The following is a 57,530-nucleotide window of genomic DNA, read 5'->3' on the forward strand; positions in this document are numbered from 1 at the left end:
GCCACGCACAGTGGCTAATAGTGATAAAGAGAACAGCCAGCATAGACCGGCCACGTGCGCCGAAAGCACCACCCCAGGGCATCGAACAGATCCACCATGGGCTAAAGGTCTCCGGGTACGCCATACGACGGCGCCTGCTCAGGGTGCTTTGCGCGCGTCGCATAGTCGTTCATCTGCGGTTCGTAGCGCTGCCAAAGCGCACGCAAGTCGGCGATGGGTTCATCGGACCAGTCCACACGCAATTCCGCAAGCGGCCAGACGTCCCGCCCGTACACGCAAAAACCCGCCGAATGCACCGGCCCTGCCTCGCCGCCTGCTGCCGCACCGGCTTCCAGCGCAATGATCAATCGCTCTGGAAGCGAGCTCGCGTGAGACGCTTCAAAGGCTGCGACCATAGCTGCCGGAATGCCGTCGTGCGCAAGCAGATTGCCCGCAGCGATGCAGTCGCGCCCCGCCTTCGTCGCGATAACGCCAAGCCCTTTCGCACCCGTTGCCGCAGCCCGCGAACCGTCTGCATCGAGTACCGCAAGCTGTCGCCACTCGACGTAAGGCCGTGCGTCCTGCAACTGTCGCAACGTGCTCTCAGCGCCGAATCCCTGCGCGAGCAATTGCAGGCCAAGCACGCCGAGCCGTGGATCAGTCACGTTCTGGCTCAGCACCACGCCGTGCGGACTGGCCCACAGGCAACGGCTAGGCACCGCGATACTCGAACTGCATACCAACCCGCCGACCATGCCCGTGCGCTCGCATCGGCCAGCCAGTGAAAATGTCATGAGGAGGCTCCGCTCAACTATTTGGAATCACGGCAATCACATCGATCTCGACCAGCCACTCGGGCCGCGCGAGCGCTGAAATCACAAGTCCAGTGGACACCGGATACACGCCCTTCAGCCACTTTCCCACCACCGTATAAACGGCCTCGCGATAACGGACATCGACAAGATAAATCGTGATCTTGCAGATATCCTCAAGCTTGCTGCCAGCTTCGCCGAGCAGCATCGCGATGTTCGCCATGGCCTTTTCTGTCTGCACGGCGACGTCGCCGATACCGACCGATTCGCGCGTATCCAGATCCTGCCCGATCTGGCCGCGTACGTACACTGTGCCGTTCGCGACCACGGCCTGGCACAGATCGTTATCCAGTTTCTGCTCAGGATACGTGTCGCGGGTATTGAATTTGCGGATGCGGGTATGGCTCATGGACACCTCATACAACGCGCTTGAGCCGCGGCTCTGCGCTGGATTGAACAACACGGTCCGACAGGTTCGCAGCCTTCTTCACATAGCCCAGCGTGCTGTCGAAATCGAAGTTGCGGAATACGGCGCCCAGATGCGCGAACGGCGGCGACTGAGCAAACAACTGGAACGTGAGCCGATGCCCGGCATAGTCGGAATTCAGCAAGTCGTGGGCGAAGGCAAGCAGCTTGCGGCGGTCATCCGAGACCCAGTTTTCATTGACGGTGTAGTACTTGTCAAGCCAGGCGCTGATCTCAGGATTGGCGAACGATGCCGCGTCTGGCGTGACGCAAATCTGGCCGCCGCACAACTCGCGTGCAAGATGCATCATCTCGTGAAGCCGCGAGCAGGCCTGCACGCGACCCGTATAAAGCAGCGACTGGTTGGGCATCATCAGCCCTGCCGGACTACGCTCGCCGCATGCGATCGACGCGGTCAAATGCGCGTTGATGGTCTCGCGATACACAGCGAGCGTGGACAACTTCTCCTGCACGGCCTGCTGCTTTTCAAGGCCGGTCTGACGCGCATTGAACAGCGCCGTGCCGATCATCAAATCCGCCAGACGCAGGTTGCGCTGCACGAACGCGAACGCGCTATAGCGATGCAGCGTGGCGCGAATAAACGTGGCGGCCTTCGTGTGCTGATAGAACAGCACGTCTTCCCACGGGATCAGGACGTTGTCGAAGATCAGCAAGGTATCGATTTCATCGCAGCGGTTGGAGAGCGGATAGTCCTCCGCGTTCGCCCGCCCAGCGAAGCCCGTGCGACAGATGAACTTGAGCCCCGGCGCGGACATGTTGACGATGAAACCCACCGCGTAGTCGGAGAGCTTCGCATCGCCCCAATTGGCGATAGTCGGCTTGACGAACGCCTGGTTCGCATACGCCGCTGCCGTCTCGTACTTCGCGCCACGCACCACAATGCCCGCATCGGTTTCTTTCACCACATGCAGCAGCATGTCGGGGTCCTGCTCCTGAGGCGGTTTCGATCGATCGCCCTTCGGGTCGGTATTGGCCGACACGTGGAACGGATCTTCATGCAACGTCCGATGAATGTGACGCTCGATGTTCTCGGCAAAACGCGGATCGACTTCATTCAGCACGTCCTTGCCGTCATACAGCGACCACATCTCGCCGATGGTTTCATCACCCACCCGCGTCGCAATACCGCCAACGTCATCCAGCACGGTATCGACCGCCAGCCGCTTGTCGTGCCAGTCCTGTTGCGTGTACGGCAGCTTCAGGCCGACGGCGTTGCGCTCGCCGGTTTGCGTATCCACGTAGGTCATCGCGTCCTGCGTCGCTTTCTCGTGCGCCATGTCATAGATGCGCGCACGGATATCGACGATAGGCTTGAACATGGGGTGCGTGGTCACGTCGTTCACGCGTTCGCCGTTGATCCAGACCTGCCGTCCATCGCGAATGGAATCGCGATACTGTTCGCCTGTTCTGATCATTTACTGTGCCTCGGTCCGTTGGGAATATTGTTCATGCCGGCAGCGCCCGCATGTTCTGAGTCGTTTAAAACGCCAGGAACTGGCCGTAGTCGCGTTTGCAATAAAGCAGGGGCATGTGCTGCGCCGGCGCCCGTGTGATAGCCGCCACTTCGCCGAAAAACACCGTGTGCGTGCCGATGATTTGCTGCGCGACCACGCGGCATTCGATCGCGGCAACCGCACCGTCGATGAGCGGCACGCCGAGGGTGCCGGGCGTATTCGTGCAGCAGGAAAAATCGAAGGGCTTGGCCGTGGCCGACCGGCCCGCGAACGTATCGGCAATACCGCGCTGCGCCACGTTCAGCAGGTTCACCGCGAACACGCCGTTCGCCGCGACGGCTGCGTTAGCCGGGCTGCGTGTATTGATGCAGACCAGCAAGGTGGGCGGGTCCGCGCACACCGAACTGCAGGCGCTGACCGTCACGCCGAAACGCTGGTCGCCGCTGCCGGTCGTCACCACATGAACCGAGGTGGAGTTCGATGCCATGGAATCCAGGAACGCGGTGCGCAGGGTTTCCACCGCGCCGTCAAGTTCCACCGTGTTTTCCGTTGAACCGCTGTCTCGTTGCATGTCGTCCCCCTCGCGTGTCCGCTAGCCTTTCGCAAAATCTACGCTCGGGCAACGCATCTGAAAAACATATTTCAAAAATGCAAATCATCGGTTTTGCCTATGCAAGCCGATTTATGTCCACGCACAATGAGACCGATAGAAGACCACGGGGCGGATCATGGAACCTGCGCAATTACGCTATTCGCTACGACAGTTGAGGTATTTCGTCGTCACGGCGGAAGTCTTGTCGTTCACTGCCGCGGCCAAGCTGCTGCATATCTCCCAGCCGTCCATCTCGACGGCGCTCGCGGACCTGGAAGTGTCGTTCGGCATCCAGCTTTTTATCCGCCACCATGCCAGCGGGTTATCCCTTACTCAGGCTGGCCGCGAGATGCTCGGCCGCGCGCGCGACCTGCTGAAGAACGCCGAAGACCTGCAGACGGCGGCCAAGGAAATGGACGGCGGCATGTCCGGCGCCATCACGCTCGGCTGCCTCGTCTCTCTCGCGCCGCCGCTCATGCCCGCCATGATGAGCCGCTTTATCGCGGGTCACGCGGGCATTGCCTTCCGTACGCTCGAAGCGCATCAGGAGGATTTGCTGCGCGGCCTGCACGATGGTTCGCTAGATATAGCGCTGACCTACAACCTCGATCTGACCGATGACATCGCGTTCACGCCGTTGCTCACGCTGCCGCCTTATGTGATCCTTCCGAAAACCCACAGGCTTGCACGCGCGCGCACCGTTGCGCTGGCGGACCTGCGCGACGAGCCCTACGTGATGCTGGACCTGCCGCACAGCCGCGAGTACTTCGCCGGACTCTTCGACGCGGTCGGTGGCCGGCCCATCGCAGCGTTCAAGTCGTCGCAACCCGAAGTCGTGCGCGGCATGGTGGCGAACGGCCTCGGCTACAGCATTCTCAACTTTCCGCTCAAATCAAACCGCACCGTGGACGGCGAGGACTTCGTGATCAAGCAGTTCAGGGACGAAGTGAACGCGACCACGCTTGGCATCGCGCAATCCAGAAGCATGAAACCCCGGCAAGTCGTCCAGCATTTTGCAGCGTTTTGCGAGGCGGAAATCAAGCGCGAACGCGTGGGCTGAAAGCGTGTTTGAAAACATCGCGCTAGATAGGAAAAAGCTTGGTTCTACATGCAAAAACAATATTTTGGCTGGTAATTTGACTTGATAGATTGATGTCCATACCGCGAGCAGCTCGTAGAAAGGGTTGCAGCATTCACTGAACGGGACAGGGAGGCGCGATGGGTTCGTCAACGGCATCCTCTATGGCAGCTACGAACGCGTCCGGCGCTGGAATTGAAATCGTCCGTCAGTTGCAGGCCAACTGCGAACGCCCGTTCAGCGACGCACGCTCGATGCCGCCCGCCGTCTACACCTCGCCCGACTTCCTCGCGCTGGAACAGACACACATCTTTCATCGCGAGTGGCTTTGCGCCGGCCGTGCCAGCGCGCTGGCTGAAGCGGGCGACTACCTCACTGCCGACATCGACGGCCAGCCGATCGTCGTCTTGCGCGACGAGAACCTGGAGTTGAAGGCATTCTCCAACGTGTGTTTGCACCGCATGTCCGTCCTGCTCGAAGGCCGCGGCAACGTCAGGCGAATCGTCTGTCCATATCACGCATGGAACTACACGCTGGACGGCACGCTTCAAGGCGCACCGATGATGGAACGGCAAAGCGGATTTTGTAAGGAAAGCTACCGGTTGCCATCCGTTCGATGCGAAACCTGGCAAGGCTGGATCTACATCACGCTCGATGCCGATGCACCTCCCGTTGCCGAGAAGCTCGCGAGCCTCACGGATCTGATCGCCAGCTACGGCATGACTGATTACAAGGAAACCTTCTACGAAGAGCACGTCTGGGATACGAACTGGAAGATCCTCGCTGAAAACTTCATGGAGAGTTATCACCTGCCCATGCTGCATCGGGCAACCGTGGGACCGCATTCTCGGCTGGACGAGATGGAATGCCCGCCCGGCAGCGACGCGTTCAACTATCACTGGATCACCAAGGAAGCGTCCCTGCCCATTGGCCAGGCGCATCCGGACAACCAGCGCCTGCAAGGCCACTGGCGCAAGACCACCGCCCTGCTCGCGATCTATCCGACCCATCTTGTCACGCTGACGCCGGGTTACTTCTGGTATCTCGTGCTGCAACCGGTGGGCACCGGTCGAGTTCATATCCGCTTCGGCGGTGGACTGGCGCCCGAGTTCATCGCCGATCCGAGGGCTGCTCAATATATGGCGTCGCTTAAAGAATTGCTGGACGCGGTCAACGAGGAAGACCGGCGCGGGGTGCAGGCCGTGTTCCGCGGCGTGCAGGCGCCGCTTGCGAAACCGGGCCATCTCAGTCATCTCGAACGGCCGAACTATGACTTCGCTCGTTACCTCGCGCAGCAGCTTGCCTGACCACCCCATTCACCAGGGCACGACACGATGTCAACCCAGTCCTTCATCTCCTTCGCGGGCGTGAGCAAGACGTATGACGGCGTTCACTACGTCGTGGAAGGGCTCGACCTCGAGGTGGCGAAAGGCGAATTCGTCTCGTTGCTTGGACCGTCCGGCTCGGGGAAAACCACGACGCTGATGATGCTCGCCGGTTTCGAATCCGCGACGCAGGGAGAGATCCGCCTGAACGGAAAACGTCTCGACGATAAACCACCGCATCAACGCGATATCGGCATGGTGTTTCAGAACTACGCGCTGTTTCCGCATCTGACGATCGAGCAGAACGTCGCGTTTCCGTTGTCGGTGCGGGGCATCGGCAAGGCAGAACAAAAGGCGCGCGTGAAGCGCGCGCTCGAGATGGTCGAGTTGCCGCAACTGGCTTCCCGCCGGCCATCGCAGTTGTCAGGCGGTCAGCAGCAGCGCGTCGCCCTCGCCCGCGCACTGGTGTTCGAGCCTAGCGTGGTGCTGATGGATGAACCGCTCGGCGCGCTCGACAAGCGGCTGCGCGAAACGATGCAATACGAAATCATGCGGCTGCATCGCGAGCTGGGGTTGACCGTGGTTTATGTGACGCATGACCAGGCGGAAGCATTGACCATGTCGGATCGCGTGGCTGTTTTCTCCGATGGCCGCATCCAGCAGGCAGCGACACCCACCGAACTCTATGAGAACGCGCACAACGCGTTCGTGGCGAATTTTGTTGGCGAGAACAACGGCTTGACGGGCCGTGTGCTCGAACAGGATACAAGCTGGGCGATGCTGGAACTGCCCGATGGCGCGGTCATTCGCGGACGCTGCGGACGCGGCCTCCGGACCGGCGAGGAAGCGATGCTGGCGCTGCGCCCCGAGCGCGCGCATATAGCGTCCCCTGACGGTGCGCCAAGCGCTGCGGACACCAACGTGGTGGCCGCGCGCGTGGAAGAACTCGTGTATTGCGGCGATCACCACCGCGTTCACCTGAAACTCGGTCATGGCGACAACCTCATTGTCAAAGTGCCGAATACGCAGCACCACGATCTTCCGTCTCTCGGCAGTGCAACCGCCGTGGCATGGCGCCACGACGACTGCAAGATCCTCGCAACGGCCGTGACTTACGGCCCTGCTCCGTCTCTCACCGCAGGAGTCAACTGACATGAAAGCAACTATTATTCGAACCGGTCTGACGGGCATCGCCGGACTCGCCCTTGCCGCGACGAGCCTGTTCTCCGTGACCGCGCACGCAGCCGATACCATCTCCGTCGTTACCTTCGGCGGCGCTTATGAAGCCGCGGCGAAGAAGGCATGGTTTGAGCCGTTCACGGCCGCGACCGGCATCGGCTTCTCGACCGAATCGTACGATGGCGGCCTCGCCAAGCTGTCGGCGATGGAACAAGCGAAGAACCCGACGTGGGACCTGATCGACCTTGAATCCAACGACGCGATTACCGGTTGCGATGAAGGTCTGTTGCGCAAGATCGACAAAAAATCGCTTGGCAACACCAGCGCCTTCATTCCCGGCTCGATCATGGATTGCGCGGTAGCCGCCATGGTGTGGTCGACCGTGTACGCCTACGACACCACCAAGCTCAAGGCTGCTCCGACCACGATCAACGACTTCTTCGACCTGAAGAAATACCCCGGCAAACGCGGCTTGCGCAAGTCGCCGAAGGTGACGCTTGAATGGGCGCTGCTCGCCGACGGCGTAAAACCCGCCGACGTCTACAAGGTGCTCGGCACGCCCGCCGGCGTCGACCGCGCGTTCAAGAAACTCGACACGATCAAGTCGAGCATCGTCTGGTGGGAGGCCGGCGCGCAACCGCCGCAACTGCTCTCCGACGGCGCAGTGGTCATGACGCAGGCCTATAACGGACGTATAGACAACGCTGTGCATGCGGACCACAAGCCGTTCGCGTCGGTGTGGGACGGCCAGGTCTACGACTTCGAATGGTGGGGTATCCCGATGGGCGCGAAGAACGCCGACGCTGCAGCAAAGTTCATTGCCGCGTCCTCCACGGCGAAAAGCTATGCAGAGCTGACCAAGTACATCGCTTACGCGCCGCCGCGCAAGGACTCCATTCCGCTGATCGCGAAGGATCGCCTGAACGACTTGCCGACCGCTCCCGCCAACTTCAAGCGCGCCGTGCAGATCAACGCGAGCTTCTGGGCGGATAACGCCGACCAGATCAACAAGCGCTTCCAGGTCTGGCTGACACAGTAAGGCGACTCGTGACCGTGACAGTGACCAGCAATCTGCGGGAACCGGCTGAACCATCGGCCGGTCTCGACGGCCGCGCGGCGTACGAGAAGACCCGCCGCCGGGCTTCGGCCCAGGCGCTCTTGCTCGCCCTGCCGCTGCTGTTGTTCCTGCTCGCCACCTTCATTGCGCCGATCGCAATCCTGCTTTCACGGAGCGTCAAAAATCACGAGGTGCCGGTGAACCTGCCGGCGTTATCGGCGGCGCTCAATGCGTGGAACGGCGAAGGTTTGCCTGACGAGCACACCTACGCCATCCTCGCGGCCGATATGCGCCGTGCGTCGCTGGAAGGGCAACTCGGGACCGTCGCGCGGCGGCTGAACTTCTATCTGCCGGAGTTTCGCAGCTTGCTGATGCGGACCGCACGGCAGTTGCCGGAGGAGGCGCCGCCCGCGTGGAAGCCTGCGTTGATCGAACTCGATCCGCGCTGGGGCACGCATGACATCTGGCGCATCATGAAGCGCTCCGCCGCAACGCCTACGCCCGACTACCTGCTGGCTGCCGTCGATGCCACCGTTGCGCCTAACGGTTCACTCGCCTTCCTGCCCGCTGACAGTTCGGTGTTCCTGAGCGCGTTCGCCCGCACTGTGTGGATCAGTGCGACGGTCACCCTGCTGTGTCTCTTGCTCGGTTATCCGCTCGCGTATTTGCTCGCCACTCTGCCGCCGGCCAAAAGCAACCGGCTGATGCTGCTGGTGATCGTGCCGTTCTGGACGTCGCTGCTCGTGCGTACGACCGCGTGGTATGTGCTGCTTCAACCAAGCGGCGTCATCAACAGTCTGCTCATGGGGATGGGTCTCGTCAGCCATCCGTTGCCGCTCTTGTTCAACCGTACCGGCGTGTTGATCGGCATGACGCATATTCTCCTGCCCTACATGATCCTCGCGATCTATTCGGTCATGAAGAGCGTGTCGCCGGTCTACATGCGCGCGGCGCAATCGCTTGGTGCGCATCCGGTCACGGCGTTTATTCGCATCTATATGCCGCAGACCATGCCGGGTGTCGGCGCGGGCTGCTTCCTCGTCTTCGTGCTCGCGCTCGGCTACTACATCACGCCTGCCTTGCTGGGCGGCGCCGGCGATGAAATGATCAGCCAGTTGATCGCAGCGCAGACCAACGAACAACTCAACTGGGGGCTGGCCGGCGCGTTGTCGGCGTATCTCGTGATCTTTACGGCCGTGTTCTATTTCGTGTTCAACCGGCTTGTCGGCATCGACCGGTTGCGCTTCGGCTAGAGGGGGAAACACTCATGAAAAGCCAGCGCCATCTCGTGCTCTCCGAACGCATTGCGTCGAAGTGGCTGCGCGTGCATTCCGCGCTCATCCTGTTCTTCCTGATCGCGCCTATTCTTGCGATCGTGCCGCTGTCGTTCAATAGCGGCTCGTACTTCTCATATCCGATGCAAGGCTTCTCGCTGCATTGGTATACGAAGGCCCTGGGCAGCGGCGACTGGCAACGTGCGTTCGTCAACAGCATCGGCATTGGTGCGGCTTCCACGCTGCTTGCCACTTGCCTCGGCACACTCGCGGCACTGGGCTTAAGCCGGTCGAACTTTCCGTTTCGCGCAGTCATCATGCCGCTGCTCATCTCGCCGATGATCATCCCTATCGTCGTCGTTGCGGCTGGCTTTTATCTGGTCTTCGCGCCGCTGGGGCTGGTGAATTCCTATGTCGGCGTGGTGCTCGCGCACGCGGCGCTGGGCACGCCGTTCGTGGTGATCACCGTCACGGCGTCCCTGCTTTCTTTTGACCAGAGCCTCATTCGCGCCGCGTCCGGATTAGGGGCTACGCCGTGGATTGCTTTTCGCCGCGTGACGTTGCCGTTGATCACGCCGGCCGTGGCGACCGGCAGCGTCTTTGCGTTCGCCACCTCGTTCGATGAAGTCATCGTGATTCTTTTTATCGGCGGCCCGGATCAGCGGACCGTGCCACGCCAGATGTGGAGCGGCATTCGCGATTCCATCGATCCATCGATTCTCGCTGTAGCCACCATGCTGATCCTGTTTGCGGTGGCGCTGTTCAGCAGCATTAACTGGCTTCGCGGGCGCAGCGCGGCGGCAGCGCTGCCTGGAAGCTGAATACTTCGAGGGAACCCTGTTCCTTCGCTAGCAGCGACACGCGTTTCGACAAGACCAAACGTGCAGTGTTGCTTGATCAATCGTCAAAGGAGAGCAGCATGCTGGCCACGGAACGGGAAGCGTTTGAGCGTGACGGCGCCGCCGTCTTGCGCGGGGTGTTCAAGGACTGGATCGAACTGTTGCGCGAAGGCGTGGAGTACAACGCCACTCACCCGGGACCGTCGTTCAGGAACTACACGCCCGAGAAAACGACGGGACGCTTCTTCGGCGATTACTGCAACTGGCAGCGTATTGAACCGTTCAGGGATTTCGTCGAACACAGTGCGGCTGCGTCGGTTGCGCAGGCTTTGATGGGCTCGCAGCGTGCGCGTATTTTTCATGAGCATGTGCTGGTCAAGGAGGCTGGCGCGGCGAAGCTTACGCCGTGGCATCACGATGAACCCTATTACTGCGTCAGCGCCGAGCAGGCCGTCAGCCTATGGATTCCGCTTGATCCGGTGCCTCGCGAAACTTGCGTCGAGTTCGTGGCCGGGTCGCATAAGTGGGGGAAGCTGTTCCGTCCGCGCAAGTTCAGCGGCGTGGCGTATGACCATAAATCGGATCGGCTCGAAGAGTTGCCGGATATCGATGCGAACCGGGATGACTATCGGATTCTCGGCTGGGATCTGGAGCCGGGCGATGCCATCGCGTTTAACTTTCATACGGTGCACGGAGCGCCGGGGAATCTCGCCAGCCAGCAATCGCGGCGGGTGGTGTCGTTCCGATGGCTCGGCGATGGTGCGCATTATGTGGACCGTGGCGGGGAGACTTCGCCGCCCTATCCCGAGTTAATGGGCCGGCTCAAGTCTGGCGATCCGCTGCCTGAAGCGGAGTTTCCTTTTATCGTTTAGTGCCTGGTCGCAGCGCAGGGAAACGGAATTAGCTGGATTGGCGCGCGGTTAACCAGACTCGAGAGAGCGGATTTTTCTGGATTGCCAGGAAAGCCCCGAATTCAAACGATCGCCGCGCCGGCTCTCGTGCGCTGGCCGTCAATTGGCCGCAATAAGCCTGACACCAGGCGTAGTGCGCCGCGGCGCAGTTGGCACCCGACATGTGCACGGATGCTCGATCGTTCCGAGAAGGCGACAGACGCTTGACGACCCCTATGCGCAGATCGCAACTATGTGCACGTGCCACGAGATTGACGGTGCCGCCCTCGATTCGGTGGGGATTCGGGCTGAGACCTTCTTCACATAGTTATCGCGTCTGCAGTGCTGCCGGGAGTGTGTCCGGGGACTCGTGCTACGCATGGCGATGTTGGCCTATCAGGCGGTTCTGGTTGTGCAAGTGCTCTCTCTTTCATTGCAAGGTCAGTCTCGACGTAGCGGTAATTGTTCGTCGTGCCATCATGGCAGAGCCCAAGCGACCCCCTCACTTCGCAGCAGAAACTATGTCCAGATCTACGCTGACCGACCTCGCCAGCAGCCGCGCCGGTGCTGAATCCACCACGTACCCTTGCACGATCTGCACATAGTTTCGATCTGCGCATAGGGTCGCTATGTAAAGCTTCGCATAGCGACCCTGAAGGGACGTTCCGATGCCTCCAAAGCGGCTTTTTGACTGTTTCGTTCGACCGCAAAAACGCGAAACTACTTGCACCTCGAATGCGCCAACTGGCGCTCGCACGCAGCACGTGAATAGGGCTGATGCTCGACACCGCTCTTAACGACGTATTTTCCGTAGGCAACGAATTCGTAGTAGAGGGCCATAGTCTCAGCATGGGAGCGCGCCCAGAATGTCCAGATCCATTCGCTACCCGGCTCGTTAAGAGCACGCGCGGCGTCCCCGTCCGGCCCATGTGGGATGCATGCTGGCAGTGAGTTGCCGAGCTCGTCTGGACATAACCAAACGTCATGCAGGTAACCAAGGTTTCCTCTCATCTGAGCGAGTCTCTACAACGTGATTTCGTCTTCAAACATCGTCAAGCAGCTGGCTGCAGTGCGCCAGGTGCCAGACGATTGAGCGTTGCCGCAGCATCGGGATCGAGGTAATAAAGTACCATCGCCTGTCCGTTGTCTTTGGAATAAAATCGGCGCCCGTCAAGCTGTTGAATATCGCGCATGACATGAGAAACGGTCAGCGGATCCGCCCAAGTACCCGTTACCTCCGCCGAAAAATCGCGCTCGACGTCCCCGATCCGATACTTCAACCAAGCTTTGGCGCGTTGTACATCAACAAAATCTCTAACATCGTTCAGGCCGTCAGACATCCCGGTAACCTGGCACAATCGTTTTACGATCCGCGTGTAGTCGCCCGTTGAAGTAATGCACTCCAGGTCGAAGTTCCACACCCGCGAACAAAATGGACGGTTCCACGGCTCACGCTCCACCTCGATCCCGAGCACAAAAAGCACTAAATCGAAGGGTCGCTTCTCGTATTCCTCGCGTGAGAATGAATAGAGCATATCTTCGATCGTAATGCCGCTGTCAAGGTTGATGCCGCAATCCGAAAGCGTTGCAAGTTGCCGCTCTAATGTCATGACGGCACTTTCCTTTGCTAATGTGAAGGCGTTATTGTCTTCGATCTACGCCATGAGGTCGAACGTCCGCAATTGGCCGGTTGTCGCCGAATGAGCGTGCGCAACGCCGGGCCGGAGTAATAGTTCGCTGATGCTTTGGGAGATTTTTGCGTGCTACAGATTTGCTATAGCAGCGAGCAGAGGGCTTATCGGATAGGGCTCTCGCCTATCATTCCATCCCCGGAACTATCGCTGCTGCGCAACCACGCAAAGCAACTTTGACCGTCTCAGTTCGACTACTTCGGTCCGGCTGACGAACTTTGACGGCATGGTCAGCCCGCTGAACGAGTTGGAAATAGAGCTTGTTCAGAGAGTAGTCCGAACGGACTAATTTCGCAGCATAACACCGCGTCAAACCTCGCAACTGAGGAAAGCTGGGAAACGCACCGACGAGAAAAAGCGCGCGTCATCGGTCAAATTCCGGCGTCCACGGCTATGACTATGGCCGACGAAGCATACATCCATGAGCTAGGCTGGATAGATGGTCAGCGCTTTCGCGCGTGGCAGGCGTAACGATCCTGATGGGAACCACTCTGCCAGTTTTTCTAACGTAGTGGAATGTAGGACGGGTTCGGGGAGCGTCGGCAGGTCTCTTGTAAGGAGAGCACCTTTATGTGGCCAATTCCGTCGAATGCGTTTAAATCCATCCCGTCGGTCGCCGGAAGTCCTCTTGCTCTGTGCGCTTACGTTGCCACGCTGGTCGCGCATGTCGCTGTCGTTCTGAACAAGGATGTACTGAAGCGCGTTAAGCAATTTCCCGAGAAGGACCCGCTTAGCGTTCCGCCCGCCCACATTCTCGAAACTAGGAGCGCGATCATGTCCAACGTTGGTGCGCGGCTGGCCGTGCTCATGTGCTCAGCAGGATTCCTCCTTGCTGGTTGCGCCGTGCCAGAAAGTCCCCTTACCAAGCGGGAGGTCGTCTTGCCTGCCGGGGCCGCTGCAGGGGCTACCCCATACTCGCCAGGTGTGCGCGTAGGTAACATCATCTATATCTCCGGCCAGGTTGCTGGCGAGGCAGGACCCGATATCCGTCCTCAAACCGAACTAGCCCTCAAAAAAGTTCAGGCCATTGTCGAGGCCGCTGGAGCAACCATGTCCAGCATCGACAAATGTACGGTGTTTCTCACGCGCCAGACGGATTTCGCGGCTATGAACGAGGTCTGGCGGAACGCGTTTCCGTCGAATCCACCAGCTCGCTCAACCGTCATTGTTGGGGCACTCCCGCGCCCTGAGTTAGTCATTGAACTCGAGTGCACAGCTCACACGTAAGTGCGAGGAGCGTAGCTGCACCAAGCGCCGAAGCGACTCATGCACTGAATCAGGAAACGTGGGATCTGCGAGCTGATTCCAAAAGACTTTAAATAGCGAACCAGGCAAAAAGCTAAAAATCGCTTGCCGGACAGGGCAGATTGTCGACGGTTTAGCCCGTCGTTCCGAACGTCCGAAAGTGGCCGGTCCCGGAAGTTGACATATGACATCGATCACACGTCAACGTGGCCTGATCTATTCAACGGATTAAGCGCGGGATCGATTTCCTTATGGGTAAGTCCGAAACTCGCCATGCGAGCGCGGTGGTTCGGGGAGCCCAGGTATAAACGAAGCTGCTTGTTCACCGCGTTGAGCAAATCGGAACTTCTCCTGTTGAACGAGAATGCTCCAAGTGGAAGATGCTGCATGCCACTCTGTCCTTGCTCGTGCTCGACCGCCTCAAGCACTGAACCGCCGACACGGTTCGCAAGTATGCGATTTCCCACGGCAGTGCTCGCATACGCATCGATCTCACCCGACTGGACCGCTTCGATTGCGTCGGCCTGCTGCTCGAAGATGACGATCTGCTCTTTGCTTACCCCCGATGCCATCGCCGTCTCATGTTGTACCTGTCCGGCAATTATGCCGAGGCGCGCATCGTCTCGTTCGGCTAGTGCCGCATAGCTGTTGAGCCGTTTCGGGTTTCCTGTCCGAACCAGGAACCCATCTCCGATCGCCCATACGGGCAGGCTGAACGCCACCTTATCGGCCCGTTCGGGCGTAACGAAGAGCGGAACATTCATGTCCCATCGGCCGGCTTCAACGCCGGGAAGCAGTTCGCTAAAAGTGGTCAGGTGATGCTCGATCCGGCTGACACCGATCGTCCGAAGGACTGCGTCGGCCAGATCGATGTCAGCACCAATCGCGCCCCGATCCGGTTCCTTCCAGCCGAAAGGGGGTTCTTCGATGTACGCGATCGTTACCTTCACTGTTTCGCCTCGCTGAACGGGACGGCTCTCGAATGAGGAAGCCGATTCTACTTCCACAATCAGATGTCGCCTTTTGGCCGGCACGTGCCCGATGGCGATCACTTGAGCCGGATCCAGGTGTCAGACGAACATCTGCGTAAGGTGCGCTCCTATCAGTGTCCCCGGTCCTATTCGGCGTCTTCTTTCAGATGCGGTAGAGCCGAGGTTTCGCCAGGCGTCAGCAGGCCGACCTGGGCGTAGACACGGAGCTTTTCGCGCGTATCGTTGATGTCCAGGTTGCGCATGGTCAACTGCCCGATCCGGTCGCGCGGCGAGAACGTCGACGCAACTTTTTCCATCGACAACCGTTCCGGCTGATAGGTCAGGTTCGGCGACTTCGTGCTCATGATCGAATAGTCATTCCCGCGCCGAAGTTCAATGGTCACTTCACCGGTGATTGCACGGGCAACCCAACGCTGGGCGGTTTCGCGAAGCATGATCGCCTGCGGATCGAACCAGCGGCCCTGGTACAGCAAGCGGCCGAGACGGCGGCCGCTATCACGGTACTGCTCGATCGTGTCCTCGTTGTGGGTGCCCGTCACGAGCCGCTCGTACGCAATGTGCAGCAGCGCAAGCCCCGGCGCCTCGTAGATCCCGCGACTCTTCGCCTCGATGATCCGGTTCTCGATCTGATCGCTCATTCCGAGTCCGTGGCGCCCGCCGATACGGTTTGCCTCCAGCATCAACTCGACCGCATCCGGGAACTCCACGCCGTTCAGTGCGGTCGGCCTGCCCTCTACGAAACGCACCGTGACCTGTTCCTTAGCGATCTGCACGTCGTCGCGCCAGAACGCCACGCCCATAATCGGATTGACGATCTGCATGCCACTTTCGAGGCTTTCGAGGTCCTTGGCTTCGTGCGTCGCACCCAGCAGATTGGAGTCGGTCGAGTAAGCTTTCTCCGCTGACATCTTGTAGTCGAATCCGGACTTGCGCATGAATTCGGACATCTCGGCGCGCCCACCCAGTTCGTCGATGAACGCCTGATCTAGCCACGGCTTGTAGATCTTGAGGTCCGGGTTCACCAAGAGGCCATAACGATAAAACCGCTCGATGTCGTTGCCTTTATACGTGCTGCCGTCGCCCCAGATATTGACGCTATCCTGCTTCATCGCGGCGACGAGCATGGTTCCCGTCACGGCGCGGCCGATCGGCGTCGTATTGAAATAGGTCACGCCAGCGGTTGAAATATGGAACGCGCCAGACTGCAAAGCCGCAATGCCCTCGGCGACGAGCTGCGCCCGGCAGTCAATCAACCGCGCGCCTTCTGCGCCGTACTGTATCGCTCGACGGGGAATCTCATCGTAATCATCTTCGTCGGGCTGGCCCAGGTTGGCGGTGTACGCGAACGGTACGGCACCTTTGAGGCGCATCCAATGCAGCGCGGCACTGGTATCGAGCCCGCCGGAGAACGCGATTCCGACGCGCTGCTGGACGGGAAGGCTTTCGAGAATGGTGGTCATGTAGGAATCGTGTGGTTAAGATCTGACGTATTAGCTAACAGAGGCGGAACTGCGCCTCCGACTCGATAACGCAATGGGGTTGTTCGATAGTCGCGCCCCGGAAGTTGAAAATTTAAGGAACGATTTTCAACGATTTGGACGTCGCTGTCGAATGACCCGCAATGATTTTGAGTTTTGACACGGCCTCGGCCTGTCACAAACATCGGAGGTCGGCTCACAACGCTCGCCCGTGTCCAGATCGGCAGACATTCTCCGTCCGGCCGACGGTGGACCGTGCGGCGCAACAAGACTCGCATGGCGCCCGGGGCCAACGACCCGCCGCCAAGGTCGGGCACAGGAGCCCAAGTCAGTAATTCAAAAAAGCATCCTGGAGCTTGCGGGCACAATTTTCTCCAGTGAGCGCCAGCATCATCAGGATGCGCGCCTTGTGCGGAACCTGATCGTCCGTTACCAGCCAGTCGTAGCGATCATCGGGCTGAGCCGCATTGCGGATGACCACGCCCCCTCCTGTCCGTGAACCGCGGACAACATGAATACCGCGCAATCTCGCGTCGACCAGAGAGGCAACTATTGAGGTCGCCACATTGCCGTTGCCGGTCGCGGCATAGATGACCGCCTTCACACCTGAGTCAAGCATGGCACGCACCATCGCTTCGTTCATGCCTCCATGCGCATAGATGATACCGACCTCCGGCACCTCGTCGATCTCGTCGATCGACCATTCGCTTTCCATCGTGTGGCGACGCGCCGGCAGCCGGTAAAAGATCGGCTCGCCTTCGACAATAAATCCCAAGGGGCCGTAGGGTGACCTGAACGCATCTTGCTTGAACGTATTCGTCTTGACGACATCACGCGCCGTGTGGATCTCATCGTTCGCGACGACCAGTGTGCCCTTGCTGTGTGCAACCTGACTCGCCGCCACGACGATCGCGTGGTAGAGGTTAAGCGGTCCATCCGAACTCAGTGCGGACGGTGGACGCATCGCGCCCACCACGACTACCGGCTTCGTGCTCTTGAGCGTCAGATGGAGGAAATAAGCCGTCTCATCGATTGTGTCGGTGCCGTGTGTGACGACAATGCCGTCAACATTGTCCCGTTTCAGCAGCGATGAAATTCGCTTGCCCAACTGCAGCAGTTGCGCGTTGCCGAAATTTTCCGAACCGAACTGAAATAGCTGCTCTGTCCTGATGTCGGCAATCGATGCCGCGACCGGCAAATCCGCAAGAATGTCGTCGATAGGCAGCACGGAGCAGTCATACGCCGACGTGTTGATCGACGAGGCGCCGCGGCCTGCAATCGTGCCGCCCGTGCCGATCAGCACAATCCGCGCTTTCGGCCGCGCAGCCATTGCGATATCGCGCGTCATGAGCGTCCACCCAAGCTGAACATCGTGCAATCGATTGCCGTGGGCCTTTGGGTGATCAAGTCATCGAGCAGTTGAGCGCAACCGGTCGCGAGCGTGAAGCCGAGCGCACCTTGGCCAACGTTCAACCACAGATTTCTAATGGGCGTCGGTCCAATAATCGGCATGCCGCTCGGCGTCGCGGGTCTCAGTCCGGCCCATTCATCGGCAGCCGAATAGTCGCCAGCCTCCGGGAAGACCGCCTCCGCCTCACGGCGCAATGTCGCGAGCCGGTGGCGGTTGAGCGCGCGCGAGTAGCCGGCGATGTCGGCCATGCCTGCCACACGCATACGTTCACCGAGTCTGGCGTACACGACCTTGCGGGCGAAATCCGTCACGCTGATCACCGGTGCGATACCACGGGATCTGACTGGAATCGTCAGGCTGTAGCCCTTCAGCGGATACACCGGCACCGCGACACCGACCGTCTTCAGCAGCTTCGCGCTCGCGCAACCCAACGCTACGACAATCTGCTCACCCGGCAGGCGGCGTGTGCCGGCCCAGGCTTCGACACGTCCGCCCGGCGCATGCTTCAACGCGCTGACGCCGGTCGCCAGCTCGAAAACGACGCCGCGCTCGCGCAGTACCTTCTCCAGGCTCACGCAGAATCGATAGCAATCCGCAGTGTCTTCGCTAGCCGTATATATGCCGCCGGCAATCTCGTTGCGAACAGCCTTGAGCGCGGGTTCGATTTGAACGCACGCTTCGTGATCGAGCGCCTGCTGCTCGCATCCGAGTGTGCGCTGGAATTCGAGAAGACCGACCGCCGACGCAAATGCGTTCGCGTCACGATGCAAGACCAGCTTGCCGGAACGTACATAGTTGAAATCGAGCGAGGGTTCGTCGTCGACCAGTTTGTGCATCAGCGCGCGGCTCAGGAATGACAATTCGAGCAAGTGTCGCGTCGACCGACCATTTTGCTGTCGCGTGCACGCCCGCACAAACTGCATACACCAGCGCCACTGGTCCGGGTCCAGTGACGGACGAAAACGCATTGGTGAGTCGCCCCGCGTCAACCAACCCGGGATCTTCGACAGGATGCCTGGGCCGGCCAGCGGCGCAACATAGCTATACGAAAGTTGCGCGCCGTTCGCGTAGCTTGTTTCCAGAGCGACTTCGGGATGGCGGTCGACAATTGTCACACGATGGCCTCCCGCATTGAGGTAATAGGCGGTCGTCAGGCCGATCACGCCTGCGCCAAGGACAAGTACGTCCATGAGGTCTACATCTTGACGACGGTGAGCAGCGTCTGCTTGCCGCTTTTGTAGTCATACAGGGAGATCGAGCCTTGCTTCAGATCGCCATGCGCGTCGAACTGCGTGCGACCGAGCACGCCGACAAAGTCCGCACTCGGCATCGCTGCGAGAATGTCTGCAGTTTTGATCGAGTGGGCGCGTTTCATCGCATCGACGATGATGTACACAGCGTCGTAGGCGAACGGTGCGTTGAGCTGCACGTGCTGATGAAAGCGTGCTTCGTAGCGTTGCTCGAAAGCGGGACCGTCCGGCATTTTCTCGAGCGGCATGCCGGCGATCGAGCACACGACGTTGTCGGCAGCAACGCCCGCCAGCTTGGCGAGCGAATCGGCGCACAGGCCATCGCCACCCAGCACGCGCGCTGCGATCGCGAGCTGGCGCGCCTGCTTCGCGAACGGGCCGCCGGTGGCGTCCATTCCCCCGTACATGATGATGTCCGGATGCTCGCCCTTGACCTTGGTGAGAATCGAACGGAAGTCGACCGCCTTGTCGTTGGTTGCGTCATGCGAGAGGACGGTTAAACCGTCCGCCTTCGCCTGCTTCTCGAACTCGTTGGCGAGACCCTGACCGTAAGCAGTCGCGTCGTCCACGATCGCCACTGATTTCGCCCCGAGCGTTTTCTTCGCGTAGTCGGCCAGTGCCGGGCCCTGCTGGGCATCGGTCGCGACCACCCGGTAGGCAGTCTTGAAGCCTTGTTGCGTATAAACCGGATTGGTCGCCGATGGCGAGACCTCGACGATACCCGCGTCGCTGTAGATCTTCGAAGCCGGGATAGTGGTTCCCGAATTCATGTGACCGACCACCGCGACAACCTTGTCGTCGACGAGTTTCTGCGCGACCTGCGTGCCTTGGCGCGGGTCCGACGCGTCGTCCTGTGCGTCCAACTCCAGCGTCACCTTCTGGCCGCCGATCACAAGCCCCTTTGCATTGATCTCCTCCACCGCGAGGCGGGCGCCGTTTTCGGTGTCCTTCCCCCACTCGGCATTCGCACCGGTCAACGGCGCGGCATGTCCAATTTTGACAACTTCGTCTGCGAACGCGCCGGCAGAGCCGAGCATGATCAGACTCACTCCGATACGGGCGCATAGCTTGCCGTGACATCTGGTCAACATGAGACTCTCCTGGTTATGCTGCTTGCTGGTTGGTGTCGCACTGACGCCCGTCGGGAACCGCTCGGGGACGTTGGACAGGACCGACTTTAGGGACGAAAAAATGGCCGGCATTGCGCCGAACCGCAAAAAAGTAGAAGAAACGCGACACGGTGGCCGAGTCCATTGATTGGCTTATATACTGGGTTCATCAACGCCTTACGGAATCGTCATGGCTACCGAAAGAACACCGCTCGATGGCCAGGACCCGTTTCTTGGCCGGGGTCTCGTTGATCGGCTCGATCGCGCCAGTGTCAAGCGGGACGGCAACCCGTCACGCTCAGGCGCCGAGCTCAACATCGGTTTTCTGATCTGGCCCACCTTCCCATTGCTGTCGCTGGCCGGCTTCTGCGATGCGTTGCGCCATGCGGCGGATCTCGGCGACCAGAGCCGTCCTTTACGTTGCACATGGACGCTGCTCGGTATGGCCGATGAGACCGTGGAAGCGAGCTGCGGCGTGGCGGTGCCCGTGCATGCGGTACACGGTTCGCCGCGGCAATTCGATTACCTCGTCGTGATCGGCGGTCTTCTGCCGAAACTTGATCAGGTTGACCGGCGCTACTGGGACTATTTGCGCGAGGCCGACGCCGAAGGCGTGCCGCTGATCGGCATGTGCACCGGCAGTTTCGTGCTGGCCAAAGCCGGCTTGATGCAGGACCGCGTCGCTTGCGTGCACGCGTTTCACTTCGAAGACTACAAGACGATGTTTCCAGGTTTGCGGGTCATCGCCAATTCAGACTACTTGATTGACGGCAACCGCATCACATGCGCGGGCGGTGTGTCGGTCCTTGAACTGGCAACGCGTTTGATCAGCTTGCATTGCGGCCCGGACAGAGCCTCCAAGGTCATTCATCAAATGACGGTCAGCCGTCTGGGCGGCACGTCGTTCGTGGAGCGCCGCAAGGCACTGGGCTATCTGGCGGTCGGTGATCTGCTGGTACGGCACGCGATCGTGCTGATGGAAGAAAACCTGGAGGCGCCGCTCAACGTCGCGGTGATCGCGAAGATGACAGGCACGAGCGTCAGGCAACTCGAACGCAACTTCCTGACGGAAACGGGGATGTCACCCAAGGAGTTTTATCGGGCGATGCGGCTTCGCTACGCGCGCTGGTTGCTGCTTAATACGACAAAACGCATCACGGTAATCGCCTACGAATGCGGCTTTGCCGACTCCGCGCATTTCATCCGCGGCTTCAAGGAAGTCTACGGCGTGACGCCCGGCAAGCTGAGGACGTCATTAGAAGACCGTCTGTCGTGAGACAAGCGCACGCACCGTTGCTGCACTTGCCCCTGCAGACTATGCGCCCACACGCTGCGACGACCTGCAGTGCGACCGATCCAATCGCCATAGCCGCGAAAGGTTCGGGCCGCGTCGGAGTACTCCGCGGTTTCCACCTAGAGGATTGCAGGACGCCTGCCCACCAGCTTCCCGGCGCGCTTAAAGACCCGTTGCTTAGGGCAGGCGTCCTACAGTCCTTAACAACCCCCGTCGTTCGTCCTGACTCAAACCAGTCATTAGCAAACCGCCGGCGGGAGTAAGGCGCGAATGACCGCTCCGGCCGACGACTTGCCGGATCGAGTCTGTACCTGAATGTCCGGTACCTGGACGGAACCGCCGTTCGAACGTCCGCTTGACAGCGTGAGCCAAAGTCCGTAGGTGGCCGGTCAAGGTCTGACGTCGAACGGCCTGCGTCGGCCAATTCCGGCACCCAGGGCCACCTCGAAAGCCCATCTCCGTATGGAAAGGGGCCCTGGCATTCTCGCTATCCAGGCATCTGAGCACTGGGCCGTCTGGTTACCGACGGCGTGAAATCACATCCGGCTGACTGGGCCCTGCCACTCGCTTAAGGTTTCTCGCATAAATGTCGATATCCATCGAAGGGGTGCCACAGTTGCGCCCGGTTTCTTCGTGAAGCCAACCATACCGCTTCATGTTATCCACCGCGACTCAATAGGGCAGTTCGATGAAGATATCGTTTCGAATCCTGGCGCTCGTATTCGCCGCCATGCTGGAAAGCTGCGCGGTCTCACCCCGGTTGCTCGAACAGACAAGTTCGGCACGTTCGTCAATACCGGCGACGAATGTCCTCATCGTGGTAGACGGCAAAGCCTTTGGCAACCCGCCGTTCGGGCCTGGAGGCCATGCATACATGGACGCCATGGGGTTTGCATTGCAGGAGGGTCTCACGGGCCTGCCAGTGCATGTGGTCACGATAGATCCCATGCAACTTGAGAACCCAGAAATGAAAGCGCTAAACGAGATACATCCAAATTACGTTTTGCGGTTGCGTACACTTTCAGTCATCTCGCGTAACGCCGTGCCCATCACTGCCGTATGGCAACTCGACGCATCCGAAGTCTCGACGACGGCTTCCCGGTTGCCAGGGCAGCCTCAATTGACACGCACCCAATTCAATTTCAGGGCTGTGTATCGAGCGCGAGCACAGGGACCAACTTGTTCGGGCAGTCTGTTGGGATCTGAGGACTCGGCTCGACGTTGCGGCGGAGCAATGGGTAAGGTTTTCGCCGATGCACTGCTTGATGCACAGGTATTCACGCCAAGACAAACGCCTCAGTAACTCGGCAGCGTCGCCCACTGATATTCGGCGGGGCAACATGAGCCATCCATTTGGTCATGGGACCTGGTGTCCTACACGACGGGCCAATGGCCGTAGAAGGATCTCAGACCTTTCCTCAACTGACGCGCCCCTCTTTCTGGATCAAGCAGTTCGTGTGTCCCGCGGCGACCGCTGAGATAATCTTTGCGTGGCTTCCCTCGCGATCCGCATAGCATTATCGAAGCTGATATCCGTGGCAACGTGCCTGTTATCAACGCTCACGAGCCAACGGTCGCCGCTGCAGCACCAACGAATCCTCCTCTCTTCAAGGAGCGGCGCAAACCACCGCCAAATAGAGGCATCCTCGGCGTTAGCGGCCAAGGCCGCCACCGCTCGGACTTGACCCATCTCACTCGAATTGCTCACCTGTCACCTCTTCGGACGTTGACCTTTCCTCGCTCTAAACTCTAGACAGTGTTGCCTCGAACTCCGGTACCACCGTGAACAGATCGCCCACCAGACCGTAGTCGGCCACGCTGAAAATCGGCGCTTCCGGGTCCTTGTTGATCGCCACGATGACCTTCGAGTCTTTCATGCCGGCCAGATGCTGAATTGCACCCGAGATGCCCACCGCGACGTACAGTTGCGGCGCGACGATCTTGCCCGTCTGGCCCACTTGGTAATCGTTCGGCACAAAGCCCGCGTCCACTGCGGCGCGCGAGGCGCCGAGTGCTGCGTTCAGCTTGTCGGCCAGAGGCTCGAGCACCTTGGTGTAGTTTTCGCCGCTACCCAGACCGCGACCACCCGAGACGATGATCGACGCCGAGGTCAGCTCCGGACGGTCCAGCTTCGTCACTTCACGGCTGACGAACTGCGACAGGCCGCTATCCGCTGCCGCTTCGATCTTCTCGACCGCTGCGCTACCGCCTTCTGCCGCGACCGGATCGAAACTGGTCGAGCGCACCGTGATGACCTTGATCGGATCCTGAGATTGAACTGTTGCGATCGCATTGCCTGCGTAGATCGGATGCTCGAATGTGTCGGCGGAATGGACTGCCGTGATATCGCTGATCTGTGCAACGTCGAGCTTCGCAGCAATACGCGGGGCAATGTTCTTGCCGTACGCGGTGGCCGGCGCGAGGATATGCGAGTAGTCCTTCGCGATGTTCAGCACCGTCGCTTCAACGTTTTCCGCGAGACCCGCTTCGAGTTGCGGCGCATCGGCCAACAATACCTTGGCGACACCTGCAACGTTCGCCGCCGCATCCGCCGCGCCTTGCGCGTTGTAACCCGCGACCAGCACGTGCACGTCACCGCCGATCTTCGCTGCCGCAGCAATCGTATTGAGCGTCGCCGCTTTCAGCGACGCGGCGTCGTGTTCCGCAATTACCAGAATCGTCATTTCGTCCGTCTCCTCACAGCACCTTGGCTTCGGTCCTCAACTTCTCGACCAGCGTCTTCACATCAGCGACCTTCACACCGGCGCTGCGCTTGGGCGGCTCGACAACCTTCAGCGTCTTCAGGCGCGGCGTCACATCGACACCCAGGTCTTCGGGTTTGAGCGTTTCCAGCGGCTTCTTCTTTGCCTTCATGATGTTCGGCAGCGTCACGTAACGCGGCTCGTTCAGGCGCAGGTCGGTGGTGATCACAGCGGGCAGCGTCAGCGAGAGCGTTTCAGCGCCGCCATCCACTTCGCGCGACACCGTTGCCTTGCCGTCCGCCACGACAACCTTCGAGGCAAACGTCGCCTGCGGCAAGTTTGCCAAGGCAGCCAGCATCTGACCGGTCTGGTTCGAATCGTCGTCGATGGCCTGCTTGCCCAGAATGACCAGCGAAGGCTGTTCCTTGTCGACCAGCGCCTTGAGCAGCTTGGCGACAGCCAGCGGCTGCAGGTCCTCGTTGGACTCGATCAGGATCGCGCGATCCGCGCCGATCGCCAGCGCCGTGCGCAGCGTTTCCTGCGACTGCGTCACGCCCGCCGACACGGCAATCACTTCCGTCGCCACGCCCGCTTCCCTCAGACGCACCGCTTCTTCCACGGCGATCTCGTCGAACGGGTTCATCGACATCTTTACGTTCGCCAAGTCGACGCCCGCGCCGTCCGGCTTCACACGGACCTTCACGTTGTAATCGACCACTCTCTTCACTGGCACAACAATTTTCACGGTTCCTCCTCCGGTCGGCTTGCACGCTAGTGTGCTTACTTCAATCAGAGGTTGGAATTAGGCATTTTGGAACGCCCCATTTCAGACCCTCGAATGGCAACCAGGCGTGCGTGAATCCACCCCGACCCAATCCGTTAACCCCAGCCTAATCGTCTCTTCCGCAATCAGTAATTGAGCAGCGACTTTTGCTGATGCACGCTTGTCACTCATCAAAGCACGGCAATCAATCAGCCCTGCTTGGCGCGACGGCTATCCGTTTTCATTCAACTTATCAAATCTCGTCACCATGTCAGTCAACTGGCCGGAAACAATCTTCGAGCACTTCAAAGCCGCTGACGTGCGGCAAGTGGCATACGTGCCTGATGCGGGGCACAAACGTCTCATCGAACTCTGCGAAGCAGACGCCGAAATTCACGCCGTTTCCCTGACCACCGAAGAAGAAGGTGTGGCCATGATGGGCGGCGCGTGGGTCGGCGGCCAGCGCGGAGTATTGCTGCTGCAGTCGAGCGGCGTGGGCAACTGCATCAACATGCTCTCGCTGCAACACGAATGCCGCATGCCCATCGTGATGCTAGTCACGATGCGCGGAGAATGGGGCGAATTCAATCCCTGGCAAGTCGCCATGGGCAAATCCACCCAGGAAGCCCTCGAATCGGCGGGCGTCTACGTCTACCGCGCGGATGATCCCGACGAAGTCCCTGAGACCGTGCGCGCCGCGTTGAATTTTGGCTACAACACCTCCCGGATGATCGCTGTCCTGATTGGACAGCGCGTTATCGGCACCAAAAACTTTAACAAGTGAGTACGAACATGACACAGCAGACGACGCCCCTGAACCGTCGACTGACGGTGAAGCGGATTCTCCGCGATCGGCAGCAGGACGTTCTGGCAGTGACCAGCCTTGGCAATCCAACCTTCGACGTGGCAGCCGCCGGCGACACAGCTCAAAACTTCTACCTGTGGGGCGCAATGGGCGGAGCCGTCAGCTTCGGCCTCGGCATCGCGCTTGCACAGCCTGAGAAACGCGTCATCGTGTTCGTTGGCGACGGCGAAATGATGATGGGACTGGGATCGCTCGCAACGGTAGGCGTCGATAAACCGGCCAATCTCTCGATCGTCGTGATCGACAACGAACATTACGCGGAAACAGGCATGCAACTGGCTCATGCAGGACGCGGTGTGGACATCACGGCAATCGCGCGCGCGGCTGGCTTCGAAAAGGCGACGACCATCTACGCCGAGGGCGACCTCGAGGAGTGTGCCGACGTCATTCTCAAGGCCGCGGGTCCCGTCCTCGCCACGGTGAAGGTCGGAACGGATCCCGAACCCACATCCCTCCCACCCCGTGACGGTCCGTATCTGCGTAGCCGATTCCGCGAAGCGTTGCTTGGCGCCAAGGCCCACGCGAGTCAGTAAGCGGCCGATTGGAACGTCCCTGCATCAAGGCGGTGGCGCGGCAGACGGCCGCCCACCGCGTTAATGCATCACGCCCCATTTCAAGCGCCCTGTACAATCGGGATCAATGTGACTACACACCGATCCCTCTATGCCCGCCAAGGCCGATTCCGATATGTTGGTGGAGGTCTTTCGACAGTTGGACCGGCAGCCCGAGATGCTCGAGCGCGTCTTCGACTGCTTTCCAGACGTGCTGTACTACATCAAGGACGCCCAGGCGCGCTATCTGTCTGTCAATCAAACGCTCATCACCCGAAGTGGGCTGGCGCGCGACGACGTGATCGGCAAGACAGCCGATCAGCTATTTCCAGTGACCGGCGCCAGTACCAACGCGCAAGACCTGAACATTATCGAAACCCAGTCTCCCATCGTCGACCGGCTACGACTCTATTCCTCCGGATTGGGTCACCGATACTGGTGCCTAAGCTCCAAGTTCCCGGTACTCAACGAAGTCGGACAGGCCATCGGACTGATCGGCATATCGCGCGATCTGCCTCGCCCCGATGAACGTCACCACGGCTACCGCCGCTTGCTCGAATATCTGGATTATCTGGAACAGAACCTTGGACAGAACATCCTGGTCACTGAGGCGGCGGAGCGAGCCTCCATCTCTGTCGACACGCTAGAGCGTCTAACCCGCGAGGTGTTTCATCTGACGCCCAAGCAACTGCTGATGAAATTGCGGATCGATCACGCGTGCAAACTGCTGGAAACGACTGACCACAGCATTACAGAAATCTCGACCGAGTGCGGCTACGCGGACCATAGCGCATTTACGCGTCAATTCAAATCTGCCACGCACCTCACGCCCCGACAGTATCGAAACGCGCGAGGGCGTGGCTTGCATCCTCACTGATGAAGCGCCTGCCGGGCGCTAGTAAACACCTTCCTCGATCACCAGTTGACCCGTAGTGAGCCGCGCCGGCGATAGCGGTGAGAGGTCCAACGTTTTGAACTCGCCGAAGTCCAACAGTTCGGCAACTGCGCGACCAACGCCTGGACTGTGCATCATCCCATGGCCGCTGAAGCCGGCCGCTACGAACGAGTTTTCCGGGCCCGACTGACCGACAATGCCGTTCTGGTCGAGGACGTTGTATTCGTAGTAACCGGCCCAGGCGTGCTCCACGCGCAGTGCTTCAAACGCGGGGATCCGATCTGCCAGCGCCGGCCAGATGATCTCGTCAAATTCGGAGAACTGTACGTCGAGTGGCAGGTGATCCAGATCGAGTTCCGCCGAGGGCGAGACAATGCAGAGGAAATGATTCTGCTCCCTACGCAAGTACACGCCGGACGTATCGATCAGGATCGGCATATCCGGGATCGCTGTCGGGCATGACACGACGAACGCCGAACGCCGTCTCGGCCGAACCGGCAGATCGACACCGACGCTTTCCGCAAGAGGCGCACACCACGCGCCGCTGGCGTTCACGAACGCGTCCCCGGCGATTTCCCGCCCGTCCGTCATCTCGACATGGGTTACCCGGTTTCCGCGTGTACGGTAGCGCGCCGCTTCACCGGAGACGAAATGAACGCCCGCTTCACGCGCACGGTTTCTAAACCACTGCATGACGCTGTAACCGTCAAACCAGCCCTCGCCTGCCAGACCTTCAACACCATAGGCCAGATCGCTGACGTTCATCCACGGGTAGCGGCGCTGCAACGCCTCCGCGGAATGTTCCTGCAACTCCACGCCGAGCGATCGGGCGAGCGCGCTCCGCCGACGCAGCACGTCCTCCTGCTGCACGTTGCCTACGAACAGGTAGCCGCAATCCACCAGATCGACGCCGGCACCGTACCGCAGCCTCTCTCGTTCGCATGAAGAGAAGAATTCGTAGCCAAACTGCGATAGCTGAATGCAGATGGGCGTTGAAAATTGCTGCCGGATCGAACTCGCCGACAGCGATGATGATGCGATCTGATAGGTCGGATCCTTTTCGATCACCCAGATCTCGCGCCCCTCCGGCTTCTGGAGACTTAGGAAATACGCTATTGAACAACCAATTGCCCCCCCGCCCGTGATGACAATTCTTTCGTTCATGATCTACCTTCGAAGACTCGTAGGCTCGTGAGAGCCCAAAGATATGAATAACAGGTACTCAGACCGCCACTGTTTCGAGGCTTTGACATGCGGCGCGGATCCGGCTGAGCGCTTCGTTCAGGTCATCGCGTGACGCGGCGTAAGAGAGTCTGAAGTACGGTGAGAGCAGAAAGCCGGAGCCTGAAACCACGGCCACGTTCGCCTCTTCCAACAGGTACATGACGAAGTCCTGGTCGTTCTCCAGAAGCGCGCCGTTCGGTGTGCGGCTCCCAATGACGCCATGGCAGCCGACGAACGCATAAAACGCGCCTTCGGGCTGGTTACTGTGGAGTCCCGGTATGTCGCTCAGCGCGTTGACGACCAGCTTGCAGCGTTCGTCGAAGGCCAGTCGCGATGTCTCGACGAACGCTTGATCGCCATTGAGCGCTTCGACCGCTGCATACTGCGACACCGATGACGCACTCGTCACAATCTGGCCTTGCACCAGATTCATGGCACGGATGAGCGCCACCGGTCCTGCGGAATAGCCGATCCGCCAGCCCGTCATCGAGTACATCTTGGAGACGCCGTTGATGATGAGCGTCCGCTCCTGCAACTCCGGCGCGACGTTCAGGATATTGTCGAACGGAGTTCCGGTGTAGATGAGCTTTTCGTAGATGTCGTCGGACAGTATCCAGACATGCGGGTATCGACGTAATACTTCCGCGATTTTGCGGAGTTCCTCGGCTGAATAAACCGCGCCAGTTGGATTCGATGGCGAGTTCAGCATCAGCCACTTGGTACGAGGCGTGATCGACGCCTCCAGCTGAGCCGCCGTCAGTTTGAACCCTGTGGTCTCATCGCACGCCACGACGATAGGTGTCCCGTTCGCCATTTTGACGATCTCCGGGTAGGACACCCAGCACGGCGCCGGCACGATGACTTCATCGCCCGGATTGAGGGTCGCGAAAAAAGCCGCGAAAATCGCCTGCTTCGCGCCCACCGATACGCTGACACCGTCCACGGGGTAATCGACGCCATTGTCACGCTTGAGTTTCGCGACGATCGCCTCGCGCAACTCCCGGATGCCCGCGGCCTCTGTGTAACGCGTCTTGCCTTCACGCATGGCCCGAATCGCGGCCGCCTGGATATTCTCGGGTGTATGAAAGTCTGGTTCGCCTTGCGACAGGGAAATAACGTTCTTCCCGGCCCGGCGCAGTTCTGCCGCTTTTGCTGCCATTGCCATCGTCTGCGCAGGAACGATCTGGCCAATGCGGTCTGCAATGAAGCCCATTGTGTTTGTTCCGTTCGTTTCAAAAGCCTACCGTATGAACCGGGGCTGCCTCTGTGGCGCCCCGGAATACGCACGCTTACAGACGTTCCGCCACGGCCTTCATTTGCAGGAACTGCAGAAGGTAATCAGGGCCGCCTGTCTTGGTATCGGTGCCCGTGAGATTGAAGCCGCCAAACGGCTGAACACCGACCAGCGCGCCCGTGCATTTGCGGTTGAAGTACAGATTGCCGACGTGGAAATCGCGGCGCGCTCGTTCGAGGCGACTGCGGTCGTTCGAGAACAGCGCACCTGTCAGGCCGTAGACCGTGTCATTGACAACCGCCAGACCTTCCTCGAAATCCTTGACACGGATCGCGGCGACGAATGGGCCGAACACTTCTTCCTGTGCGATGCGCGCGCGAGGCGACACGTCGCCAAAGATGGTGGGCTCAATCAGATATCCCGCAGCATTCTCCACGGCCTTGCCTCCGGTCAGCAGCTTGCCCTCGGTGTGACCGATATCGATGTACGACAGCACCTTCTTGTACTGCAGTTCGTTGCAGACCGGACCGAAACCGGGATTGTCCTTTGCTTCGCTGACAACCAGTTCTTTAGCCTTCTCAACGACCTTATCGAGCAATGCGTCGTAGACCGAATCCACCACGATCAGACGCGAGCAGGCGGAACATTTCTGGCCGGAATAACCGAAAGCTGCCTGAATAACACCTGTTGCCGCGTCATCGAGATTGGCCGTCTCGTCGACCAGAATGGCGTCCTTGCCACCCAGCTCGAGGAAAACTCGCTTGAACCATTTCTGGCCTTCCGCGAGCTTCGCGGCGGACTCGTTGATCTGTGCGCCGGTTGCGAGCGACCCCGTAAAGTTGACGAAACGCGTCTTCGGATGGGCGACCAGATACGAGCCGATTTCCCGTCCGGTACCTGGCAGGTAATTCACCACGCCGGGCGGCAGGCCTGCTTCTGCGAAGATGTCGAAAATCTTCGCCAATGAAACCACCGTATCTTCCGCCGGCTTGCAAACGACGGTGTTGCCCACCACGATCGCACCGACCGTCATGCCCGCCATCAACGCCATCGGGAAATTCCACGGCGAAATCGTTACGCCGACACCTAGCGGAATGTAGAAACTCTCGTTCTCTTCACCCGCATAATCAATCAGCGAACCGAGGCCGCCCACAAGCTTGATAGCCTGACGCGCGTAGTACTCGGTGAAGTCGATCATTTCCGCGACTTCGGCGCTTGCTTCGACATAGTTCTTGCCGATTTCATAGACGAGCCACGCCTCGAGCTCGCGCTTGCGCCTGCGCATGACTGCCGCGGCCTTCAACATGAGGCGGGATCGATCTTCCTGGCTCCAACGCTTCCACGATTCGAACGCCGCCCAGGCCGCTTCGAGCGCGGCGTCCGCGTGCTGCGTCGTCGCCTTGGCGGTGTAGCCGACGATCTCTGCCGGATTCGACGGATTCGTCGAGACGAGCTTCGCTTCGGTCTGCACACGCTCGCCGTTGATCAACAGCGGATAGGTCTGGCCAAACTCGGAACGCACCTTTTTCAGTACCCGCTGCATATCGGCTTTGGCACTATCGGTGTCGAACAAATCGAACGGCTCGTTCTTGAACGGTGCAATCAGCATCGCTTTCTCCAGATTGAATTGGTTTGGGCTGCTCTGCCGCCCTGATGAGCACGGCACGCTACCGTGAACCGATTGTCCGGCACGAAAACTTTCCGGTCTTGATCCGACTCCATTGATTCGTGCGGAATTCTGCATAGTTATAGAAATCGTAGCGACGTCAACACTCTTCAATAGGCTGCGCACATAGAGACACGAACAAAATCCGCGGAAAATAGCGCAAATACTGATTTGCGGATTTATGCTATTTGCTACACTGGGTCAACGGGGCATCACTTCATTCGGAGCACGTATCATGGCCATGCATTTCGATCTCGTTGATCTTCGTCTCATCACCTGTATCGCCGAGACGGATAGCTTGACGCGTGGCGCCGAGCGGTTTCATATGTCCGTACCCGCAGCGAGCACCCGGATCAAGAATCTGGAGGAAAGCATGGGGGCGAAACTGCTGTATCGGACTAGCCAGGGGGTTACTCTCACCCCACCGGGCCAGGCATTCCTTCACCATGCCCGGGTTGTCCTGTCACAACTCGAGCAGTTGCGCGGTGACATGCAGGAGTACGCACGCGGTATCAAAGGCCATGTGCGGATCTTCGCGAACACCACTGCCACCACAGAATTCCTTCCTAACGACCTGCGAAACTTTCTCGCCGAGCACCCTGACGTAAACGTCGAGCTTCGCGAACGGCTGAGTCATGACGTGGTGCGCGCGGTGAGTGAAGGCACGGCAGACGTCGGCATCGTGGCAGGCAATGTCAGGCCCGAATCGCTGGAAGTCATGCCGTATCGCTCTGACCGGCTCATACTGGCGGTGTCGGAATCACACCCTTTGGCCGGGAAAACGTCCATTCCATTTGAGGAGGCAACGGAGTTCGACTTCGTCGGGATGCCTGAGGCGAGCGCGATTCACACCTTTCTGAACCGCGTCGCGCACGATATGCATAAGAAACTTCAGGTGCGAATTGAAGTGGGCAACTTCGAGGCGCTATGCCGAATGATCGAGGCTAACGTCGGGATAGGCGTGCTGCCTCGTTCATCAGCGATACGCTACGTCAAAACCTTGAACATCCGGCTGGTTGAGATCGAGGATGCCTGGGCGACGCGCAATCTGCTGATCTGCGTACGCAGCCTCGATCTGCTGCCATCTTTCGCGCGGGAACTCGTCGACCTCCTCACGCAAAAGTGCAAAGGCGATGGCGAGTCTCAGCCGGCGTAAGCGGCGGCAGTTAGTCTGCGTTTAAAGCCCTCTTCTCCACACACAAATTGTAGTCAGCAGGCCGGTGCGTCAATCTAGCGTGAACGACGCTATCCGATGCCCTCATGACTACCGAACTCAACTATCTGCGCACGTGGATCGGCCGAACCCAGGCTGAGCAGGAACTCGTCTCCCCTCGTCTTGCGCAACAACTCGCCGCTACGCTGGACTATGAGGACGTGCCGCGTGCCGGCTCTGCGTTGCCTCCCCTTTGGCACTGGGCGCTCTTTCCTCACATCGTTTCGCAACCGCAGGTTGGCGTGGACGGGCATCCGAAACGCGGTGGATTCCTGCCGCCCGTGCCATTGCCCCGCCGTATGTGGGCAGGCAGCCGGGTCCGGTTCGAGCGGCCGCTCGTGGTCGGCAGCCTGGTCACCAGAACCTCGCAGATTGTCGACGTCGCCGCCAAGGAAGGACGCACCGGAAAGCTCGTGTTTGTGCGTCTGCGTCATGAGCTGGAAGACTCGGAAGGTCCGCTGCTTTCCGAGGAGCAAGACGTTGTGTATCGCGAGTCCGCGACGACTGCGTATAGCGCGGCGAACGGTCCAACGGCGCCCGTAGAGTTCACATGGAAGCGGGATATCGTGCCGGACCCGGTCCTCCTGTTTCGCTACTCCGCCGATACCTTCAACGGACATCGTATTCACTACGACCGGACCTACGCTCAGGAACAGGAAGGCTATCCCGCGCTGGTCGTACATGGGCCGCTGACTGCAACTTTGCTGGTCGATCTCGTCCGACGCAGCCTTCCGGGCGAGTCGATCGCTTCGTTCTCGTTCAAGGCGGTCAACCCGCTCTTTGACTATGCCCCCTTTCATCTATATGCCGTGCGCCCGGCCGGATCGAACGAGGTGAGGCTTTGGGCGGCCAATTCCGAAGGCGTGTTGTGCGTCGATGCAGCGGCAACACTAACGGCACCCGCACGTGCTTTTCAAGAATGAAACCGAAGGAGTAGAGACAAGTGTTGGCTAACGTTGACCCCTATCAGGACATTCGCGAAGCGATTCGCGATCTGTGTTCCAACTTCCCTGCCGGGTATTTCCGCAAGGTCGACGAGGAGCGCGCCTATCCCGAGACCTTTGTGCAAGCCCTGACCGACGCCGGTTGGCTGGCCGCCCTGATTCCGCAGGAATATGGCGGCTCGGGACTCGGGCTAACCGAAGCGTCGGTGATCATGGAAGAGATCAACCGCAGCGGCGGCAATTCCGGCGCGTGCCACGGGCAGATGTACAACATGGGCACGCTGCTCAGACACGGCTCTGCCGAGCAAAAGGCTCGCTACCTGCCGGAAATCGCTAGCGGAAAGTTGCGGCTTCAATCGATGGGCGTGACCGAGCCAACGACCGGCACCGACACCACCAGTCTCAAGACGACTGCAGTTCGCAAGGGTGACAGATATGTCGTCAATGGTCAGAAGGTCTGGATCTCGCGGATTCAACACTCCGATCTGATGATCCTGCTGGCGCGGACCACACCGATCGCTCAGGTTGCCAAGAAGTCCGAGGGCATGTCTATATTTCTGGTCGACTTGCATCACGCGGTCGAACAAGGCATGACGGTTCGCCCGATCCCGAACATGGTGAATCACGAGACTAACGAGCTCTTTTTCGACAACCTCGAGATCCCCGCCGAAAACCTGATTGGTGAAGAAGGCAAAGGCTTCAAGTACATCCTTGACGGACTCAATGCCGAGCGGACACTGATTGCCGCCGAGTGTATCGGCGACGGCTACTGGTTCCTCGACAAGGTTTGTAAGTACGTCAAAGAACGGGTCGTCTTCGGCCGCCCGATCGGACAGAACCAGGGCGTGCAGTTTCCGATCGCCCGCGCGCACGTTAACGTCGAGGCGGCAAGCCTGATGCGCTATAAGGCCTGCGAGCTTTTCGATGCCAAACAACCCGCCGGCGCGCAAGCCAACATGGCAAAACTGCTGGCCGCCGACGCCTCCTGGGAAGCCGCCAACGCGTGTCTGCAGTTCCACGGCGGCTTCGGCTTCGCAAACGAATACGACGTCGAACGCAAATTCCGCGAGACACGGCTCTATCAGGTCGCGCCGATCTCGACCAATCTCATTCTTTCGTATGTAGCCGAGCATCTGCTCGGGCTACCGCGTTCTTTCTAAGGGGCTGGACATGAAACCGCTGGACGGCGTGAAGGTCATCACCCTCGAACACGCGATTGCCGCACCGTTTTGTACCCGTCAGCTTGCCGATCTCGGTGCAAGAGTGATCAAGATCGAGCGCCCCGGTACAGGTGACTTCGCGCGCGCCTACGACGAGCGGGTACACGGCATGGCCTCGCACTTTGTATGGTGCAACCGCTCGAAGGAAAGCCTCACGCTGGACGTCAAGGCCCCGCAGGCGCAGGGTATCTTCGAGCGTTTGCTCGAAGATACCGACGTGCTGGTGCAGAACCTGGCACCCGGCGCCGCCGCTCGACTGGGGCTGTCTTACGAAGCGCTGCATGACAAGTATCCTCGCCTGATTGTCTGCAACATCTCGGGTTACGGATCCGATGGTCCGTATCGCGACAAGAAAGCCTACGATTTGCTGATCCAGAGCGAGTCCGGTTTTCTTTCGATTACTGGAGGCCCGGACTCGCCTGCGAAGGCCGGCTGTTCCATCGCCGATATCGCTGCAGGGATGTACGCCTATACGAACATCCTCGCCGCGCTTCTGCAACGTTCGAAGACGAGTTTGGGAAGAGAAATCGACGTCTCGATGCTTGAGAGCATGGTGGAGTGGATGACGTATCCCCTTTACTACGCATTCGATGGCGCATCGCCGCCACCTCGCGCCGGAGCCGCTCACGCGACCATCTACCCCTATGGCCCTTTCCCCGCCGCGGATGAGAAGACCGTCATGCTGGGATTGCAGAACGAGCGCGAGTGGGGCGTCTTCTGTGCAAAGGTTCTGCTCGCACCTGAGCTCGCTACCGATCCGCGTTTCAGTTCCAACTCGAAGCGGGTGGCGGCGCGCGAGGCACTGCGCGACATCATCGTCACCGCATTCAGCAAACTGACCTCGGAAGAAGTCATCAGCCGGTTAGATCACGCGCAGATTGCCAACGCACGGATGAATGATATGGCCGACGTGTGGGCGCATCCACAGCTTAAGGAACGCAATCGCTGGGTGAACATCGACTCGCCTGCCGGCTCCATTCCGGCCTTGCTGCCGCCAGGCATCGGTACGGCATCCGATGTCCGACTCGACCCCGTCCCCGCACTGGGCCAACACACCGAAGCCCTTTTGAGCGAATTGGGCTTTTCGAACGATGCTATCCGCGGACTTCGTGACGCGGCCGTCGTATAACTCCCAGTTAAGGTAAGCCTGTTATGAGCAACACACAGATTCTTGCTTCGTTTGCGGCCAATCTCGAGTTTGAACAGATCCCCAAGGACGTCGTAGCACGCACGGAAGACCTCTTCCTCGACTGGTTCGGATCCGCATTGGCTGGTCGCGGAGCGCGCCCCGTCGAGACGATCCAGAAACTCGCATTGGATTTCGGCCCGCAGTCCGGTGCCTGCGAAGTTCTGATCTCCCGCCGAACCAGCAGCCCGCTCTTCGCGGCCATGATCAACGCCGCTGCATCGCACTTCGCCGAGCAGGATGACCTCCACAATAGTTCAGTCCTGCACCCGGCAACCGTCGTTTTCCCGGCGGCATGGGCCGCCGCTCAAGCACTCGGCAGAAGCGGCAAAGAGTTCATTGCCGCATCCGTCGCAGGTTATGAAGTGGGTATCCGCGTCGGTGAATTCCTCGGTCGATCGCACTACAGGATTTTTCATACCACCGGGACCGTGGGTACGATCGCGGCTGCGGCGGCGGTCGGCAGGCTTTTGCGGCTGAGCAGCGAGCAGATGGTGAATGCGTTCGGCTCCGCCGGTACCCAGGCAGCCGGGCTCTGGGAATTTCTGAAAGACGCTGCGGACTCCAAACAACTGCATACGGCTAAGGCTGCGGCGAACGGTCTCCTCTCAGCCTACCTGGCAGCCGACGGCTTCACGGGCGCGAACGATATCTTCGAGGGCGGGAAAGGCATGGGCGCCGGCATGTCCGCGCAAACGCATCCGGACAAACTCGCCGACGCACTCGGCACGCGCTGGGCGCTGATCGAAACATCGTTCAAGTATCACGCTTCCTGCCGGCACACGCACCCGGCGGCCGATGCCCTGCTGCAGGTCATCAAGCGGGAGCAGATCGCACCGGACGACATCGAGACGGTGGTGACGCATGTTCACCAGGCCGCCATTGATGTCCTCGGACCGGTAACCGACCCGCAGACAGTTCATCAGGCGAAGTTTTCCATGGGCACTGTGCTCGCCGTGGTTGCGGAGTTTGGCCACGCGGGCGTGCGAGAGTTCGACGCCCATTACAAGGAAGGCAGGATCGCGCACTTCTGCAAGAAAGTTTCGATGGTGCTCGACCCTGAGGTCGATACGGCCTATCCGTCGCGCTGGATCGGCAAAGTCACCGTTCAGACCAAGGATGGCCGCACTTTCGAAGGTCGCGTGGATGACCCCAAGGGGGATCCAGGCAACACTCTCACGCGCGCCGAACTCGAGCATAAAGTGCTCACGCTTGGCTTGTATGGCAATGCGGCCACCGAGGACGAACTCAAGCGCACCATTGCGTCCGTATGGGCGATTCGCGATGCGATCGTCGTCCCCAAACTGCTCCCCGAATCGAAACTGGAGGCTCATCATGGCTGACCTGGCACCCCGGTCCTATCTCTTCGTTCCTGGCAACCGGCCCGACCGGTTTGCCAAGGCTGCGGCGTCGGGCGTCGATGTTGTTGTTATCGACCTGGAAGACGCCGTACCTCCCGCCGAAAAGAAGATTGCGCGGGCCGCCCTTGCCGAGTGGCTGTCGACCAACAGCACGCCGGTCGCCGTGCGGGTCAATGACGTGAACAGCGAATGGTTTCGCGACGACATCGCCGTATGCCGTGCGCCCTCCGTGGCCGCTGTCATGCTGCCCAAGACGGAACGCATCGACGATATTTTCCTGTGCGAGTTCGCTGGCAAGCCGACCGACATCCTGCCGATGATCGAGACCGCCCAGGGGTTTCGGAATGTGGTCGCGATCGCCCAGCACCGGCTGACTACGAGGCTCGTCTTCGGCAATGTGGATTTCCAGCTTGACCTCGGCATCGATGGAGACGATGAGCAGCTCCTGTACTTTCGCTCACAGATCGTCTTCGCCTCTCGCATTGGCAACCTGCTTTCGCCGGTAGATGGCGTCAGTACCACGCTGGACGATCCCGAGCAGATCACGCGCGACACCATCCGTGCAAAGCGGCTCGGTTTCGGCGCCAAGCTTTGCATTCATCCTAAGCAGGTGGCGGCAGTCAACGCTGCCTTCATCCCCGGCGAGAAGGACGTCGAATGGGCACAGCAGGTTGTCGAAGGCGCCGCTGCATCTCACGGAGCAGCCGTCGCGGTGGACGGCCGCATGGTCGACCGGCCGGTCATTTTGAAGGCCCAGGAAATCCTCGCAGAGTCCCAGCGTCGTCGGCGCCTTGGCGAATGATTTATCAACAGCAAACATCTTACATGGGACCGGAGTAAGTGCTATGTGACCAGAGTAAGCGCTTTGCGCCAACTCTGGTCGACACACTAACTCCGGTCGACAGAGGAGACGAAAGTCATGCAACGGTTTGAGATGTTTATCAACGGTGAATCCTGCGCGCCGGCTTCGGGCGAATGGTTCGACACCGAGAATCCCTTCACCGACGAAACGTGGGCGCAGATTGCGAAAGGCAACGCGACAGACGTCGATCTGGCTGTGCAGTCGGCGCATGCCGCTTTCAGTACAGGACCATGGTCGCAGATGTCGGCGAGCCAGCGAGGTCTGCTGCTTCATCGGGTAGGTGACCTGATCGCACGCGACGCCAAGCGGCTTGCCGAGCTGGAAGTTCGTGACAACGGCAAGCTCATGGCGGAAATGCTTGGCCAATGCCAGTATTTGCCGCAGTGGTATTACTATTTTGGCGGCCTGGCGGACAAGATTCAGGGCGCCGTGATTCCGCTCGACAAGAAGGGCTACTTCAACTACACCCGCAACGAGCCGCTGGGTGTCGTCGCCGCCATTACGCCGTGGAATTCCCCCCTGTTACTCGCCACATGGAAAATTGCACCTGCGTTGGCCGCAGGCTGCACGGTCGTGATCAAGCCATCCGAGTTCACTTCTGCGTCCACCATCGAGTTCGCCAAGCTCTTCACCGAGGCTGGATTTCCGCCGGGCGTAGTGAACGTCGTGACCGGATTCGGTGCGGACGTCGGCTCTCCTCTGGTGGAACATCCTCTGGTCAAGAAGATCACCTTCACCGGTGCGGATTCCACTGGCCGGGCGATCAACGAGGCGGCAGCCCGTCAGTTCAAACACGTGAGTCTCGAACTGGGCGGCAAGTCGCCCAATATCGTGTTCGAAGATGCGGATCTGGAAGATGCAGTGAATGGCGCGGTTTCCGGCATCTTTGCTGCGACGGGGCAGACCTGCATTGCCGGTTCGCGGTTGCTGTTGCAGACAAGCATCTACGACACGTTCGTCGACAAACTTGTGACGCTGGCACGGACCGCGAAAATGGGTGATCCGGCGAGTATGGACACGCAGGTCGGACCGGTCACGACGCGCCCGCAGTACCAGAAAGTCCTCTCCTACATTGAAACCGCAACGCAGGAAGGCGCGACCTTGCTGCTCGGCGGGAAGCCCGGCAGTGCCCCAGAGTGCGGCAACGGCTGGTTCGTCGAACCCACGATCTTTGGCGACGTGAGCAACAACATGCGAATCGCGCAGGAAGAGGTCTTTGGTCCTATCCTGTCGATCATCAAGTTCAAGGACGAAGACGACGCGGTTGCACTGGCCAACGACGTACGCTTCGGACTGGGCTCAGGGGTCTGGACGAAGGATATTGGCCGGTCCATTCGTGTCGCCGAAAGGCTGCAGGCCGGCATGGTCTGGGTGAACAGCTATCGCGCGGTGAGCTACATGTCGCCATTCGGCGGCTACAAGGATTCCGGACTGGGCCGCGAGAATAGCATCGACGCGATCCGCGAGTATCTGCAAACGAAGAGTGTCTGGATCAATACCGGGGTCAAGACGGCGAATCCGTTCGTCATGAGATAACAAGGAAATGCCCCGCGGAATACTGCGGGGCGACTTGAAATTCTGTCTGGATGATTCGGAAAACGAATGCATCATGCGTTGCCTTGTACAACGCTTCGAGTCACCCCAGGAAACGCTTTGCAAGCGTCAGGATTTGATGCCTTGAGCGGCCTTGGTACTCGGCGCCCGGACCTCCAGCGTGATCCCTGCCCCTTCGTTGACCGTCTTGAAGTACGTGAAGCCGCTTCGATCATCGAGACGCCCGCGGGCGAGCACATCTAGTCCGGTGCTCGCAGCGAGTTCCTCGGCCTTGTCGCAACTCTCGACAGAAAAGCCGAGATGAAAGACGCCCTCGCCTCGTGTCTCCAGAAACCGTCGTTGCGGCGTGTCACCTTCTCCCGGCTGGCAAAGCTGCAGTTGGGCGTTGTCGAGATTCGCGAACTTGTAGCGCATCTTCAGAAAGGCCGGGCGATCGTAACCGTCCAGTTGGTACGCATCCATCGGTGGAAAATCAGCCCATGGACCGACCCCAATCGACTCGTAATACTTCACAGCGTTTTCGATATCGCGGACCACGATGCAGACGTGGTGCAGTTTCTGAAAAATCGGCAGCTTGTCCATTGTGAGCATCATCCCTGGTCAGTGTTGACGCTGGGCCGCAGAAGCTTTCGAGGCTACCGCGGCCCGATTTGAAGTAACGGCAGGATCAACCCGCCTTGGCAATCTTCTTCGGCGTATACGTTTCTGCCGCATCATCATGCGACTGGCCGACGCCCGGGTTCCATTGGAAGCCGGAACAGGCCACCACTCCCGGCTTCAGACGCTGGTCCGGACCAAAGTCTGCAAACAGATGAAAGAACAAGGGCTCCGTGCTCTCAAGCGTGCGCAACCGCGCTGCGTAGGAGTCGAGATACGCTTGCCGCTCCTCGGCGCTCACGCGGCCAGGCATCCACGACACATGCGGCGGCAGCACATCGAAACCAAGGTAATTGAAAATCCCGTTGTGGATCGGCCAGAGAATGTGATTGATATCGCCGTCCACGCCGTCCGGTTCGTAGAGGCTCGCCGCCGTTCCCGTCGTGGTCGAAACCATCGCCTTGCGGCCCTTGAACATGCCGGTTTCGTATTTGCGGCCGGTGGCATAGGCGAAACCACGCGTCATTACGCGATCCACCCAACCCTTCAGGATGGCGGGCATCCCGAACCACCACATCGGGTACAGGAAGATGATCAGATCGCTCCAGAGCACCTTCTGCTGCTCGGTATAGACATCCGGCGTCGGTTTCGTGGACGTCCCGAACATATGCTCCTGTTCCGCCGAAAGATCGAGGAAGTCAGGGTTGAGACGTTCGCCAACAAAGTCTTCCATGCCGAGCTCGGGCCGCCATTTCAGCTGGTACAGGTCCGATACCTGAACCTCGTGCCCCTGCGCTTTCAGGGTCGAGACAGCTGTGTCTTTCAGCGCACCGTTGAACGACTTAGGTTCGGGGTGAGCGAAAACGATAAGCACTTTCATGCGACAACTCCATAAAAACCGGTTCGTTGAGCGTGCTGGCCGCTGGCCTGCGCTCGGATTCGCGCCATCGTCGGGTGCAATCCCGTCGCGGTGATCGATTAGGTCTATAGCATTCTGGATGTTTACAAAACTCCGGTCTCGAAGGGGCTCGGCTAAATTTCGCGGAATTCGGCATAGTATTTGATGACATTCGCCACTTACGGGGCCGAAAAGCCTTTTCCCGTGTGCCGCTCTCCCTTCTTTGGCTCGCCCCGTGTGGTGCGGAGAATTGCCAAAATTTCCGCACGTCGCTGGCCAGATAGGTACAGGCGAGCGAGCTGCGGTCTGGATCACCTCGGTTCAGGCCGCCGCATCCAATTGGGAAGTGTCGCCCTCCAGATAGGCCGCCCGGACGGCAGGGTTGACCAGCAGGTCTGCACCGCTCCCTTCGAGGGCAATCTGCCCATGCTGGAGCACATACCCTCGATGCGCCACGCGCAACGCATGATGAGCGTTCTGTTCGACAAGCAGAATCGTCATGCCGAGTTGCTCGTTCAACTCCTTGATGACCGAGAAAATCTTCTTGATGAAAAGCGGCGCCAGGCCGAGCGACGGCTCGTCGAGTAGCAGCAGTCTCGGCTGCGACATCAATGCACGTCCTATCGCGAGCATCTGCTGCTCGCCTCCTGAAAGTGTGCCGGCACGCTGCGAAGCCCGGCTTCTCAGGATCGGGAACGTCTCGTAGATCCGCTCGAGGTCAACTGCAGTCCGGCGATTGGCCGACGTATCGCCCATCAGTAGATTCTCGAGCACGGTCATCCGCTGAAAGATGCGGCGCCCTTCGGGCACGACTGCAATATCGAGCTTGCCGACCGCATGCGACGGCAGGTTCGTAATATTCTGCCCCTCGAATTCGACCATGCCGCCGCTGGCGCGGGGATAGCCGAAAATGGTATTCATCAGTGTGGACTTGCCTGCGCCGTTTGCGCCGATCAACGTGACGATCTCGCCCGTATTCACGCCCAGGTTGACCCCGCGTAGTGCCTGGACGCTGCCATAGTGGGCACTGAGTTCGGTAATCTTAAGCATGAGCTGCTTTCTCCTGCGATGCGTCATCGTGTGAAGATGTCTCGTCGTCCTCTCCAAGGTAGGCGCTGATCACCTCGGGATTTGCCTTGATCTCGGCAGGCAGCCCTTCTGCAATCTTCTTCCCGTGATTGAGCACGACAATATGATCTGAAACCTTCATGACGACGCTCATATCGTGCTCAATCAACAGTATGCCAATGCCCTGATCCCTGGAGAGGGAAGTCAACAGCGCCGTGAGTTCCGCCGACTCGCGCGGATTGAGGCCGGCGGCTGGCTCATCGAGGCAGAGCAGAATCGGTTCAGCGCACATTGCACGCGCGATTTCAACGCGACGCTGTACTCCATACGGCATGTCACCCGCAGGTTTGTTGGCGATATCCCGAACGCTCAAGCGCTCGAGCCACGTCAAGGCGCTTTCTATCGCCTTGTCGTTGGCGCGCCGAAACGACCTCGAATTCAGCGCTCCAGCAATCGAGAACCTCGACGCCTCCTGCAGGACATTGTGCTGGGCGATCATCAGGTTTTCGAGCACTGTCATACGCGCAAACAGCCGTATGTTCTGAAACGTCCTCACGACCTGGCCGACCCGCGCGACATCCACGTTCCTCATTGCATCGAGTCGAAGTTCGCCGCGTTGTGGATGTCGCAGTTTGACGGAGCCTTTCGTCGGTTTATAAAAGCCGGTCAGGCAGTTAAAGAAGGTCGTCTTTCCGGCCCCGTTCGGCCCGATCACCGCAGTTACCTCTCCTGCACGCGCGGTCATGGACAGGTCTTCGATTGCACGAAGTCCACCAAACTGCATGGTCAGATTCTCAACGCTGAGCAACGAATTGGAGCCGTTCATCGATTCGCCTCCACGCCCGGAGCGCTCACAGTCGCACGGCGATGGCTGATGAGTCCGCCGGGCCGCACGATCATGATAAAGACCATGGCAATACCAAAGAGCAGCATTCTGTACTCGGCGAAATCACGTCCCAGTTCAGGCAAGATCACGAGCAAGGCTGCCGCGAGCACAACGCCCAACTGGCTCCCCATGCCACCCAGCACGACGATCGCAAGAATCGTGGCCGACTCCGAAAATGTGAAGCTCTCTGGAGAGATGAAGCCCTGCCGTGCCGCGAAGAACACGCCGGCGAATCCGGCCAGCATTGCACCGGTCGCGAAAGCCGACAGCTTCACGTTCGTCACATTGATGCCCATTGCTTTGCAGGCGATTTCGTCTTCGCGCACCGCCTCCCACGCGCGCCCCACAGGCAAGCGCCTCAGCCTGGAGACAAGGAGGTTTGTCAGCAGCGCGAGTGCCAGGATCAGGTAGTACAGAAAGACGACCCTCTGAGCGGGCGAGTAATCGAGACCAAACACGGTGGCAAACGTCGGACCATCGCTGGATGCCTGCATCGGAAGCCCAAAGAACGTCGGCTTTGGAATCGACGAAATGCCGTTTGGTCCGCCCGTGAGGTCACCCCAGTTCACAAGCAGCAGCCGGATGATCTCTCCGAATCCGAGCGTGACGATCGCCAGATAGTCGCCTCTGAGTCTGAGCGTCGGGTAGCCAAGCAGCATGCCGAATGCCGCAGCAAGGCCACCGGCGATAGGGAGTGACTCCCAGAAACCAAAGCCAAAATGCGTCGAGAGCAGACCGTAGGTGTACGCGCCTACCGCATAGAAGGCGACATAGCCAAGATCGAGCAGACCAGCCAGACCGACGACGACATTCAGACCCCAACCCAGCATCACGTAAATGAGGACCGTCGTAGCCGTATCGACGACGTAGCGGTTTCCTGCAAATAGTGCGGGCAACAGCACGGCGAAGGCCACGCATGCCGCGCCGACCCACACCAGCGAACCGTTCCCCGCGATTTCAGGCGCGGGCCTTGCACGCAGGCGCCGCCTTGAAAGAAAACTGAACCGCTGCAGCAGCCACTGCAATATCAGGCGGCCAGCAAAGGCAACCACAACGAAGGCCGCCAGCAGTGCCCATCGTGTTTCGACCCGCAGGCCGTTTGCTCCGTCTCGCGTGGTCAGTCCCAGCATTGGCAAGCCCACGAGGCCTGCAACCAGCGCGGCGCCGAGCGCATCCCTAATGCGAAACTGGATATCCATTTTTTGCATGGTTGTCGAGCTCATCAGACTTTCTCCACCTCTGGCCGGCCAAGCAGGCCCGAAGGACGGAACATCAGAACAATGATCAGGATGACGAACGTGGCCACATCCTTGTATTCGGGAGAAAGGTATGCTGCCCAGAATGCTTCAATCAAGCCGATGATCAGACCGCCAAGCATCGCGCCGGGGATTGATCCGATTCCGCCCAAAACCGCTGCGGTAAAGGCCTTGATACCCGCCTGAAAGCCAATTGAGAAGTCGATCACGCCGTAGTAGATCGTCACCATGACGCCGGCGACGGCAGCTAGCGCCGCGCCAATCATGAACGTAAGGGCGATAATCCTGTCGACGTCATAGCCGAGGAACTGCATCATCCGTTGATCTTGCTCACACGCTCGCTGCTGCCTGCCGAAAGGCGTCTTATTGATGAACAACGTGAACGCGGACATCAGGACGACGGTCACGATGACGATGAGGAGCTGGACGTAAGAGACGTACGGTCCGTGCAATCCCTCATTAGAGAAAAGATTCACGCCGCCCGTCACAAGCGGCGGGATCGACTTGACTCGTGCACCTTGAGTAAGCTGAACCATGTTCTGCAAAAAGATAGAAATCCCGATTGACGAGATCAGCGGCGCGAGACGATTGGAGCCTCGAAGCGGCCGGTAGCCGACGCGTTCGACGGTCCAGCCGAATACGGACGTCAGTGCAATCGAGACGATCAAAGTAATGGCAATACTCGCCACCACAGACGAGATCCCGCCACTCGCGAGAAGCGTGAAACACGTCACGGCGATGAATGCACTGACCATATAAATATCGCCGTGAGCGAAGTTGATCATGCCGATAATGCCGTAGACCATCGTATAGCCGATCGCGATCAGGCCGTAGACGGCGCCTAATGTCAGCCCATTAATCAGTTGTTGCAATGCCTGGCTCATGTCCTCTCCGGTGAATCTGCTTCAGAGGCGGTGCCGTGGACAGACGCACCGCCTCATTCCGTATTGCAAAGACTGGAAAGGACTTATCACTTCACGTAGTCATAGTTGTTGCCGTTCCAACGGTAGACCACATAGCCGGGGCTCTTGAGATCGCCTTTCGCATCGAAGTCCACTTGACCGACTACCGTATTGAAGGAGGCGTTGTGGAGCTGCTTCACGATCGCCGCATAGTCTGTGGAATTGGCCTTCCTGGCTGCCTCTGCGAAAACCTGCATCGCGGCATACGAGTACAGCATGTAGCCTTCCGGCTCGATCTTCTGCGCGCGGAAGGTCGCCACGACCTTTGCGGCCGCGGCACTCTTGCGCGGGTCGGGCGGGAAGGTGAATAGCACCTTGCTGATTTCCGGTCCCGCCGCAGTGACCAGTTCATTGTTCGTGAGCGTGTCGCCGCCCAGGATCGTAAGATTCAGCCCTGCCTGCGCCGCTTGCCGCAGAATCAGCGCAACTTCCTGGTAGTACCCGCCGTACGCAAGGATCTGAACGCCGTTCGCCTTCAGTTTGCTGATAAGGCCTGAATAGTCCTTTTCACCGGCTGTGATCGACGCGCGCAGCGCCACGGGCGTCTGCTTTGCTGCGAAATCCTTGGCGACCTCGTCGGCGAGACCGCCCCCATATGCGGTCTTGTCGTCGATGACCGCGATTTTCTTGCCCTTGAAATGCGCAGCGATATAGTCGGCTGCAACCTGTCCTTGCTGATCGTCCCTGCCGGTAATACGGAAGATTCCCTTGAGGCCGCGTTCCGTGATTTTCGGGTTGGTCGACACGGTGACCTGCGGGATCTGCGCGTCGTTGTAGACGTCCGATGCTGGCAAAGTGGAACTGGAACACCAGTGACCGTCGACGAACGCCACCTTCTGATTGACGAAACTGTTGGCAACCGAAACTGCCTGCTTTGGATCACACACGTCGTCACCGACAACCAGACTGAGTTGCTGCCCTAGCACGCCGCCCGAAGCGTTGATGTCTTTCACCGCCTGTTCCGCGCCCTTACGAAACTGATCGCCCCCCGAGGCATATTCCCCCGTCATTGGGCCAGCCACGCCCACCAGAACACTTGCATCCGCGGCGACCGAGCATGCCAAAGCCAACCCGCCCATGCTCAGTACTGCACCCATTCCAACCAATCCTTTCCGGCCGTTCATAACCATCTCCAAGAGCAGGCTTCGATGCAGGAACGAACAGGTCTCAGCTATCGTTCCCGGGTATTACCTCGCTTTCACTGCCGCGAGATAGATCGAAGGTTGCCGACACCAAAAACTGGCTGGAATTTGATTGTGCGAAAGCGGGGATTAGGTAGAGGCTAAAGATGCGCAACGGCGGCATTCCGTTGCGGGAAATCGCACAGTTTTGAAAATCCGCTTGCCAGGCAACCGTGTAAACGACTACGTTTGCAGACTTGCTGGATCCCTCACCTCACGCGGAGCCTAGGGTATTTTTTGTCTGCTCCTGATTGACCCACGCTCAGCATCTGACCTACATTCAAGTTTCCGCTGGATCTTCCCCCGTCGAAAACAAACGCCCGCGTCGCGCCATAACATGGCATGGCATATATCCATAGAATCGCTTTGTATGGCACAGACCCCCGACCCCCTCTTCGCCGAGCGCATCCGCGCCAGCTTCATGCGCCAGAATGCGATGGCGTTGATCCACGCGACCTTGCCCGTGATCGAACACGGCCGCACCGAAATTCACCTGCCTGTTTGGAGCGGCGTCGAGCAGCAGCACGGCTTCGTACATGGCGGCGTCGTAGGCATGATTGCTGACTCTGCGGCCGGCTACGCTGCAATGACCTTGGTGCCGGCTAGTGCCTCAGTATTGACCATCGAATACAAGATGAATCTGCTCGCTCCGGCCGATGGCAAAACCTTGATCGCCCGTGGCCGGGTTGTCCGTCCCGGCCGGACGCTAATCGTCACTCAGGCAGAAGTGTTCGCTGTCAAGGACGGGCATGAAACACTTAGTGCACTGATGCAACAAACGATTATGGTGATGCATGACAAGGCGGAGAAGTAGGACCTGGTTGGCGGCAGCCTGGCCAGTCTGGCCAGCCTCGCGAGACGAGTTCGGCGGTGCCGATGAGCTTTGGTATGGAGCCGCATTCGGCCCGCTGACATAGGTGCAATTCCGGGCCGAGGCGCTCAGTCGACTTCTCAGGAACAAACAAATGGTGTTGCTTCGCATCCGGCGAGTGCGAAATTTGTGAACCTTTTTAAATTCGAGTATTGAATATGTCGGGATATCTTCAAGAAAGCGCGAGCACCGTGCACCGCAAAATCGTCACTGCGCCTTCACTATTGAACATGAAAAGCGCGGGCGAGAAAATTGCGATGCTGACCTGCTACGACGCCAGCTTCGCATCGCTGATGGACCGCTGTGGTGTTGATATGGTGCTGGCGGGTGACTCGCTCGGCAACGTGCTGCAGGGACACAGTACGACGCTTCCGGTCACGCTTGCCGATATCGCTTATCACACGGCGTCGGTCGCCCGAGGGAACCGATCTGCATTGGTGGCCGCTCACATGCCATTCGGTACTTATGCAAGACCGCAGTCTGCATTCGACAATGCAGTGAAGCTCATGCAGGCGGGCGCACACATGGCCAAACTTGAAGGAGGTGCCTGGCTGGTCGATACCGTTAAATTTCTCACTGAGCGTGGCGTACCAGTTTTCGCTCGTCTGGGCCTGACGCCGCAATCCGTGCATCGACTCGGCGGGTTCAAGGTACAGGGCAAAAAAGCGGAAGACGCAGAGCTACTGAAAGCCGATGCTCTGGCACTGCAGACAGCAGGCGCATCTCTCCTCCTTCTTGAGGCCATTCCGACCTCACTGGGCAAGGAGGTGACGCAGATGCTTGACATCCCGACCATCGGTATTGGCGCCGGTCCGGACTGTTCGGGGCAAGTGCTTGTGATGCACGATATGTTGGGCGTGTTCCCCGGAAAGACCGCTCGCTTCGTCCGTAACTTCGTGGATGGGCAGTTAAGCATCGAAGCAGCGATCCGCGCCTATATCGAGGCCGTGAAGAACAATCTCTTTCCAGCACCGGAACACTGCTTTTGAGCGGCGCCGCGGCAAAGCATTTCGTCTTCGTATCACGTAGGTTGCGCACCAGGTTCGCGCCGGCGACCGTTGTCGTGCGACGGTCCACGGTCTAGTCAGAGCCGATGCTCTAACGGCTGTGTGAAGCGTAGACGAACGGCCGTAGATGGCCGAAAGTACTCAGTCGTCGAAGTCGGTAGCGGGCAGTTGCCGCCTGCGTCAACGAATGGCTGGTCCGAAGCAGTGAGCAGGCGTAACAAGCCCAATGGACGAACGTCGGCTCAGGCCGATGAAGGAACGTTCGTCTCTGACTATCGAGTTTTCGTTCGCGCCCAGGCGATCAAGGGGCGTCAGCCTCAAGTCTCCAGCGCCGGTAAAACCCGCCTGAAACTCTCAGCATATGCCCGATGTTGTACGACGTCATTTAACTTAAAAACAACACTTAACGCCGCCCCAACTCTCCTCAGATTCGCTATTACGCGGGAAAATTCAAATAAAACCCAATATTTAAAAGCCCGCTGGAAATTTTACTGGTGTAAACGCTGACGTCTCGCAGGTTGCACGAGATAAGTCATCTGACATACGATGCGTTCACATTACGTAACATACCTTACTGCTGCGAAATGTCGGGCTCGGTGGACAAGCACTCACCTGCGCCACGCGAACGAGTAAACGCGATGCGTGACAGCGCAACGCTCTAGCCAGACAGCGGCTGCGACCCACCGCGCAGCAACAGAATACCGATTGGAGAGACGACCGTCATGGCAATCAAATTAAGGGGCCTGCGCTGGTGGATGATTGCCCTGCTGACGCTCGGCACGATCATGAACTACCTCGCGCGCAGCTCGCTAAGCGTTGCCGCCCCCACGGTCATGCAGGACCTGCATATCAGCACCGCCCAGTACGGCTGGATCACCGGTGCGTTCTTCGTGATGTACCCGCTCGGCGGCCCGCTGACGGGTTACCTGATGGACCGTATCGGCCTGCGCTTCGGCTTCCTGATCTGCGGTGTCATGTGGTCCGTCGTGTGTATCGGCCACGGCTTCGCGAACGGCTGGGTCGGTCTCTTCGTACTGCGCGGTTTGCTCGGCCTGGCTGAAGCGTCGTTCATCCCTGCAGGCATGCGCATGGCCGCGTTCTGGTTCCCGGCGCGCGAGCGAGGACTGGCGGCGGGCATCTTCAACATCGGCACGTCGATTGGTGCCATCGCCGCGCCACCACTGATCGCCTGGTCGATCCTCAAGTACAACTGGGAGATGGCCTTCATCATCGCAGGCTGTCTTGGCCTCGTATGGGCCGTACTGTGGATCATCTTTTACCGGCACCCCAGCGAGCACAAAGCGCTCACGGCGACGGAAGCCGCTTATATCGTTGAAGGTGAGCACGCCGAACTCTCCGACAGCGGCGCCAAACCCAACCTGCGGGCAATCTTCAAGCAGCGCAACTTCTGGGGCATCGCACTGCCGCGCTTCTTCGCCGATCCGGTGTGGACCACACTCGTGTTCTGGATGCCGCTCTACTTGCATCAGGCGCGCGGCTTCGACCTCAAGGCCATCGCCATGACCGCATGGCTGCCGTTCGTGGCGGCGGACGTTGGATGCCTGATGGGCGGATCGATTTCGCTGTACCTCAACAAGCGCTTCAATATCGCCGTGATCAACGGCAAGCGGATCGTTTTCACGATCGGCGCGGTGATCATGACCGCGATGGCCGGCGTCGGCTACGTGAAGGATCCCGGCATGGCGATCTTCCTGTTGTGCCTCGGCGGCTTCGCACACCAGACGCTTTCCGTCGCCGTCATCTCGATGTCCGCCGACCTGTTCCCGCGTCGTGAAGTGGCAACCGTCACGGGCTTTGCAGGTCTTTCGGCAGGGCTCGGCAACCTGATTTTCACGCTCGTGATCGGCGGACTTGTCGCGACCATCGGTTATGCACCGTTCTTCGTCGCGCTCGGTTTCGGTGACCTGATCGGCGTGGTCCTGCTCTGGACGCTCGTGCGACCGGCTTTGGTCAATCGCCGCACGGACGCCGGCGTACCGAGTCCCGCTAACGCCTAGCGCGGTCATGGCGCAGATTAAGGACAGTGCAGCCGAAGCTGGCTGCACTGTCCGCTGAATACGACAGAATGAAAAATCCACAACTGGAAACACCGGTCGTCGAACGTGTGGAAGCTGCCGGTCAGGCTCCTTGCGAAGTAGGCGAAAGTCCCGTCTGGCGGGAAGCGGAACAGGCCCTGTACTGGGTCGATATCCCCGCGCGCACGATCGCCCGCCTGGAGACCGGAACGGGCAAGCGAACTGACTGGCTCCTGCCCGAAAAAGTGGCCTGCATCACCTTCGACCGGAACGGCACGGTGCTCGCGGGATGCGAGACCGGGCTCTTTGCGGTGACCTTATTGAACACGAGCGCGAACACGAGCGCGAACACGAGCGCGGCGAGCGTACGCAAGCTCGCAGCGCCAGCGTTTCCGCTGCCGGGCATGCGCTTCAACGACGGCCGCTGCGATCGCCAGGGCCGCTTCTGGGCCGGCACGATGGTGCAGGACATGGCGGCGGCCAACCCGGCGGGTGCGTTGTATCGATACAACGCCGAAGGCACGCTTTCCGCGCCCATCGTCAATGAGCTGATTGTGCAGAACGGGCTCGCGTGGTCGCCTCAAGGCACGACGATGTACCTCTCGGACTCACACCCGTCGCGCAGGCTTGTCTGGGCTTTCGACTACGACGCCGATACCGGCGAACCCCGCAACCGCCGCGTCTTCGCCGACCTGAATCGCTTCGCCGGCCGCCCGGACGGCGCTGCTGTTGACGCAGACGGATGCTACTGGACCTGTGCCAACGACGCCGGTTTGCTGCTACGCTTCACTCCCGAAGGCGAGTTGGACCGGACCATCGCGCTGCCAGTCACGAAACCGTCGATGTGCACGTTCGGCGGTCGTGAACTCGACACGCTCTTTGTCACATCGATTCGTCCGGCGAACGGAGCGAACGAACACGACGGTCACCTGCTCTCGGTTCGTCCGGGTGTAAGCGGCGCACCGGAATGCAGTTACGCGGGCGTGCTATAGGGATTACCAATGATTCGACAAGCGGCCTGGGAAGAACCGCTTAGGGCTTGGCCTGGACCTGAAACATCGGAACACGATTTGTCGTTACGTTAGCAAGAAAAACCCGCGACGTTGCTGGCCGCGTCGCAATCATTGATACAACAAGAGGAGAAACCATGCAGTCACGTCACGCCAAGAAAGCCGTATTAATCAGCCTTGCCACCCTCGCCTCGCCGGTCTTCGCTCAAAGCAGCGTGACGTTGTACGGCATTGTCGACGACTCGATTGCTTATCAAAGCAGCCAGACGTCGCTCGGCTCGACCAAAGGCGGTCGCTCCAACATAAAAATGGCTTCGGGAATCTGGGCCGGAAGCCGCTTCGGCCTCAAGGGCGCGGAAGATCTGGGCGGCGGCACAAAGGCCATCTTCCAGCTCGAATCGGGCTTTAACATAGCAACCGGCGGCCAGCAATATACGAACGCCATGTTCGGCCGGCAGGCATGGGTCGGCATGACCAACCCGACCTACGGTACGTTCACCGCGGGCCGGCAATACACGTCCTACTACTCGCTGCTGTCGCCTTATAGCCCGACGACCTGGCTCACCGGCGCCTACGGCGCGCATCCGGGCGATCTCGACGGACTGGACACGATCTATCGCGCCAACAATTCGCTCGTGTACACGTCGCCGAAGATGTATGGAGTCACCGTCAGCGGTTCCTATTCGTTTGCCGGCGTTCCGGGCAGCGTGAACCAGGGCTCGACATGGAGCGGCGCGGTCCAGTACATCAATGGCCCGTTCGGGATCGCTGCGGGTATCACCCGGATCAACAACTCGACGCCGGGCGGCGGCGCTTTCGGCGCGGATTCCACCACGACTTCCGGCGGCCAGTCGGGCGTGTCCGCGATCACAAACGGTTATCAGACCGCTCAGGCTCAGCAGCGGATTGCAGTGGCCGGCGGTTATGCGTTTACGCCGACGCTGGATATCTCCTTCTCTTATTCCAACGTGCAGTACATCCCCGGCATCAACTCGAGCTTCAGGACAACGGAGATCTTCAATACGGGCGGCACCGTCCTGCACTGGAAGGCATTGCCGCTGGTCGACCTCGCGGCGGGCTACAGCTATACGCGTGCGACGAAAGCCAACGGCATCACGAGTTCGGCGCAGTATCAGCAGTTCAACCTGTCTGAATACTATTCGCTCTCGAAACGCACCGGCCTTTATGCATTGCAGGCTTATCAGCGCGCGAACGGTAAAACGCTCGGGACCACAGGCAGCATCATCAACGCGACCTCGAGTATTGGCGATGGTTTTCAAACCGCCCCGTCGTCCTCTCCCAGCCAGTTTGCCGCTGGCGTAGGCATCATCCACCGGTTCTGATCTGACCTGATCCGATTCCGGCCGCGCGGCGCGCTGCTTATGCAGTGCGCCGCGTCCGGACGATGCCTGGTATCAGTATCAGGAGACAACCGATATCGAGAACCCGTCCCATCCCTTACTTCCCACTGTCTGGACCGCTGTCGTGGTCAGCCGGGAATCCGCCGCGAGCAACTCCAGGAAGCTACGGACGCCCAGTACATCCGGGTCGTTGTTTTTCTCATCGGCAACCCGCCCGCTGCGCACAACGTTGTCGCCGACGATCACCGTCCCAGGCCGCGACAACTTGACCGACAGCCTCAAATAATCCGGATTGCTCTCTTTGTCCGCATCGATAAATACAAGATCGAATGGTTCGACCTTGTCGTCAATCAACCGCTCCAGCGACCAGACTGCCGGTCCGACCACAACGGTCACCACACTCGACAACCCTGCCGTCTCAATGTTTTTCCGCGCGATCTCCGCATGGACTTGATTCACTTCCATCGAGACAAGCGTGCCGTCGGCGGGCAAAGCACGTGCTAACCAGATCGTGCTATATCCGCCCAGGGTACCGATCTCGAGAATGCGGCGAGCACCTTTGATCTTCGCCAGCAGATGAAGGAACTTGCCCTGGTTCGGCGCGACGTTAATAGCACGCAGGCCGGACTCGGCACTCGTCTTTAACGTGGCGTCGAGCGCCGGGTCGGAAGGGACAAGCACACGGGCAAAATATTCGTCGACAGCGCTCCATTGTTCCTGGCTCATTACGGTGCTCTCCTATTCCATATGAATTGGCAAAATTAAGTGTCGGTTACTGCGCCTTCGAAATTCTATGGGATGCCGGAGCCGGACTGCACTAACGGCTAGCAGCTTGGTCCACCATATTATCTTCGGCCGGAAAATAGCCCTGATGGGCTCACGTCCACGGTTTATCCGCTGCAGCGTCGAGCGTTTATCCATGCTGCGACGCAAAACCGGCACGCGCATTCCGACTCCGCATTGACCCACCAAGCGGGGTTGTCCCGAACTCACCAAGCCAATCCGCGAATAGCGCTTAGCGTTTCTCCTTGGCGTTTGACGCGTCACAAAACCATCATTGCCTTGTCTTCTTGTCCACCCGGCTTACGCCAAAGCCGGCGCCAGGCAAACATCATATTTATTAGGGCAACCGACACATTTACCGGGATAATTGGCATCAGAAAAAAGCCAGCCGCGCCGATAACCAAGTACCTACCTATATTGCGCATTCCATGGCGTTCAGTGAACCGAGGTCGCCATTTTTTAAATGGCTAGTGGGGTCCGCTCAAGACCTGAGCGCCGATAATCGACAAGTATTGCTGTCCAATCTGTTCACCAGGACGGCCTCGATCGCCCTCGCGTCGATCTGCGAGATCAGCGTTTGCGTGACCGCTTATTATCTGTATCCGAACATCGGTTACGCGTTATGGACCCTCGCCGTAATCGCGCTCCTGATGGTGCGCCTGTCCCTGATCGCTCTATGTTGCAAGCTGAGCGCGCGCAACGAACCCACGCCAACCTCGCTTTTCCTGCTTGCCAGCATCCTCTGGAGCGCGCTTCTAGGACTCGGCAGCCTGCTGTGCAATATCAGCGGTGACCAGACTCTGTTCCTGCTGGGCAACGTATGCGCCGTTGGGGTTGTCGGCGGGTTGGCCGGTCGTAACGCGGGCACACCGCGCCTCGTCCTGATTCAGATCTCGATCATCTTTACGCTGCTGGGAATCGGCGCCGCGCTGTCTCCGGGTTCGGGGAAAATCGTCCTGCTGTTCCAGGCGCCGTTTTGCGCTGCCGGTTTTTTTACTGTCGCCATTCGCAGCAACAAGGACACCGTCGCCCTGCTGCTGGCTCAGGAAACCAGTAATCGCCTGGCTCGTCACGACAGTCTCACGGGCCTGCCGAACCGCGCACGGATCAGCGAACTCCTGCTAAATCGCACCGATGCAGAGCCGGCGCAAAAGTCCGGATCCTTTGCAGTTCTGCTCATCGACCTTGACGGTTTCAAGGCGATCAACGACAGCCTCGGACATGCAGCCGGCGACCTGGTGCTTCAGGAATCCGCTAAACGCTTAAGGGCAGTCTTGCGCAAAGGCGACATTGTCGGACGCCTGGCCGGCGATGAATTCGTCGCTATATTCGATGAAACCTCCATAAGCGAAGAGGTCCGGCTGCTAGCGGACCAGATCGTGAAAACCCTGGCACGCCCGTTCGTGCTTAACGAGGCGCTCGTGCGTATTGGCGCAAGCGTGGGCATTTCGCAGTATCCCGAGCATGGGGAAACGGGACCACAGCTCTTGATATGCGCCGACCGCGCCTTGTATGCGGTCAAGCGCAGCGGCAAGAGCGCCTTTGCAGTGTTCGATGCCAAAGCGCACGCCTCCGACGACAGCCTGAGCCTGCTGAGAAGCGACCTCGAAGGCGCGCTTCAATCGTTTGGCAACGGCCTGCGGATGGAGTACCAGCCGATCGTCAATCTATCCAGCGGTCTCGTCACGGGGCGCGAAGCACTGGTCCGCTGGAGCCATCCCGCAAGAGGCGAGCTGCCGCCCACGACCTTCGTTCCCATTGCAGAACGCACGGGGCTGATCCTTCCGCTAGGGGAATGGGTTCTTCGGCGTGCCTGCGCGGAAGCGGCCCGTTGGCGCGAGCCGGTAGTCGTTGCGGTGAACGTGTCGCCCGTGCAATTGCGCGAAGAATCGTTCGCCGGCCTGGTGGCCGCAGTCCTGCAGGATTCCCGCTTGCCGCCTTCGCGTTTGAACATCGAGGTCACGGAAACTGTGTTCATGAGCGACGATGGCCCGACCCGGTGCAATGTGGAAAAACTGCGCGCAATGGGTATCGGACTGGCGCTCGATGATTTCGGAACGGGCTTTTCAACGCTGTCGAACCTGTGCCGCTTTTCGTTCGATACGCTGAAGATCGATAGCTCCTTTGTCCGGGAAGCGGCGCATCGGCGAGAGTCCGCAGCGGTGATTCGCGGGATCGTGGCGCTGGCCCACGAACTGGGGATCCCGACCACGGCGGAAGGCATCGAAACGCAGGAGCAACTGACCTTTGTCCGGGCGTGCGGATGTACGAGCGCGCAGGGCTTTTTCCTCGGGCGGTCGGAACGCGCGGAATGCATTTCACAGACTTGAGAGGTCGGCCGGGCGGGCGTTACGGGTATTTTGGGCGATGCGCCGACTGATTTCTGCCGGCACATCGCCTAAAAAAATTTGCCGATGTTCGCTCGTTTACGATAACTTATGCTCGTTTATGCACGATTCATTCTTGACGGAGATCGACGTAATGCAAAGAACGCGGCGTGACGCGGTGGACGGGCTGCTGCCCGACGAGCGCGCAAAGCTGATACTCGACCGGCTACGCACGCACGGCCGCGTGCTGGCCACCGAGCTCGCACTCGAATTCAACACCTCCGAACACACGGTTCGCCGTCATCTGCGCGATCTGGCCGACGCTGGTCATTGCAAGCGCGTGTATGGCGGCGCGCTGCTGACCTCGCCCGCTGCGCAGGCCGGGTCGACGCGCATGCGTCAAGCTGCCGATCGAAAAGCGCGGTTGGCTGTCGCGGCGGCGTCCATCGTCCGGCCGCGGCAGATCATCCTGCTCGATGCCGGATCGACCAATGTCGCTATCGCTGCGGCGCTTCCGGATAACGCGGACCTCACCATCGTGACGAATTCCCCGGATGCCTGCTCGCGTTTGCTGGATCGCCCCGGTTTCGAAGTCATCCTGATTGGCGGACGGATGAGTCCGCGCGGGGCGGGATCGCTGGGATCCACCGCGCTTTTGCAGGTTCAGCAGATCAGGGCCGACCTGTGTTTCCTCGGCGCTTGCGCCATCGATCCGGCCGAGGGAGTGGCTGCGTTCGAGGCAGAGGAAGCCGAGCTTAAACGCGCGATGGTCAAATCAAGCGGCCAGATCGCCATTGCGATGACGTCTGAAAAGCTGATGACCGCAGCACCGTTTTTTGTCGTGGCGGCGTCCGGCATTGAGCACCTGATCGTGGAAACAGATGTGCTGGCGCAACGGCTAGGCGAGTTCGAAAAAATCTGCGGCAATGTAATCGTGGCTCGGGGGGGTCGATCATGAAACCTGTCGCCGAACGAATCGCAACAACGGCGGTGTTTCTCGCTAACGGCTTGGGCATCGGCGCGTGGGCTGTCGAAGTTCCACGGATCAAGGAAGCCTTGTCGCTAAGCAACACATCGCTGGGGATCGCGCTGTTCGCTTTTGCCTTGGGCGCGATCGTCGCCATGCCGCTTGCCGGCCGGCTAGCGCCACGCTTCGGAAGCGGACGCGTGACCGCAATCCTGGGCATTGCATTCGTCATCGCTTTGCCCTTGCCTGCGCTGGTCCCGAACTTCGCCTTGTTATGCGCCGTGCTCTTTGCGTTGGGAGCTGCAAATGGCGCGCTGGATGTATCGATGAACGGACACGCCAGCGCGATCGAAGGCGAATGGAAGGCGCCGATCATGTCGTCGTTTCACGCTGCGTGGAGCATGGGCGGTCTGCTGGGTGCTGCGTCGGGCGCGGCGCTTCAGGCCAACGGCATCGGCACGATGGGCGGGCTACTCATCCCGGACTTGGTGATAGGCGCGCTCATTGTGACAAGCGCTTTGCTGGCACTGCGGGATATCGGGCCACGTGCTTTGGCATCGGCTAGCGGTTTTGCATTGCCTGGCGCGGGCGTGGTGAAACTCGCTGCCTTGGCATTTCTTTGCATGCTGGTCGAAGGTGCGGTGG

Annotated in this window: 51 protein-coding genes (1 of these 51 running past the window's edge); 28 read left to right on the forward strand and 23 right to left on the reverse strand. The window is 59.4% G+C overall.

What is annotated here, in order from left to right:
* Positions 1 to 101: 101 nt before the first annotated feature.
* The 4 genes from M0D69_RS30010 to M0D69_RS30025 form a co-directional block, all read right to left on the reverse strand.
* Positions 102 to 773, reverse strand: coding sequence for a DUF1028 domain-containing protein (locus M0D69_RS30010; RefSeq protein ID WP_301785482.1), 672 nt, complete (start codon positions 771 to 773; stop codon positions 102 to 104).
* A gap of 13 nt (positions 774 to 786) precedes the next feature.
* Positions 787 to 1,200, reverse strand: a complete 414-nt coding sequence (locus tag M0D69_RS30015) for a RidA family protein (RefSeq protein ID WP_301785483.1) — start codon at positions 1,198 to 1,200, stop codon at positions 787 to 789.
* A gap of 7 nt (positions 1,201 to 1,207) precedes the next feature.
* Entirely contained in the window at positions 1,208 to 2,692 is a 1,485-nt protein-coding gene (locus M0D69_RS30020) for a 4-hydroxyphenylacetate 3-hydroxylase family protein (protein WP_301785484.1), read from the reverse strand.
* A 64-nt stretch (positions 2,693 to 2,756) separates the two neighbouring features.
* Positions 2,757 to 3,302 (reverse strand): flavin reductase family protein, encoded by a 546-nt coding sequence (locus M0D69_RS30025; RefSeq protein ID WP_301785485.1) that lies wholly within the window; start codon positions 3,300 to 3,302, stop codon positions 2,757 to 2,759.
* 157 nt (positions 3,303 to 3,459) lie between these two features.
* Between M0D69_RS30025 and M0D69_RS30030 the strand changes: the two genes are divergently transcribed.
* The 7 genes from M0D69_RS30030 (at position 3,460) to M0D69_RS30060 (ending at position 10,947) form a co-directional block, all read left to right on the forward strand.
* A complete protein-coding gene (locus tag M0D69_RS30030) occupies positions 3,460 to 4,383 on the forward strand; it encodes a LysR family transcriptional regulator (protein WP_301785486.1) in 924 nt (307 codons plus the stop codon).
* Positions 4,384 to 4,565: 182 nt separating this feature from the next.
* A complete protein-coding gene (locus M0D69_RS30035; protein WP_301785487.1) occupies positions 4,566 to 5,708 on the forward strand; it encodes an aromatic ring-hydroxylating dioxygenase subunit alpha in 1,143 nt (380 codons plus the stop codon).
* Between the two features lie 27 nt (positions 5,709 to 5,735).
* Positions 5,736 to 6,878, forward strand: coding sequence for an ABC transporter ATP-binding protein (locus M0D69_RS30040; RefSeq protein ID WP_301785488.1), 1,143 nt, complete (start codon positions 5,736 to 5,738; stop codon positions 6,876 to 6,878).
* 1 nt (position 6,879) lies between these two features.
* Positions 6,880 to 7,944: an ABC transporter substrate-binding protein gene (locus tag M0D69_RS30045; protein ID WP_301785489.1), complete on the forward strand. Its 1,065-nt coding sequence runs from the start codon at positions 6,880 to 6,882 to the stop codon at positions 7,942 to 7,944.
* A gap of 32 nt (positions 7,945 to 7,976) precedes the next feature.
* Positions 7,977 to 9,215, forward strand: coding sequence for an ABC transporter permease (locus tag M0D69_RS30050; protein ID WP_301785531.1), 1,239 nt, complete (start codon positions 7,977 to 7,979; stop codon positions 9,213 to 9,215).
* A gap of 14 nt (positions 9,216 to 9,229) precedes the next feature.
* Entirely contained in the window at positions 9,230 to 10,057 is an 828-nt protein-coding gene (locus tag M0D69_RS30055; protein WP_301785490.1) for an ABC transporter permease, read from the forward strand.
* A 98-nt stretch (positions 10,058 to 10,155) separates the two neighbouring features.
* Positions 10,156 to 10,947 (forward strand): phytanoyl-CoA dioxygenase family protein, encoded by a 792-nt coding sequence (locus M0D69_RS30060; protein WP_301785491.1) that lies wholly within the window; start codon positions 10,156 to 10,158, stop codon positions 10,945 to 10,947.
* A 1,070-nt stretch (positions 10,948 to 12,017) separates the two neighbouring features.
* On the opposite strand, the gene M0D69_RS30065 is transcribed toward M0D69_RS30060, so the two are convergent.
* Positions 12,018 to 12,575: a hypothetical protein gene (locus tag M0D69_RS30065; RefSeq protein ID WP_301785492.1), complete on the reverse strand. Its 558-nt coding sequence runs from the start codon at positions 12,573 to 12,575 to the stop codon at positions 12,018 to 12,020.
* Between the two features lie 651 nt (positions 12,576 to 13,226).
* On the opposite strand from M0D69_RS30065, the gene M0D69_RS30070 reads away from it, so the two are divergent.
* Positions 13,227 to 13,883 carry a RidA family protein gene (locus M0D69_RS30070; RefSeq protein WP_301785493.1) on the forward strand — a complete coding sequence of 219 codons (657 nt, stop codon included), beginning with the start codon at positions 13,227 to 13,229 and terminating at the stop codon, positions 13,881 to 13,883.
* Positions 13,884 to 14,095: 212 nt separating this feature from the next.
* Here the strand turns inward: M0D69_RS30070 and M0D69_RS30075 are convergent, their stop codons facing one another.
* From M0D69_RS30075 to M0D69_RS30095, 5 genes are all read right to left on the reverse strand, one after another.
* Positions 14,096 to 14,851, reverse strand: coding sequence for a transporter substrate-binding domain-containing protein (locus M0D69_RS30075; protein ID WP_301785494.1), 756 nt, complete (start codon positions 14,849 to 14,851; stop codon positions 14,096 to 14,098).
* Between the two features lie 167 nt (positions 14,852 to 15,018).
* On the reverse strand, positions 15,019 to 16,353 hold the full coding sequence (gene argG / locus M0D69_RS30080; RefSeq protein ID WP_301785495.1) for an argininosuccinate synthase: 1,335 nt from the start codon (positions 16,351 to 16,353) through the stop codon (positions 15,019 to 15,021).
* A gap of 346 nt (positions 16,354 to 16,699) precedes the next feature.
* Positions 16,700 to 17,719, reverse strand: coding sequence for an asparaginase (locus M0D69_RS30085; RefSeq protein ID WP_301785496.1), 1,020 nt, complete (start codon positions 17,717 to 17,719; stop codon positions 16,700 to 16,702).
* Positions 17,716 to 18,972, reverse strand: a complete 1,257-nt coding sequence (locus tag M0D69_RS30090) for a D-amino acid dehydrogenase (protein WP_301785497.1) — start codon at positions 18,970 to 18,972, stop codon at positions 17,716 to 17,718. The genes M0D69_RS30085 and M0D69_RS30090 overlap by 4 nt, the downstream gene beginning before the upstream one ends.
* A 5-nt stretch (positions 18,973 to 18,977) precedes the next feature.
* The gene (locus tag M0D69_RS30095) at positions 18,978 to 20,069 is read right to left on the reverse strand and encodes a branched-chain amino acid ABC transporter substrate-binding protein (RefSeq protein WP_277043393.1); all 1,092 of its coding nucleotides are present in this window, start codon (positions 20,067 to 20,069) and stop codon (positions 18,978 to 18,980) included.
* A 262-nt stretch (positions 20,070 to 20,331) separates the two neighbouring features.
* Between M0D69_RS30095 and M0D69_RS30100 the strand changes: the two genes are divergently transcribed.
* Positions 20,332 to 21,417 (forward strand): GlxA family transcriptional regulator, encoded by a 1,086-nt coding sequence (locus M0D69_RS30100; RefSeq protein WP_301785498.1) that lies wholly within the window; start codon positions 20,332 to 20,334, stop codon positions 21,415 to 21,417.
* A gap of 706 nt (positions 21,418 to 22,123) precedes the next feature.
* Positions 22,124 to 22,738, forward strand: a complete 615-nt coding sequence (locus tag M0D69_RS30105) for a hypothetical protein (RefSeq protein ID WP_301785499.1) — start codon at positions 22,124 to 22,126, stop codon at positions 22,736 to 22,738.
* 439 nt (positions 22,739 to 23,177) lie between these two features.
* Here the strand turns inward: M0D69_RS30105 and M0D69_RS30110 are convergent, their stop codons facing one another.
* Together M0D69_RS30110 and M0D69_RS30115 are read right to left on the reverse strand one after the other, a co-directional pair.
* Positions 23,178 to 24,119, reverse strand: coding sequence for an electron transfer flavoprotein subunit alpha/FixB family protein (locus M0D69_RS30110; protein ID WP_301785500.1), 942 nt, complete (start codon positions 24,117 to 24,119; stop codon positions 23,178 to 23,180).
* Positions 24,120 to 24,132: 13 nt separating this feature from the next.
* Entirely contained in the window at positions 24,133 to 24,882 is a 750-nt protein-coding gene (locus M0D69_RS30115; protein ID WP_301785501.1) for an electron transfer flavoprotein subunit beta/FixA family protein, read from the reverse strand.
* Positions 24,883 to 25,168: 286 nt separating this feature from the next.
* Between M0D69_RS30115 and M0D69_RS30120 the strand changes: the two genes are divergently transcribed.
* The 3 genes from M0D69_RS30120 (at position 25,169) to M0D69_RS30130 (ending at position 27,193) form a co-directional block, all read left to right on the forward strand.
* A complete protein-coding gene (locus M0D69_RS30120) occupies positions 25,169 to 25,684 on the forward strand; it encodes a thiamine pyrophosphate-binding protein (protein ID WP_301785502.1) in 516 nt (171 codons plus the stop codon).
* A gap of 8 nt (positions 25,685 to 25,692) precedes the next feature.
* Positions 25,693 to 26,298 (forward strand): thiamine pyrophosphate-dependent enzyme, encoded by a 606-nt coding sequence (locus M0D69_RS30125; protein ID WP_301785503.1) that lies wholly within the window; start codon positions 25,693 to 25,695, stop codon positions 26,296 to 26,298.
* Between the two features lie 130 nt (positions 26,299 to 26,428).
* A complete protein-coding gene (locus M0D69_RS30130) occupies positions 26,429 to 27,193 on the forward strand; it encodes a helix-turn-helix domain-containing protein (protein WP_301785504.1) in 765 nt (254 codons plus the stop codon).
* An 18-nt stretch (positions 27,194 to 27,211) separates the two neighbouring features.
* Here M0D69_RS30130 and M0D69_RS30135 read toward each other — a convergent pair whose 3' ends face one another.
* The 3 genes from M0D69_RS30135 to pruA all read right to left on the reverse strand — a co-directional run bounded on the left by M0D69_RS30135 (position 27,212) and on the right by pruA (position 31,278).
* On the reverse strand, positions 27,212 to 28,375 hold the full coding sequence (locus tag M0D69_RS30135) for an FAD-binding oxidoreductase (protein WP_301785505.1): 1,164 nt from the start codon (positions 28,373 to 28,375) through the stop codon (positions 27,212 to 27,214).
* A 58-nt stretch (positions 28,376 to 28,433) separates the two neighbouring features.
* Positions 28,434 to 29,648, reverse strand: coding sequence for a pyridoxal phosphate-dependent aminotransferase (locus tag M0D69_RS30140; RefSeq protein WP_301785506.1), 1,215 nt, complete (start codon positions 29,646 to 29,648; stop codon positions 28,434 to 28,436).
* Between the two features lie 76 nt (positions 29,649 to 29,724).
* Positions 29,725 to 31,278 (reverse strand): L-glutamate gamma-semialdehyde dehydrogenase, encoded by a 1,554-nt coding sequence (gene pruA / locus M0D69_RS30145; RefSeq protein ID WP_301785507.1) that lies wholly within the window; start codon positions 31,276 to 31,278, stop codon positions 29,725 to 29,727.
* Positions 31,279 to 31,570: 292 nt separating this feature from the next.
* Between pruA and M0D69_RS30150 the strand changes: the two genes are divergently transcribed.
* The 7 genes from M0D69_RS30150 to M0D69_RS30180 all read left to right on the forward strand — a co-directional run bounded on the left by M0D69_RS30150 (position 31,571) and on the right by M0D69_RS30180 (position 39,657).
* Positions 31,571 to 32,491: a LysR substrate-binding domain-containing protein gene (locus M0D69_RS30150; protein ID WP_301785508.1), complete on the forward strand. Its 921-nt coding sequence runs from the start codon at positions 31,571 to 31,573 to the stop codon at positions 32,489 to 32,491.
* A gap of 104 nt (positions 32,492 to 32,595) precedes the next feature.
* The gene (locus tag M0D69_RS30155) at positions 32,596 to 33,471 is read left to right on the forward strand and encodes a MaoC family dehydratase N-terminal domain-containing protein (RefSeq protein WP_301785509.1); all 876 of its coding nucleotides are present in this window, start codon (positions 32,596 to 32,598) and stop codon (positions 33,469 to 33,471) included.
* A 20-nt stretch (positions 33,472 to 33,491) separates the two neighbouring features.
* Positions 33,492 to 34,652 (forward strand): acyl-CoA dehydrogenase family protein, encoded by a 1,161-nt coding sequence (locus M0D69_RS30160; RefSeq protein WP_301785510.1) that lies wholly within the window; start codon positions 33,492 to 33,494, stop codon positions 34,650 to 34,652.
* A 10-nt stretch (positions 34,653 to 34,662) separates the two neighbouring features.
* Positions 34,663 to 35,841: a CaiB/BaiF CoA-transferase family protein gene (locus tag M0D69_RS30165; protein ID WP_301785511.1), complete on the forward strand. Its 1,179-nt coding sequence runs from the start codon at positions 34,663 to 34,665 to the stop codon at positions 35,839 to 35,841.
* A gap of 23 nt (positions 35,842 to 35,864) precedes the next feature.
* Positions 35,865 to 37,241: an MmgE/PrpD family protein gene (locus M0D69_RS30170; protein WP_301785512.1), complete on the forward strand. Its 1,377-nt coding sequence runs from the start codon at positions 35,865 to 35,867 to the stop codon at positions 37,239 to 37,241.
* Entirely contained in the window at positions 37,234 to 38,061 is an 828-nt protein-coding gene (locus tag M0D69_RS30175) for a CoA ester lyase (RefSeq protein ID WP_301785513.1), read from the forward strand. Before M0D69_RS30170 ends, M0D69_RS30175 begins: the two co-directional genes overlap by 8 nt.
* 117 nt (positions 38,062 to 38,178) lie before the next feature.
* Positions 38,179 to 39,657 (forward strand): aldehyde dehydrogenase, encoded by a 1,479-nt coding sequence (locus tag M0D69_RS30180; protein WP_301785514.1) that lies wholly within the window; start codon positions 38,179 to 38,181, stop codon positions 39,655 to 39,657.
* 126 nt (positions 39,658 to 39,783) lie between these two features.
* On the opposite strand, the gene M0D69_RS30185 is transcribed toward M0D69_RS30180, so the two are convergent.
* The 7 genes from M0D69_RS30185 to M0D69_RS30215 all read right to left on the reverse strand — a co-directional run bounded on the left by M0D69_RS30185 (position 39,784) and on the right by M0D69_RS30215 (position 46,466).
* Complete coding sequence (locus M0D69_RS30185) at positions 39,784 to 40,257, reverse strand: VOC family protein (RefSeq protein WP_301785515.1); 474 nt, start codon at positions 40,255 to 40,257, stop codon at positions 39,784 to 39,786.
* An 85-nt stretch (positions 40,258 to 40,342) separates the two neighbouring features.
* Entirely contained in the window at positions 40,343 to 41,152 is an 810-nt protein-coding gene (locus M0D69_RS30190; RefSeq protein WP_301785516.1) for an NAD(P)H-dependent oxidoreductase, read from the reverse strand.
* Positions 41,153 to 41,491: 339 nt separating this feature from the next.
* Positions 41,492 to 42,220 carry an ABC transporter ATP-binding protein gene (locus M0D69_RS30195; protein ID WP_301785517.1) on the reverse strand — a complete coding sequence of 243 codons (729 nt, stop codon included), beginning with the start codon at positions 42,218 to 42,220 and terminating at the stop codon, positions 41,492 to 41,494.
* A complete protein-coding gene (locus M0D69_RS30200; protein WP_301785518.1) occupies positions 42,213 to 43,064 on the reverse strand; it encodes an ABC transporter ATP-binding protein in 852 nt (283 codons plus the stop codon). The genes M0D69_RS30195 and M0D69_RS30200 overlap by 8 nt, the downstream gene beginning before the upstream one ends.
* Positions 43,061 to 44,347, reverse strand: coding sequence for a high-affinity branched-chain amino acid ABC transporter permease LivM (livM, locus tag M0D69_RS30205; protein WP_301785519.1), 1,287 nt, complete (start codon positions 44,345 to 44,347; stop codon positions 43,061 to 43,063). Before livM ends, M0D69_RS30200 begins: the two co-directional genes overlap by 4 nt.
* Positions 44,347 to 45,264 (reverse strand): branched-chain amino acid ABC transporter permease, encoded by a 918-nt coding sequence (locus tag M0D69_RS30210; protein ID WP_301785520.1) that lies wholly within the window; start codon positions 45,262 to 45,264, stop codon positions 44,347 to 44,349. Before M0D69_RS30210 ends, livM begins: the two co-directional genes overlap by 1 nt.
* Before the next feature lie 86 nt (positions 45,265 to 45,350).
* Positions 45,351 to 46,466 carry a branched-chain amino acid ABC transporter substrate-binding protein gene (locus tag M0D69_RS30215; RefSeq protein WP_301785521.1) on the reverse strand — a complete coding sequence of 372 codons (1,116 nt, stop codon included), beginning with the start codon at positions 46,464 to 46,466 and terminating at the stop codon, positions 45,351 to 45,353.
* Positions 46,467 to 46,893: 427 nt separating this feature from the next.
* On the opposite strand from M0D69_RS30215, the gene M0D69_RS30220 reads away from it, so the two are divergent.
* From M0D69_RS30220 to M0D69_RS30240, 5 genes are all read left to right on the forward strand, one after another.
* Entirely contained in the window at positions 46,894 to 47,337 is a 444-nt protein-coding gene (locus tag M0D69_RS30220; protein ID WP_301785522.1) for a PaaI family thioesterase, read from the forward strand.
* A gap of 215 nt (positions 47,338 to 47,552) precedes the next feature.
* Positions 47,553 to 48,383 carry a 3-methyl-2-oxobutanoate hydroxymethyltransferase gene (gene panB / locus M0D69_RS30225; protein ID WP_301785523.1) on the forward strand — a complete coding sequence of 277 codons (831 nt, stop codon included), beginning with the start codon at positions 47,553 to 47,555 and terminating at the stop codon, positions 48,381 to 48,383.
* Between the two features lie 740 nt (positions 48,384 to 49,123).
* Complete coding sequence (locus tag M0D69_RS30230) at positions 49,124 to 50,419, forward strand: MFS transporter (protein ID WP_301785524.1); 1,296 nt, start codon at positions 49,124 to 49,126, stop codon at positions 50,417 to 50,419.
* Between the two features lie 68 nt (positions 50,420 to 50,487).
* The gene (locus M0D69_RS30235) at positions 50,488 to 51,429 is read left to right on the forward strand and encodes an SMP-30/gluconolactonase/LRE family protein (protein ID WP_301785525.1); all 942 of its coding nucleotides are present in this window, start codon (positions 50,488 to 50,490) and stop codon (positions 51,427 to 51,429) included.
* Positions 51,430 to 51,584: 155 nt separating this feature from the next.
* Complete coding sequence (locus tag M0D69_RS30240) at positions 51,585 to 52,790, forward strand: porin (protein WP_301785526.1); 1,206 nt, start codon at positions 51,585 to 51,587, stop codon at positions 52,788 to 52,790.
* Positions 52,791 to 52,868: 78 nt separating this feature from the next.
* On the opposite strand, the gene M0D69_RS30245 is transcribed toward M0D69_RS30240, so the two are convergent.
* Positions 52,869 to 53,534: an O-methyltransferase gene (locus M0D69_RS30245; protein ID WP_301785527.1), complete on the reverse strand. Its 666-nt coding sequence runs from the start codon at positions 53,532 to 53,534 to the stop codon at positions 52,869 to 52,871.
* Positions 53,535 to 54,019: 485 nt separating this feature from the next.
* Here M0D69_RS30245 and M0D69_RS30250 point away from each other — a divergent pair, with 485 nt between their 5' ends.
* The 3 genes from M0D69_RS30250 to M0D69_RS30260 form a co-directional block, all read left to right on the forward strand.
* Entirely contained in the window at positions 54,020 to 55,921 is a 1,902-nt protein-coding gene (locus M0D69_RS30250; protein WP_301785528.1) for a bifunctional diguanylate cyclase/phosphodiesterase, read from the forward strand.
* Between the two features lie 151 nt (positions 55,922 to 56,072).
* Positions 56,073 to 56,876, forward strand: a complete 804-nt coding sequence (locus M0D69_RS30255; RefSeq protein ID WP_301785529.1) for a DeoR/GlpR family DNA-binding transcription regulator — start codon at positions 56,073 to 56,075, stop codon at positions 56,874 to 56,876.
* Positions 56,873 to 57,530: the 5' portion of an MFS transporter gene (locus M0D69_RS30260; protein ID WP_301785530.1), read on the forward strand. The gene runs 494 nt beyond the window's last position; only the first 658 of its 1,152 coding nucleotides appear in the window; the start codon lies at positions 56,873 to 56,875; its stop codon lies off the right edge, out of view. Before M0D69_RS30255 ends, M0D69_RS30260 begins: the two co-directional genes overlap by 4 nt.

This window comes from Caballeronia sp. SEWSISQ10-4 2 (assembly GCF_030464885.1).
In the GTDB taxonomy this organism is placed as follows: domain Bacteria; phylum Pseudomonadota; class Gammaproteobacteria; order Burkholderiales; family Burkholderiaceae; genus Caballeronia.

Excerpts from the sequence above, each read along its gene's own strand:
- M0D69_RS30010 (WP_301785482.1), bottom strand. The coding sequence starts at position 773 with ATGACATTTTCACTGGCTGGCCGATGCGAGCGCACGGGCATGGTCGGC.
- M0D69_RS30015 (WP_301785483.1), bottom strand. The coding sequence starts at position 1,200 with ATGAGCCATACCCGCATCCGCAAATTCAATACCCGCGACACGTATCCT.
- M0D69_RS30020 (WP_301785484.1), bottom strand. The coding sequence starts at position 2,692 with ATGATCAGAACAGGCGAACAGTATCGCGATTCCATTCGCGATGGACGG.
- M0D69_RS30025 (WP_301785485.1), bottom strand. The coding sequence starts at position 3,302 with ATGCAACGAGACAGCGGTTCAACGGAAAACACGGTGGAACTTGACGGC.
- M0D69_RS30030 (WP_301785486.1), top strand. The coding sequence starts at position 3,460 with ATGGAACCTGCGCAATTACGCTATTCGCTACGACAGTTGAGGTATTTC.
- M0D69_RS30035 (WP_301785487.1), top strand. The coding sequence starts at position 4,566 with ATGGCAGCTACGAACGCGTCCGGCGCTGGAATTGAAATCGTCCGTCAG.
- M0D69_RS30040 (WP_301785488.1), top strand. The coding sequence starts at position 5,736 with ATGTCAACCCAGTCCTTCATCTCCTTCGCGGGCGTGAGCAAGACGTAT.
- M0D69_RS30045 (WP_301785489.1), top strand. The coding sequence starts at position 6,880 with ATGAAAGCAACTATTATTCGAACCGGTCTGACGGGCATCGCCGGACTC.
- M0D69_RS30055 (WP_301785490.1), top strand. The coding sequence starts at position 9,230 with ATGAAAAGCCAGCGCCATCTCGTGCTCTCCGAACGCATTGCGTCGAAG.
- M0D69_RS30060 (WP_301785491.1), top strand. The coding sequence starts at position 10,156 with ATGCTGGCCACGGAACGGGAAGCGTTTGAGCGTGACGGCGCCGCCGTC.
- M0D69_RS30065 (WP_301785492.1), bottom strand. The coding sequence starts at position 12,575 with ATGACATTAGAGCGGCAACTTGCAACGCTTTCGGATTGCGGCATCAAC.
- M0D69_RS30070 (WP_301785493.1), top strand. The coding sequence starts at position 13,227 with ATGTGGCCAATTCCGTCGAATGCGTTTAAATCCATCCCGTCGGTCGCC.
- argG (WP_301785495.1), bottom strand. The coding sequence starts at position 16,353 with ATGACCACCATTCTCGAAAGCCTTCCCGTCCAGCAGCGCGTCGGAATC.
- M0D69_RS30085 (WP_301785496.1), bottom strand. The coding sequence starts at position 17,719 with ATGACGCGCGATATCGCAATGGCTGCGCGGCCGAAAGCGCGGATTGTG.
- M0D69_RS30090 (WP_301785497.1), bottom strand. The coding sequence starts at position 18,972 with ATGGACGTACTTGTCCTTGGCGCAGGCGTGATCGGCCTGACGACCGCC.
- M0D69_RS30095 (WP_277043393.1), bottom strand. The coding sequence starts at position 20,069 with ATGCTCGGCTCTGCCGGCGCGTTCGCAGACGAAGTTGTCAAAATTGGA.
- M0D69_RS30100 (WP_301785498.1), top strand. The coding sequence starts at position 20,332 with ATGGCTACCGAAAGAACACCGCTCGATGGCCAGGACCCGTTTCTTGGC.
- M0D69_RS30105 (WP_301785499.1), top strand. The coding sequence starts at position 22,124 with ATGAAGATATCGTTTCGAATCCTGGCGCTCGTATTCGCCGCCATGCTG.
- M0D69_RS30110 (WP_301785500.1), bottom strand. The coding sequence starts at position 24,119 with ATGACGATTCTGGTAATTGCGGAACACGACGCCGCGTCGCTGAAAGCG.
- M0D69_RS30120 (WP_301785502.1), top strand. The coding sequence starts at position 25,169 with ATGTCAGTCAACTGGCCGGAAACAATCTTCGAGCACTTCAAAGCCGCT.
- M0D69_RS30125 (WP_301785503.1), top strand. The coding sequence starts at position 25,693 with ATGACACAGCAGACGACGCCCCTGAACCGTCGACTGACGGTGAAGCGG.
- M0D69_RS30130 (WP_301785504.1), top strand. The coding sequence starts at position 26,429 with ATGCCCGCCAAGGCCGATTCCGATATGTTGGTGGAGGTCTTTCGACAG.
- M0D69_RS30135 (WP_301785505.1), bottom strand. The coding sequence starts at position 28,375 with ATGAACGAAAGAATTGTCATCACGGGCGGGGGGGCAATTGGTTGTTCA.
- M0D69_RS30140 (WP_301785506.1), bottom strand. The coding sequence starts at position 29,648 with ATGGGCTTCATTGCAGACCGCATTGGCCAGATCGTTCCTGCGCAGACG.
- pruA (WP_301785507.1), bottom strand. The coding sequence starts at position 31,278 with ATGCTGATTGCACCGTTCAAGAACGAGCCGTTCGATTTGTTCGACACC.
- M0D69_RS30150 (WP_301785508.1), top strand. The coding sequence starts at position 31,571 with ATGGCCATGCATTTCGATCTCGTTGATCTTCGTCTCATCACCTGTATC.
- M0D69_RS30155 (WP_301785509.1), top strand. The coding sequence starts at position 32,596 with ATGACTACCGAACTCAACTATCTGCGCACGTGGATCGGCCGAACCCAG.
- M0D69_RS30165 (WP_301785511.1), top strand. The coding sequence starts at position 34,663 with ATGAAACCGCTGGACGGCGTGAAGGTCATCACCCTCGAACACGCGATT.
- M0D69_RS30170 (WP_301785512.1), top strand. The coding sequence starts at position 35,865 with ATGAGCAACACACAGATTCTTGCTTCGTTTGCGGCCAATCTCGAGTTT.
- M0D69_RS30175 (WP_301785513.1), top strand. The coding sequence starts at position 37,234 with ATGGCTGACCTGGCACCCCGGTCCTATCTCTTCGTTCCTGGCAACCGG.
- M0D69_RS30180 (WP_301785514.1), top strand. The coding sequence starts at position 38,179 with ATGCAACGGTTTGAGATGTTTATCAACGGTGAATCCTGCGCGCCGGCT.
- M0D69_RS30185 (WP_301785515.1), bottom strand. The coding sequence starts at position 40,257 with ATGGACAAGCTGCCGATTTTTCAGAAACTGCACCACGTCTGCATCGTG.
- M0D69_RS30190 (WP_301785516.1), bottom strand. The coding sequence starts at position 41,152 with ATGAAAGTGCTTATCGTTTTCGCTCACCCCGAACCTAAGTCGTTCAAC.
- M0D69_RS30195 (WP_301785517.1), bottom strand. The coding sequence starts at position 42,220 with ATGCTTAAGATTACCGAACTCAGTGCCCACTATGGCAGCGTCCAGGCA.
- M0D69_RS30200 (WP_301785518.1), bottom strand. The coding sequence starts at position 43,064 with ATGAACGGCTCCAATTCGTTGCTCAGCGTTGAGAATCTGACCATGCAG.
- livM (WP_301785519.1), bottom strand. The coding sequence starts at position 44,347 with ATGAGCTCGACAACCATGCAAAAAATGGATATCCAGTTTCGCATTAGG.
- M0D69_RS30210 (WP_301785520.1), bottom strand. The coding sequence starts at position 45,264 with ATGAGCCAGGCATTGCAACAACTGATTAATGGGCTGACATTAGGCGCC.
- M0D69_RS30215 (WP_301785521.1), bottom strand. The coding sequence starts at position 46,466 with ATGAACGGCCGGAAAGGATTGGTTGGAATGGGTGCAGTACTGAGCATG.
- M0D69_RS30220 (WP_301785522.1), top strand. The coding sequence starts at position 46,894 with ATGGCACAGACCCCCGACCCCCTCTTCGCCGAGCGCATCCGCGCCAGC.
- panB (WP_301785523.1), top strand. The coding sequence starts at position 47,553 with ATGTCGGGATATCTTCAAGAAAGCGCGAGCACCGTGCACCGCAAAATC.
- M0D69_RS30230 (WP_301785524.1), top strand. The coding sequence starts at position 49,124 with ATGGCAATCAAATTAAGGGGCCTGCGCTGGTGGATGATTGCCCTGCTG.
- M0D69_RS30235 (WP_301785525.1), top strand. The coding sequence starts at position 50,488 with ATGAAAAATCCACAACTGGAAACACCGGTCGTCGAACGTGTGGAAGCT.
- M0D69_RS30240 (WP_301785526.1), top strand. The coding sequence starts at position 51,585 with ATGCAGTCACGTCACGCCAAGAAAGCCGTATTAATCAGCCTTGCCACC.
- M0D69_RS30245 (WP_301785527.1), bottom strand. The coding sequence starts at position 53,534 with ATGAGCCAGGAACAATGGAGCGCTGTCGACGAATATTTTGCCCGTGTG.
- M0D69_RS30250 (WP_301785528.1), top strand. The coding sequence starts at position 54,020 with ATGGCGTTCAGTGAACCGAGGTCGCCATTTTTTAAATGGCTAGTGGGG.
- M0D69_RS30255 (WP_301785529.1), top strand. The coding sequence starts at position 56,073 with ATGCAAAGAACGCGGCGTGACGCGGTGGACGGGCTGCTGCCCGACGAG.